This is a genomic window from Mycobacterium sp., from assembly GCF_049647605.1.
Classification (GTDB): Bacteria; Actinomycetota; Actinomycetes; order Mycobacteriales; family Mycobacteriaceae; genus Mycobacterium.
This window is the reverse complement of record NZ_JBARXZ010000116.1, coordinates 1-44,277: the sequence shown is the minus strand read 5'-3', so window position 1 is coordinate 44,277 and position 44,277 is coordinate 1. Positions and strand designations below refer to the sequence as shown.

45 protein-coding genes and 1 pseudogene are annotated in these 44,277 nt (G+C 65.1%); 10 read left to right on the top strand and 36 right to left on the bottom strand.

Going from position 1 to position 44,277, the window contains the following annotated elements; genetic code table 11:
* From WBB07_RS15020 to fadD5, 6 genes are all read right to left on the bottom strand, one after another.
* The coding region (locus tag WBB07_RS15020) for an MCE family protein (protein WP_526308993.1) at positions 1-1,283 on the bottom strand (1,283 nt) is incomplete at its 3' end.
* On the bottom strand, positions 1,280-2,320 hold the full coding sequence (locus tag WBB07_RS15015; RefSeq protein ID WP_526308991.1) for a virulence factor Mce family protein: 1,041 nt from the start codon (positions 2,318-2,320) through the stop codon (positions 1,280-1,282). The genes WBB07_RS15020 and WBB07_RS15015, both read right to left, overlap by 4 nt.
* Positions 2,317-3,546 carry an MCE family protein gene (locus WBB07_RS15010; protein WP_526308989.1) on the bottom strand — a complete coding sequence of 410 codons (1,230 nt, stop codon included), beginning with the start codon at positions 3,544-3,546 and terminating at the stop codon, positions 2,317-2,319. Before WBB07_RS15010 ends, WBB07_RS15015 begins: the two co-directional genes overlap by 4 nt.
* 2 nt (positions 3,547-3,548) lie before the next feature.
* Entirely contained in the window at positions 3,549-4,418 is an 870-nt protein-coding gene (locus WBB07_RS15005) for an MlaE family ABC transporter permease (protein WP_526308987.1), read from the bottom strand.
* A gap of 18 nt (positions 4,419-4,436) precedes the next feature.
* Positions 4,437-5,150 carry an MlaE family ABC transporter permease gene (locus WBB07_RS15000; protein WP_526309005.1) on the bottom strand — a complete coding sequence of 238 codons (714 nt, stop codon included), beginning with the start codon at positions 5,148-5,150 and terminating at the stop codon, positions 4,437-4,439.
* A gap of 418 nt (positions 5,151-5,568) precedes the next feature.
* A complete protein-coding gene (gene fadD5, locus WBB07_RS14995) occupies positions 5,569-7,164 on the bottom strand; it encodes a fatty-acid--CoA ligase FadD5 (protein ID WP_526309003.1) in 1,596 nt (531 codons plus the stop codon).
* Positions 7,165-7,333: 169 nt separating this feature from the next.
* Between fadD5 and WBB07_RS14990 the strand changes: the two genes are divergently transcribed.
* Positions 7,334-8,050, top strand: coding sequence for a GntR family transcriptional regulator (locus WBB07_RS14990; RefSeq protein WP_526309001.1), 717 nt, complete (start codon positions 7,334-7,336; stop codon positions 8,048-8,050).
* 19 nt (positions 8,051-8,069) lie between these two features.
* Here WBB07_RS14990 and WBB07_RS14985 read toward each other — a convergent pair whose 3' ends face one another.
* From WBB07_RS14985 to WBB07_RS14930, 12 genes are all read right to left on the bottom strand, one after another.
* Positions 8,070-8,564 (bottom strand): secondary thiamine-phosphate synthase enzyme YjbQ, encoded by a 495-nt coding sequence (locus WBB07_RS14985; RefSeq protein ID WP_526308985.1) that lies wholly within the window; start codon positions 8,562-8,564, stop codon positions 8,070-8,072.
* Between the two features lie 24 nt (positions 8,565-8,588).
* Positions 8,589-9,086, bottom strand: a complete 498-nt coding sequence (locus WBB07_RS14980) for a secondary thiamine-phosphate synthase enzyme YjbQ (RefSeq protein WP_526308983.1) — start codon at positions 9,084-9,086, stop codon at positions 8,589-8,591.
* A gap of 7 nt (positions 9,087-9,093) precedes the next feature.
* Positions 9,094-9,801 (bottom strand): triose-phosphate isomerase, encoded by a 708-nt coding sequence (locus tag WBB07_RS14975; RefSeq protein WP_526308981.1) that lies wholly within the window; start codon positions 9,799-9,801, stop codon positions 9,094-9,096.
* A 189-nt stretch (positions 9,802-9,990) separates the two neighbouring features.
* Positions 9,991-10,815, bottom strand: coding sequence for a DeoR/GlpR family DNA-binding transcription regulator (locus WBB07_RS14970; protein ID WP_526308979.1), 825 nt, complete (start codon positions 10,813-10,815; stop codon positions 9,991-9,993).
* A complete protein-coding gene (locus WBB07_RS14965; protein WP_526308977.1) occupies positions 10,812-11,903 on the bottom strand; it encodes an amidohydrolase family protein in 1,092 nt (363 codons plus the stop codon). The genes WBB07_RS14970 and WBB07_RS14965 overlap by 4 nt, the downstream gene beginning before the upstream one ends.
* A complete protein-coding gene (locus WBB07_RS14960) occupies positions 11,900-13,420 on the bottom strand; it encodes a xylulokinase (protein ID WP_526308975.1) in 1,521 nt (506 codons plus the stop codon). The genes WBB07_RS14965 and WBB07_RS14960 overlap by 4 nt, the downstream gene beginning before the upstream one ends.
* 8 nt (positions 13,421-13,428) lie before the next feature.
* Positions 13,429-14,193 carry an ATP-binding cassette domain-containing protein gene (locus WBB07_RS14955; protein ID WP_526308973.1) on the bottom strand — a complete coding sequence of 255 codons (765 nt, stop codon included), beginning with the start codon at positions 14,191-14,193 and terminating at the stop codon, positions 13,429-13,431.
* Positions 14,190-15,197 carry an ABC transporter permease gene (locus tag WBB07_RS14950; RefSeq protein ID WP_526308971.1) on the bottom strand — a complete coding sequence of 336 codons (1,008 nt, stop codon included), beginning with the start codon at positions 15,195-15,197 and terminating at the stop codon, positions 14,190-14,192. The genes WBB07_RS14955 and WBB07_RS14950 overlap by 4 nt, the downstream gene beginning before the upstream one ends.
* A gap of 59 nt (positions 15,198-15,256) precedes the next feature.
* Entirely contained in the window at positions 15,257-16,339 is a 1,083-nt protein-coding gene (locus WBB07_RS14945) for a substrate-binding domain-containing protein (RefSeq protein ID WP_526308969.1), read from the bottom strand.
* A gap of 47 nt (positions 16,340-16,386) precedes the next feature.
* Positions 16,387-17,451, bottom strand: a complete 1,065-nt coding sequence (locus tag WBB07_RS14940) for a zinc-binding dehydrogenase (protein WP_526308999.1) — start codon at positions 17,449-17,451, stop codon at positions 16,387-16,389.
* 457 nt (positions 17,452-17,908) lie between these two features.
* Complete coding sequence (locus tag WBB07_RS14935; RefSeq protein WP_526308967.1) at positions 17,909-18,349, bottom strand: SRPBCC family protein; 441 nt, start codon at positions 18,347-18,349, stop codon at positions 17,909-17,911.
* Between the two features lie 33 nt (positions 18,350-18,382).
* The gene (locus WBB07_RS14930; RefSeq protein WP_526308965.1) at positions 18,383-19,027 is read right to left on the bottom strand and encodes a TetR/AcrR family transcriptional regulator; all 645 of its coding nucleotides are present in this window, start codon (positions 19,025-19,027) and stop codon (positions 18,383-18,385) included.
* Positions 19,028-19,177: 150 nt separating this feature from the next.
* Here WBB07_RS14930 and WBB07_RS14925 point away from each other — a divergent pair, with 150 nt between their 5' ends.
* Positions 19,178-19,288 carry a hypothetical protein gene (locus tag WBB07_RS14925; RefSeq protein WP_099025320.1) on the top strand — a complete coding sequence of 37 codons (111 nt, stop codon included), beginning with the start codon at positions 19,178-19,180 and terminating at the stop codon, positions 19,286-19,288.
* A gap of 12 nt (positions 19,289-19,300) precedes the next feature.
* Complete coding sequence (locus WBB07_RS14920; protein ID WP_526308963.1) at positions 19,301-20,074, top strand: HAD-IIA family hydrolase; 774 nt, start codon at positions 19,301-19,303, stop codon at positions 20,072-20,074.
* A gap of 106 nt (positions 20,075-20,180) precedes the next feature.
* Here WBB07_RS14920 and WBB07_RS14915 read toward each other — a convergent pair whose 3' ends face one another.
* The 9 genes from WBB07_RS14915 to WBB07_RS14875 form a co-directional block, all read right to left on the bottom strand.
* Positions 20,181-20,969, bottom strand: a complete 789-nt coding sequence (locus WBB07_RS14915) for an ABC transporter ATP-binding protein (RefSeq protein WP_526308961.1) — start codon at positions 20,967-20,969, stop codon at positions 20,181-20,183.
* Positions 20,953-21,981 carry a taurine ABC transporter substrate-binding protein gene (locus tag WBB07_RS14910; protein ID WP_526308959.1) on the bottom strand — a complete coding sequence of 343 codons (1,029 nt, stop codon included), beginning with the start codon at positions 21,979-21,981 and terminating at the stop codon, positions 20,953-20,955. The genes WBB07_RS14915 and WBB07_RS14910 overlap by 17 nt, the downstream gene beginning before the upstream one ends.
* Complete coding sequence (locus tag WBB07_RS14905) at positions 21,978-22,832, bottom strand: ABC transporter permease (protein WP_526308957.1); 855 nt, start codon at positions 22,830-22,832, stop codon at positions 21,978-21,980. The genes WBB07_RS14910 and WBB07_RS14905 overlap by 4 nt, the downstream gene beginning before the upstream one ends.
* A gap of 158 nt (positions 22,833-22,990) precedes the next feature.
* Positions 22,991-23,566, bottom strand: coding sequence for a class I SAM-dependent methyltransferase (locus WBB07_RS14900; protein ID WP_526308955.1), 576 nt, complete (start codon positions 23,564-23,566; stop codon positions 22,991-22,993).
* A gap of 88 nt (positions 23,567-23,654) precedes the next feature.
* Positions 23,655-25,091: an NAD(P)(+) transhydrogenase (Re/Si-specific) subunit beta gene (locus tag WBB07_RS14895; protein WP_526308953.1), complete on the bottom strand. Its 1,437-nt coding sequence runs from the start codon at positions 25,089-25,091 to the stop codon at positions 23,655-23,657.
* The gene (locus WBB07_RS14890) at positions 25,088-25,408 is read right to left on the bottom strand and encodes a proton-translocating transhydrogenase family protein (protein ID WP_526308997.1); all 321 of its coding nucleotides are present in this window, start codon (positions 25,406-25,408) and stop codon (positions 25,088-25,090) included. The genes WBB07_RS14895 and WBB07_RS14890 overlap by 4 nt, the downstream gene beginning before the upstream one ends.
* Positions 25,409-25,413: 5 nt before the next feature.
* A complete protein-coding gene (locus WBB07_RS14885) occupies positions 25,414-26,502 on the bottom strand; it encodes a Re/Si-specific NAD(P)(+) transhydrogenase subunit alpha (protein WP_526308951.1) in 1,089 nt (362 codons plus the stop codon).
* Positions 26,503-26,739: 237 nt separating this feature from the next.
* Complete coding sequence (locus WBB07_RS14880) at positions 26,740-27,903, bottom strand: sensor histidine kinase (protein WP_526308949.1); 1,164 nt, start codon at positions 27,901-27,903, stop codon at positions 26,740-26,742.
* A gap of 2 nt (positions 27,904-27,905) precedes the next feature.
* A complete protein-coding gene (locus WBB07_RS14875; RefSeq protein ID WP_526308947.1) occupies positions 27,906-28,568 on the bottom strand; it encodes a response regulator transcription factor in 663 nt (220 codons plus the stop codon).
* A gap of 127 nt (positions 28,569-28,695) precedes the next feature.
* On the opposite strand from WBB07_RS14875, the gene WBB07_RS14870 reads away from it, so the two are divergent.
* The 5 genes from WBB07_RS14870 to WBB07_RS14850 all read left to right on the top strand — a co-directional run bounded on the left by WBB07_RS14870 (position 28,696) and on the right by WBB07_RS14850 (position 32,476).
* Positions 28,696-28,878, top strand: coding sequence for a hypothetical protein (locus tag WBB07_RS14870; protein WP_526308945.1), 183 nt, complete (start codon positions 28,696-28,698; stop codon positions 28,876-28,878).
* 42 nt (positions 28,879-28,920) lie between these two features.
* Complete coding sequence (locus tag WBB07_RS14865) at positions 28,921-29,229, top strand: hypothetical protein (protein ID WP_526308943.1); 309 nt, start codon at positions 28,921-28,923, stop codon at positions 29,227-29,229.
* A gap of 169 nt (positions 29,230-29,398) precedes the next feature.
* Positions 29,399-30,622 (top strand): acyl-CoA dehydrogenase family protein, encoded by a 1,224-nt coding sequence (locus WBB07_RS14860; RefSeq protein ID WP_526308995.1) that lies wholly within the window; start codon positions 29,399-29,401, stop codon positions 30,620-30,622.
* Positions 30,622-31,431: a tyrosine-protein phosphatase gene (locus tag WBB07_RS14855; RefSeq protein ID WP_526308941.1), complete on the top strand. Its 810-nt coding sequence runs from the start codon at positions 30,622-30,624 to the stop codon at positions 31,429-31,431. The genes WBB07_RS14860 and WBB07_RS14855 overlap by 1 nt, the downstream gene beginning before the upstream one ends.
* A 160-nt stretch (positions 31,432-31,591) precedes the next feature.
* The gene (locus tag WBB07_RS14850) at positions 31,592-32,476 is read left to right on the top strand and encodes a helix-turn-helix domain-containing protein (RefSeq protein WP_526308939.1); all 885 of its coding nucleotides are present in this window, start codon (positions 31,592-31,594) and stop codon (positions 32,474-32,476) included.
* 19 nt (positions 32,477-32,495) lie between these two features.
* Here WBB07_RS14850 and WBB07_RS14845 read toward each other — a convergent pair whose 3' ends face one another.
* From WBB07_RS14845 to WBB07_RS14815, 7 genes and pseudogenes are all read right to left on the bottom strand, one after another.
* On the bottom strand, positions 32,496-32,978 hold the full coding sequence (locus tag WBB07_RS14845) for a DUF456 family protein (protein ID WP_526308937.1): 483 nt from the start codon (positions 32,976-32,978) through the stop codon (positions 32,496-32,498).
* Positions 32,979-33,059: 81 nt separating this feature from the next.
* The gene (locus WBB07_RS14840) at positions 33,060-33,248 is read right to left on the bottom strand and encodes a hypothetical protein (protein WP_526309007.1); all 189 of its coding nucleotides are present in this window, start codon (positions 33,246-33,248) and stop codon (positions 33,060-33,062) included.
* Positions 33,244-33,519 (bottom strand): annotated as a pseudogene (locus WBB07_RS14835) (alcohol dehydrogenase catalytic domain-containing protein); the annotation flags it as partial. The pseudogene WBB07_RS14835 and the gene WBB07_RS14840, both read right to left, overlap by 5 nt.
* Positions 33,520-33,538: 19 nt before the next feature.
* Positions 33,539-34,402, bottom strand: coding sequence for an SDR family oxidoreductase (locus WBB07_RS14830; RefSeq protein WP_526308935.1), 864 nt, complete (start codon positions 34,400-34,402; stop codon positions 33,539-33,541).
* A 37-nt stretch (positions 34,403-34,439) separates the two neighbouring features.
* Positions 34,440-35,858, bottom strand: a complete 1,419-nt coding sequence (locus WBB07_RS14825; protein ID WP_526308933.1) for an aldehyde dehydrogenase family protein — start codon at positions 35,856-35,858, stop codon at positions 34,440-34,442.
* Positions 35,859-36,960: 1,102 nt separating this feature from the next.
* Positions 36,961-37,896: a class I SAM-dependent methyltransferase gene (locus WBB07_RS14820; protein ID WP_526308931.1), complete on the bottom strand. Its 936-nt coding sequence runs from the start codon at positions 37,894-37,896 to the stop codon at positions 36,961-36,963.
* Positions 37,897-37,998: 102 nt separating this feature from the next.
* Complete coding sequence (locus tag WBB07_RS14815) at positions 37,999-38,634, bottom strand: TetR/AcrR family transcriptional regulator (RefSeq protein WP_526308929.1); 636 nt, start codon at positions 38,632-38,634, stop codon at positions 37,999-38,001.
* A gap of 372 nt (positions 38,635-39,006) precedes the next feature.
* Here WBB07_RS14815 and WBB07_RS14810 point away from each other — a divergent pair, with 372 nt between their 5' ends.
* Entirely contained in the window at positions 39,007-39,570 is a 564-nt protein-coding gene (locus tag WBB07_RS14810) for a TetR/AcrR family transcriptional regulator (RefSeq protein WP_526308927.1), read from the top strand.
* Positions 39,571-39,605: 35 nt separating this feature from the next.
* Positions 39,606-41,741 (top strand): FUSC family protein, encoded by a 2,136-nt coding sequence (locus WBB07_RS14805; RefSeq protein WP_526308925.1) that lies wholly within the window; start codon positions 39,606-39,608, stop codon positions 41,739-41,741.
* Between the two features lie 3 nt (positions 41,742-41,744).
* Here WBB07_RS14805 and WBB07_RS14800 read toward each other — a convergent pair whose 3' ends face one another.
* Positions 41,745-42,722 (bottom strand): pirin family protein, encoded by a 978-nt coding sequence (locus WBB07_RS14800; protein WP_526308923.1) that lies wholly within the window; start codon positions 42,720-42,722, stop codon positions 41,745-41,747.
* A gap of 68 nt (positions 42,723-42,790) precedes the next feature.
* The coding region (locus tag WBB07_RS14795) for a putative PEP-binding protein (RefSeq protein ID WP_526308921.1) at positions 42,791-44,277 on the bottom strand (1,487 nt) is incomplete at its 5' end.

Below are 44,277 nucleotides of genomic sequence, written 5' to 3'. Positions count from 1 at the left end.
GGCGAGGTCAGGACCCCCTGTGGCGGACCGTAATTGGGGCCGTACGGGTTGTCCCCGTACGGCCCGACCGTCAGGTCGGCGCACGGCAGCGGATTGCCTGGCGTCGGGATACCGTCGGCGGGCGGGGTGTACGAGCAGGGCGAGCCGGGCGGGACGGCGGGTCCGGGGAAATCCGGGGTGCCCTCGAGCACCCGCGGCGCGGGCGGCGGAGCCCCGTTGGGCTGGCGCTGACCGTTGGGGTCCGGGAACTGGAACGCCGGCAACCCGGCGTTACGCCAGAACTGTTCGGGGTCGATGCCCCTCTTCTTGAACGCCGCATCGATGAAGGGCTGTACCACTTGGCCGGGTAGCAGGTTGATGATGATCACCTTGAAGTACGGACCGGAACCGATGGCCTCGGCCAGGGACGCAGTGAACTTGCTCAACGTCGCCAGCGAGTCCTGCAGGTCGAACTTGTGCTGCTCGAGAATGCCGCTGACGGTCTGCAACTGTTCGAGCACCTTGTTCAGGTTCGGGTTGTCGTTGATCAGCCCTTGGAACTGCCGCGACACCAGCGACACGTGCTCCAGCAGATAGTCGATCGCCTGACCGCGTTCGTTGATCGCCGCCAGCAGGGACCGTGAGTTCAACAACAACTGGTTGATCTGCTCGCTGCGGTCCCCGAGCACACCGGCCACCTTGTTGGCGTTGGCGAGCAGTTGCTTGAATTGGTCATCACGTTTGCCGATGGTGTCGGAGAACCGTGCCACGCCGTCGAGGGCGGCGCTCAGATGCGGTGAGGTTTCCTCGACGGTCTCACTGAGCACGTTCAGCGACTCCTTGACGGTCTGGATATCCCAGCCCGCGGCCGCTTTGGTGACATCGAAGAACGCGTCGTAGATCTGATAAGGCGTGGTGCTCTGACCGATCGGCAGCACACCTGATGCCCGCAAGGTCTGGCTGCCGTGGGGATCGATCTCGAGGACCTTCTTTCCCAGGATCGTGTCGGTGCGGATGGCCATCCGGGACTCGGTGCCGATTTGGTTGCCGCCCAACGAGAAGCCCATCTTGACGTGGTCACCCTCGATGTCCAGGCTCTGCACCGTACCGACGTCCATCCCGGCGATCCGCACCTTGTCGCCGGTACTGAGTCCGCCGGAATCGGTGAACAGTCCGTAGTACGTGGGTTGGGCAAACAGCATCGGCACACTGGAGAGGCTCTGTCCCACGCCGACCACCAGCACCAGGATCAGGATCCCGATGACGCCGTTGTGGACCCGGTTGGATCCTTCGAGTGTCCTCATTGGGGCGTGCACCTGCCCGTCGGCTGGGTGAACACCTTCACCGTGCGGACCGGCCCTCCAGGCTGTAGTCCGTTGAGCTTCAGATTCAGGTCGCAGAGATAGAAGTTGAAGAAATCGCCGTACACGCCACCGGCACGGCCGATGATCTTCAGCGCGTTGGGCAGCTTGGTCAGGGTGTCCTCGACCTGGGCCCGCTCGTCGATCAACGGCTGCTGGATCGTCTCCAGGTGGCCGACGGTCTCCTTGAGCACCGGCCGGTTGTCGGCCAACAGATCTCCCAGAGTGCCTGCCGCGTTGCTGATACCGGCCACCGAATCCGCCAGTGGGTCGGCACGGTTCTTCAGCCCGGTGATGAGCACTTCGAAGTTGTGGACCGTTTCGTCGAATTCCTTCTGGTGCTTCACTGTTGTGGCCAGAACGGTGTTGAGGTTGGTGATCACCTCACCGATCGCCCGGTCGCGATCGGCAAGCGCATTCGTCAGCTGTGCGGTCTGGTCCAGGATGTCGTTGATGGTGCCACCTTGTCCCTGGAACACGGTGATGATGGACTGGGCGATGTTGTTGACCTTCTCGGGATCCAATGCCCGGAACAGTGGTTTGAATCCGCCGATGAGCGCGTCGAGGTCCAGAGCAGGTGTGGTGCGTGAGAGCGGGATGGCGCCGCCCGGGGGCAGGACCAGATCGGCTCCGCCCCCCTGTCCACGCTGCAATTCGAGATATCGGTTGCCGATCAGATCCTGGTAGCGGATCTGGGCACTGGTCGACTGGTACAGCGGCAGGGAGCGGTCGACGTCGAAGTCGACTCGGACCCGGTCGCCCCCGTCGAGCAGTCTGATCTTCGAGACCTTGCCCACTTCCACACCGGAGGCACGGACGAACTGGCCGGCACGTAATCCGCTGGCATTGTTGAACTCTGCGGAGTAGCTGTAGGTCCGGTCGAACCGGATCTGGCCGAACACGATGATGATGACGGCAGTGAACATCAACAGCACCAGGGAAAAGGCGCCCAGTTTCACGGCGGTACCGGTGATTTTCATGGGTTGATCGTGTTCTCCCCCACCTGGCGACCCCAGACGTACTCGGTGAGAATCGGCTGGCCCAGTTCGAAGTGGTTGTACGGCGCGATCGACGCCCCGGTGTCCATCACGAGATACGGTGCCGGCCAGAGTTCCCGGGTGATCTCCTGCCAGCATCCGGGAGCGCCACCGGGACCACCTTTGGCGTTGACCCTCGGCAGGTTGTCCGGGTAGACGTACGGGTTTTCCGCACCCAGGAATGTGGTGTTGGTGTTCAGCGAGTAGCCGTTACCTCCCAGCGCCGCGGCAGCTTTCGGGACGCTGGTGGCGTAGTTGCGGACCGTGCAGAACAGCGCCGGACTGTTCCGGTCCAAGGTCGTCGCGGTCGGCACCAGATCCTTCACACCACGCACCAGATACGGTCCGCCACGTTCGAAGACGTCCCCGGCGGTGTTGCCGAATCCCACTGCGGCCAGTAGCGCGGCATCCAGATCGGCCCGCTGTTCGTTCAAGGTGCGCGCGGTGATCACCGCGTTGTCCAGGGAGGTGAACAGATCCGGCGCCGCGCCGGTGTAGACATCGGCCAGATCGGCCAACCCCTGTACGTCGGTCCGGATCTGCGGCATCCGCGGGTTGATGTTGTCGAGGACGGTGTTGCCCTTGACGATCGATGCACCGAACTTCGAGCCGAGACCGGTCAGCGCCTCTGCTGTCGCCGACAGGGTGAGGTTGAGCTTCACCGGATCGACCTGCTCGGAGATCGAGGTGATGGTCTCGAACAGGGTGTTGAATTCCGTTGTCACACCGGATACGTCGATGACATCGGCGGAGGTGATGCGGGCGCTCGCCGGGTTCTCCGGGGAATGCAACGACACGTACTTGTTGCCGAAGACCGTCGTCGCCTGGATGTTCGCGTTGACGTTCGCCGGGATCAGGTCGATGTATCGCGGGTTGACGTCGAGGGTGAGCTGCGCCTTGGTGGTATCGCCCTGGTCGACCGGCCCGACGTCGGCGACGCGGCCGATCTCCACCCCGTTGAAGGTGACCTTGGAGCCCGGGTCCATCACCAGTCCCGCCCGGTCCGAGATCATGGTGAGTTTTGTCGTGGGTGTGAACCCACCGCGGAACTGGATGTACACCAGCGTGACCACCACGGCGGTGATCACCAGCAGCACCAGCCCCGCCAGCTTGTAAGGCGGAGTGCGGCGGGTGTTCTCCTGCGACCTGACTTGCCCGGGTGCGGTCATGGCTACACCGTCAGGTTGAAGTTCGGGTCGACGCCGTAGAGCGCCAACGATGCCAGCAGGACGACAACAACGATCAGCACCAGCGAGGCCCGCATCGAGCGGCCCACGGCCTCACCCACACCGACCGGACCACCGCTGGCGTTGTAGCCGTAGTAGCAGTGGTTGAGCATCACGATGACCGAGATGATGATCGCCTGGACAAAGGACCACATCACGTCGTCGGGACGCAGAAACGTCCGGAAGTAGTGCTCGTAGGTGCCCAGCGACTGTCCGTAGAAGAACGTCGTGGTGATCTGGGCGGACAGGAAGCTCATGATGATGGCCATCGCATACAGCGGGATGATCACCACAAACCCCGCGAGGATCCGGGTGGACACCAGGTATGAGATCGATTTGATGCCCATCACTTCCAGTGCGTCGATCTCCTCGCTGATCCGCATGGCGCCCAGTTCGGCGGTGGCACCCGCCCCGACCGTTGCGGCCAGCGCCTGGCCGGCCACCACGGGCGCGGCGATGCGCACGTTGACCAGTGCGGCGAAGAAGCCGGTGAAGGCCTCGACTCCGATGTTGCCCAGGGACGCGAAACCCTGGATTGCGATCAGGGATCCGCCGGAGAGGGTGACAAATCCGACGATGGCCACGGTGCCGCCGATGACCGCCATCGCACCGGTGCCCATCCCGATCTCGGCCACCAGGCGCAGCACCTCGCGGCGGTAGTGGCGCAGGGCGTGTCCGATCGAGCCGACGGCGGTGACAACAAACCAGGCGACGTGCCCCACCGAGTCGAGGAACCGCCCCGGGGCGCCGACAACTCGGTCCGCGTTGCCGTAGGCGCGGGGAAAGCGACCCCGGAGAACCTGATTCGCCGTCATGTGACTGGTCCCGTCATGTCAGCGCCCCGTCCCGAACCGCACACCGATGGTGGTCAGCACCACGTTCACCGCAAAGAGCGCCACCACGCAGAGCACCAGGGTTTCGTTGACCGCGGTACCGACACCCTTGGCGCCGCCGGCGACCGTCAAACCGCGATAGCAGCCGACCAGGCCGGCGATCAAGCCGAATGTCAGCGCCTTGACCACCGAGATCAGCACTTCGGGCAGACCGGTGACCAATGTCAGCGTGGAGACGTAGGCGCCGGCGGAGACGTTCTGGATGTAGACCCCGAAGATGAAACCGCCGACCAGGCCGATGGTGATGACGGCGCCGTTGAGCAGGAACGCCACAAAGGTCGAGGCCGCGACGCGCGGCACCACCAGCCGGTGGATGGGGTCGATACCGAGTACCTCGAGCGCATCGATCTCTTCGCGGATGGTTCGCGCACCCAGGTCGGCACAGATGGCGGTGGAGCCGGCGCCGGCGACCACCAGCACCGTCACCAATGGCCCCAACTGGGTCACTGCGCCCAGCGCCGCACCGGCCCCGGAGACGTCGGCGGCGCCGAATTCGGCCAGCAGGATATTGAGAGTGAAGATGATCAGCACGGTCAACGGGATGGAGACGGCGACGGTCGGCAGGAACGCGACCCGCATCAGAAACCAGCTCTGATCGATGAACTCGCGCCACTGAAACGGCCGCAGCAGGGCCCTTCCCGCGAGCACACACATCCGGAAGAAGCCGCCCACGAGCTCCAGCGGCGTGCGCAACTGTTCGCGCACGTAGCCGGTGAGACCGCCGGCGGACGGCGTCACCGAAGCACCCTGGGTGCGATCACGACGCCGTCTCGATGCACCTCATATCGGTGCAACTCGCACCGATATGGGTGGTCCCGACATGGGTCGCCCCGCTGAACCGAGCTATCGTCCACGCTCCCTCCTCGGCCCGACCCAAGTAAGTGGTACCCGCCTCCCTACTCGCGAGTAGTAAGACGGACCACAGGAATGTACCCGATCGCGCGGCGAGCGGGTACCGCATCGGCTCGATTAACCGCCCCTCGAGGGCCACTCGAAATTTTCACCCCCGTAAACAATCGGATAAGAACGCGAGAATTGGCTTGAGACAGAGCATTTCACCTAGGCCAGCAGGCTACTCGACACGGGAGAATCGCGCCCGCAATTCCGTCTTCAACACTTTGCCGGCGGGATTGCGCGGAAGGGCGTCCACGATCTCGAGCCCACGCGGGTGCTTGTACCGGGCCAACCGGTCAACGAGGAATTCTTCGAGATCCTCGAGCGTCAATTCCGTAGAGACCGACACGATGGCAACCGGAACTTCACCCCACTTGTGGTGGTCGCGCCCGATCACCGCCACCTCGACGATCCCCGGGTGGCTCGCCAGGATGTTCTCGACTTCGGCGCAGTAGATGTTCTCGCCGCCGGAGATGATCATGTCCTTCTTACGGTCGACCACCCAGATGTACCCCTCAGAGTCTTGGCGGACCAGATCTCCGGAGTGGAACCAGCCGCCGGCGAACGCCTCCGCGGTGGCTTCCGGGTTGTTCCAATAGCCCGCCATCAGGGTCGGTGCGCGATAGACGATTTCACCGACCTCGCCGACGGCCACGTCTTCCATGTTCTCGTCGACGACGCGCGCAGACACCGTCGGGATCACCCGGCCCACCGACCCCAGTTTGCGGGTTGCGTCGTCTCCCAACAACATGCACGTCACCGGAGACATCTCGGTTTGTCCGAAGGCTGCCAGGATCAAGGTGTTGGGGAAAGTCTCGGACATCTCCCGCAGCAGCGTGTCCGAAGCCGGGGCCGCTCCCCAGGACATCACGCGCAGCCTCAAACTCCGCGGCGCGGCGCGTTGCACCGCGCACACCGCCTGCCACTGCGCGGGCACCAGGAAAACCCCGGTGACCCGCTCGGTTTCGAGCACGTCCAACAGCTGGGCAGGGTCAAAGGTCCCGAGCGGATGGATGACCGTCGGAATGCCGAGGGTGAGTCCGACAAGCAGGTTCCCGATCCCGGCGATGTGGAACAGCGGGACGCCGACAAAACCGACGTCGGCGTTGATATCGGCCCCGTTCGTGTAGAGCATCGTCATGGTCTGGCCGGTGAGGTTGGTGTGGGTCAGCACCGCACCTTTGGGACGCCCGGTGGTCCCCGAGGTGTACATGATCACGGCTGGACTGTCATTGGGCACGTCGACCGGCACATGCGGCTGTCCGCCTTGGGCGAGCAGGTCCTCGTATCCCAGCACACCGTCGTCGGTGGGGGCGCCGGCGACGATCACCGTCTCCAGCGCCGGGACCAGGCCACGGACACCTACTGCCACCGGTGCCAGCACCGATTCGGTGATCACGACCTGAGCGCCGCAATCGGATACCAGGAGGGCGATCTCCGGCGGCGTGAGTCGGAAATTCACCGGGACGGCGATGGCTCCCAGCAGGTTGGCGGCCAGGACGGACTCGATGAATTCCGTGCGGTTGAGCATGAGGATCATCACCCGGTCGCCCGGCATGACTCCACGGCCGGCCAGCGCATCAGCCAATGCGGTGACGCGGGCGTCGAGCTGCGCCCAGGTGGTGGTGTGCCCCAGGAAGCGCAGCGCGGCAGCAGCGGGTTGCATCAGTGCATGCCGTGCGAGCTGGGTGTTCCAGTTCTGGCGGCGGGCCAGGTAGGGCTGGGCCACTCTCGTCGGATCGGCGGAAGTGCGCTCGTCTGTCGGTCCGTTCAACTGTGCGGTCAACGATCACTGCCCCTTCGCGGTCCGCCGCGCCGTCACCATCCCCGACTTGCGCGGATTTCACATTTGATCAAACACTGTGTGGTCTCGGTCACAGTAGGTGCTGGGCGCCGAGCAGACAACCCGTGACACCCAGCTCGAGGAGCGCGTGAAGGCAGCAGTGGAAGCGAAACCGGGCGATCAGCCGCGGCGGGCGTCGAAGCCGCGGAGGTCGAAGCCACCGGGAGTGGAGCGCACCCAGCTCTCCGACGATGTGGCGAGCCGATTGCGGGCCGAGATCATGTCGGGGTCCCTGAAACCAGGTTCCTTCATCCGCTTGGATGACACGGCCGCCCAACTCGGAGTGAGCATCACCCCGGTCCGGGAAGCACTGCTGACGCTACGTGGAGATGGCCTGGTCCGGCTGGAACCGAACCGCGGATACGTAGTACTGCCGATGACCCGCCAAGGCATCGCCGACATCTTCTGGCTGCAGTCGACGATGGCCCGGGAGTTGGCGGCCAGCGCCACCGCCCGGATCACCGACACCGAGATCGACGAGTTGGGCCGGATCAACGAAACCCTGGCCACAACAGTCGAATCCGCCGACAGCGACGCCGTGGTCGCAGCCGAGTTCGCCTTCCACCGCGCGTTCAACAGGGTCGCCGGCCGCATCAAGCTCGCCTGGTTCCTGCTCCATGTCGCCCGGTGGATGCCGCCGCTGCTCTATGCCGCCGACCCCCGATGGGGCGCCGATGCGGTGGACAACCACCACAGGCTGATCGCCGCCTTACGGGCCCGCGACGTGGAGGGGGCCGTCGAACACACCACCTGGCAGTTCACCGACGGCGCGCTGCGCCTGACCGGGGCCTTGGAGAGCAGCGGGATCTGGGACTGATCTGGTCCCCCGCGGTGCGCTATCCGACAATCGAGATGCGCACGGTGCGTTCCCGGGCCTGCACCTGGTCGAGATCGGCGAAGTAGATGCGTCCGAATCTGCCCAGCTGCAACTCATGGTCCTGCAGCGGCACCGTCACCGAGCGTCCGAGCAGCACCGACCGCAGGTGGGCGTCGGTGTTGAGGCTCTCCCAGGCCTTCTCGCCGCGCTCTTCCCCAGCGATCCGGACGTGCTCGGGTCCGGGGTGCAGATACTGACCGTTGGTGGTGCAGGTGGGGTAGACCTTCGCCAGACCGTTGATCATGTCTTGCAGGATGTACTGCTCGCCCCAGAAGTCCACATCGTCGGACTGCTCTTGGATCAGCACGCTGCAGGTCGTGTGCTGCGAGTACACCATCACCACGCCGTCGCCGAGGCCGGAGTCACGAGCCGCGGCTTGCGCCTGCTCGGTGACATCCTCGAAGGTGGGCCGGCGGTCGGATTTGATGGTGAACGAATGGTGGAAAGTCGTCATGAGAACTCCTCGAAGAAGGGTGGCTTACTCACCGATGATGCGCACGGAGACTTGACGATTCCGTGATCGAGTCTGGTCGAAATCGACAAAGTAAACGTGGGCGAACTGACCGAGATCCAGCTGTCCGTCGATGACCGGCAAGGTCTCGCTGCGCCCCAGGAACGCCGAGCGCAGATGCGCATCGGTGTTGAGCGTCTCGTGCTTTTCCTCGCCGTGCTGCCGGGAGAACTCCGTGAGTTCGGGGCCGGGGTGCTTGTACTGGCCCTCCACGCGCGAGGTCGGGATGATCTTCTCGAAAACGTCCCAGAGATCCTGCTGCAGGAACTCCAGCCCGTTGTAGGTGGTGTCGAATGAGGCTTCCTGGATCATCACCGAACAGGTGGTGTGGTGGGTCGAGATCACGCAGATCCCTTCTTTCACCCCAGATTCGGCGACAGTCTCCTTCACGCCGTCGGTGAGTTGATGAAAGGACGGACGCCTTCCGTGGGAGGTGGTGTTCAGGGTCCGGCTGTGGATGACCATTGCTGTCCTAACTGTGTGATGGTGAGGTACGAACGGAACGGGCGTGAACGAAGGCATCGAGCAGGTGGTGCAACCGTTCGACCGGATCCTCGGCACAGGCGATGCCGGAGGCCACCCCCACTCCGTCGGCGCCCCCGGCGATGTAGTCGTGAACGTGTTCGGCGGTGGTGATTCCGGCGGCCTGTTCGACGAGGGTGTCGGCCGAGATCTCCTTGACCGCAATGGTGCTCTCGCGCATGAACTCGACGCCGCCGGTCTGTCCGGAGCCGATCAGCGCGGACGGTTCCGGGTTCAGGATGTCGGGCCGGTAGAGCGCGATGGCCCGTGCGTCGTCGACGGTGTCCGCGCAGGCGAACGTGAGGAGATCGAGTTCGTCGGCGCGTTCGATGGTTTGGCGGATCTGGACCAACGACATCGGGCGTTCCGAGTGGTTGACGACAACCCCCTTGGCCCCAGCTGCTTTCAGGCTCTCCGGCAGCACATCCGCGAGGCCCCGGCCCGGCCGAATGGTGTCCATGTACGGCGCCAGGATCACCAATCGTTGTGTGCCCTCGGCGATCCGGCGAATATCCGCATAGGGAGCGATGAACAGGATGTCGATGTCGTACTGCACGGCGGCCCGGTCTGCTGCAACCGCGAGTTCGAACACCGCGTCACCGAAGAGATAATTCTTCACCCCGATCTCGAAAAAGGGAGCTTTGATCAACGGTTTCATCGAACGATCCGGGACGGTCGAAGCAACCGGAAAACCCCGGTGGCGCCTTCGCCACTACTCGGGCACATAAACGTTTCCTATCCCTTGTTCCTTCTCGAGAATGGACATTGGCAGCCATCTCGGGCACCACACAGCCGCGGAATCGCCGTGCAGCGTCTCACCAACCCCCGTGAACCGACCCGGTCGGCCTCAGGGGGCCTCTGCGGAATTGACGTTGCGGGTTGTTGCCGACGCAGTGACAACTTCGACGCCGCGGGCCGCCAGCTCGGCGGTGAACTCCGGATCCGCATCCGAATCCGTGATGAGGGTGTCGAGCTGCTCGGTGGCGCACACCCGCGCCAGCGCCCGCTTGCCCAGTTTGGACGAGTCAAGTACCGCAGTGACTTTGGACGCACGTCGCGCAATCTCGGCCGCTATTGCCGCCTCTGATTCATTGTGGCACGTCAATCCGGTCGACAAGTCCAGCGCGTTACCGCCCAGGATCGCCTCGTCGATCGAAATCTCGTCGAGGATCAAGGTGGCCAGCCGGCCGATGAGTTCGTAGGACTGAGAACGCACCATCCCCCCGACCACCACCAGCTGCAGCGTGGCCCGCACCGTCAGCTCGTTGGCGATGTTGATGGCATTGGTGACGATGGTCAATGCCGGTCTCATAGACCCGCCGTGCAGATCTGCGCGCATCGCGAGATGGCGGGCCACTTCGGTGGTCGTCGTGCCACCGGTGATGGCCACCACGGTGCCCAGTGCGACCCGCGCGCTGGCCGCCTCGGCAATCTGCATCTTTTGTGGCACATTGCGTTCCGCGTTGTAACGCAACGGCAGATCATAGGCGGTGGAGTTCGACACCGCCCCGCCCCGGGTGCGGGTGACCAGCTGCTGCTGGGCCAGCCGGTCCAGGTCTCGGCGAACGGTTGCCGCCGAGACCCCGAGCCGACCGGCGGCATCGTCGACATCCACATAGCCGGCTTCGGTGACGATCTCGAGGATCCGATTCCATCTCTGCCGTGCGGTCACCGTGATTCCCCCATCCCCCGGTCAGCGGAATGCTGCGGCGCAGCCACCGTCGAACTCAAGTCGAACAGTCTCGCGGCATTGTCGTGGAAGACGTCCTCGATGTCTGCTCGCGACAACCCCGCCAACTCCGCAGCTTGCCGGAATGCGTCCAGCTCTTCATAGATCAAGAGGGTGATCTCGTCGATGTCATCGGTCTCCCGCATCGTCGAATCACCGGGCGCGATGCGGTATTGACCACGTGGCACCACGTTGACGTAACGGTTGTCCTCGACGATGCGGTGGGCTCGCATGGTGAAGATCGGCAGATCGCTGCCGAAGAGTATTCGCCGCGGCCCCACCGCGTCGATCAGCCGGCGCATCACCGCCGAATTGGTGTTGGCGGTGAGGTCGACCACCAGGTTCCGGGTACGTGAGAGCACGTCCATGCCGTCGCCGATGTCGTGCACGGTGTACGCCCGGCCGATGTGAGCGATGATGATGCGGGCGTTCGGATAGGTGCTGTCGATCTCTTGTAACTGGGCCAGGTTGAGCGGATCGGCCAGCCGGCCGGGCCGGGGGATGTGCAGCATGGCCGCCCAGCCGTTGCGATCGAGAACCTCCAGGTGAGCGTGTGGCAGGAAGTCGTAGATCCGAATCTCGTCCTGCGGAATGTATTCCGGGGCAAAGTTGAGATACGGCTTGCAACCGCGGTGCTTTCCGTCGCGGATCGTCGATTCGAACTCGTCCGCCGTCATTGTCGGTTTGGTCAACGCCAGGGATGGGAAGCCGTGCCCGGTTGCTGATCGCGTCACATACTCGTTGTTGCTGCCGTGATCGATGTTCGTCTCGATCCCGGGGAAGATCACCGGCGTGACTGTCTTGCCCTCCAACAGGATCTGATAGCTCGACATCAACTGTTCGAGCGGATGGACGCGGGCCACCGATGCCGCCCAGGCCGCCGACCGGCTGGGTGCCGCACCTTCGGCAGGCAGCAGATGCTCTTCGGTCCAGACATGGGTATGGCAATCCACGATGCGGTTCGGCAGGAAGTCGGCGATCCGGTCACGGTAGAACCGACGGTCGTAGTCGGTGAGAGTGAAAGGGGTCATCGGTTGGCTCCCGGACTGCTGTCGGTATAGAGCGCGAGCACGTCGTGTGCTTGCGCCACATACCGGGCGAACAGGTCTTGGTAGGCGTGAACGTTGTGGGACGGCTGGGTCGTCTGCCCGGCGGGGATGGCGGCAGCGCAGGCCGACGCGATATCGGGCCAGACGCCGGCACCCACGCCGGCCAGGATCACCGCACCCACACAGGCGCTGTGGGGCACCTGCGACACCTCGACCGGCCGTCCCAGCACATCGGCGATGATCCCGGTCCACAGTGGGCTGTTGGCGGCACCGCCGAGCACGGTCAGCCTGGAGATCTCGGGCCCGAACGCCTGGTACCCGTCGAGAACACGACGCAGCTCGAAACACACCCCCTCCATGACGGCACGATAGAACTCGGCCTTGCCGTGTCGGAGTTCGAGCCCGACGGCAGTGCCCTTGGCGCGATCGTCCCAGGTCGGTGTGTTGGTGCCGTCGAAATGCGGAAAAAACCGCAACCCTTCGGCACCGGGGGCCACCGTCGAGGCGAGCCGTTGCACCGTCGCGTAATCGTCGGTGGCGGTGTCGGTGCTCATCAGTGCGCGGGCCCAATCCAGGCAGACCCCGCCGTTGCGGAGCGAACCGAACTCGCCCCAGACGCCGTCCACCACGTGTGGCCCGAATCCGAAGTTCTGGTTCGGGTCGGGGATCGGTGACGCAGTGATGCCCAGGACCACCCACGCGGTACCCGTCGACACCAGAACGTCGCCGGGCTCGGTCATCCCGGCCCCCAGTGCGGCGCAGTACTGGTCATGTCCCCCGGCTATCACCGCGACGTCGGTATCCAGCCCCAGAGGTGCGGCGGCGTCCGGGGTCAAGGTCCCCAGCAGGGAGCCGGGTGAGCGTAGCTCCGGCAGCTTGGACTCCGGGACGCCGATGAAGTCCAGGATGTCGCCGTCCCAGTCGCCGGCCGCGGCATTGGTCAGCTGCGTGATGCCGGCACTGTTGAGGTCCGAGACGCGATGCCCGGTCAACCGCAGGTTGAGGAAGTCCGCCGTCCCGAGAAACGCTGCGGCACTGGTGAACAGATCATGATCGTGCTGGCGCAGATCCAGCAACTGCACACAGTTGTACGCCCCGAAGAGTCGCCACCCGGTGCGCTCGAAGAACGGAGTGTGTCCGAAGCGGTCGGCCAGGCGGTCCACCTGGTCACCGGCACGGCGATCCAGCCAGGATCGTGCCGGGGCCAGCGGAGCGCCCCGGTCGTCGACGGCCACCAGCGTGCCGCCCTGCGCCGACACACTCATGGCCCGCACTCGGCCGCTGTCGACGGCCGACAGGCAGCTGCGCACCGTCTGCACCACCGACTGCCACCACGCCTCGGCATCCTGCTCGACGATCAACGGCCGAGGTCGTGCGACGCCGTAGCCGCTGTAAGCCTCCGCCACCACCGAGCCGTCGGACCGCAGCAGCATGGTCTTCGTCCCGGTGGTGCCGACGTCGATACCGAGGAGCAGGTCGGCCGTTGCCGATTCGGACACGTGCAACCTCACCCATTCACCGAGGCAGAGGGATTTCCGTTGACGATGAGATCCATCAGCTGCGGGACCGTGACCTTCTGGTGCGCGATGTCGGCGACCTTGCGGCCGTGGCGCAGGACGACCACCCGGTCGGCGAGTTCGGCGACGTGCGGCAGATCGTGGCTGATGATGCCCACCGCCAATCCCCGGGCCCGAATCCGCTTGATCAGTTCCAGGACCGCTTGAGATTCCCGCAATCCGAGCGCCGCAGTGGGCTCGTCGAGCAACATGATGTCCTTGGCCCAGTAGGCCGAACGCGCAATGGCCACACACTGGCGTTGACCGCCGGACATCGAACCGATCGGGATACCGCTGACGCCAGGAAGATTGATGTTCAGCGTGGCAACCTCATTACGCGCACTCTGAACCATCCGGCGCGTGTCGAGCACGCCCCACCGGTAGATCTCGCGCCCGAGGAACACGTTGGAGGTGACATCGAGGTTGGGAGCCAGGGCCAACTCCTGGTACACCACCTCGACGCCTTGCAGCCGGGCGTCGAGCGGGCTGTTGAACTTCACGTCGACGCCGTTGAGCAGCAACCGCCCCTCGTCGGGGCGGGTGGCCCCGGTCAGCATCTTGATCAGGGTCGACTTCCCCGCACCGTTGTCACCGATGATCGCGGTGATCTCACCGCGCCGGAACTCGATACCGATGTCGTCACAGGCGACGATCGCGCCGAATCGCTTTGTGAGACCGCGCGCTTCGTACGCGATTTCCGTGCTTTCGGTAGTCATCGCAGCTCCCTCTGTGTCCTGACCTGATCGAACACGACGGCGAACAACAGCACGGCGCCCAGGAAGAGATACTGTGCCGAGACGCCGAGGTTGAGCAGTTGGATCCCGTTGTTGATGACACCGATGAGCACGACGCCGATCACCGTTCCGATGATCGTGCCTCGTCCGCCGTTGAGGGCGGTACCGCCGAGAATCACCGCTGCGAGGATCGACAGCTCCAGACCGGTCGCCGCATACGCGTCACCCACGGTGGTATGGCCGGCCAGGCACACGCCGGCCAAGGCGGCGACCGTACCGCTGAGCACGTAGAGCTGGAACCGACGCTTGGCCACCGGGACACCGGCCAGCCTTGCCATCCGGCCGTCCGGTGTGCCGCCGATCGCATACCAGTGCCGGCCGAAGACCGTCTTGCGCAGCAAGAAGCCCACGACGATGAACACCAGGACCATGATCACCAGCGATATCGGGATACCGATCAGTCGGCCCTGCCCGATCATGCGGATCACCTGATCGTTGATCGGCATCGCAATGCCCGCAGTGATGAGGAATCCGATTCCGCGAGAAAGGAACTGCGTCGCGACGGTGACGACAAACGGGTTGACCCCCACATAGGAGATCACGTATCCGTTCAGCGACCCGACCGCTGCGCCGGTGGCCAGGGCGGCCAGGACGGCCACCCACCACGGCTGCCCGGCGGTGGTGGTGACGGCGACCACCGTGCTCGACAGTGCCATCACCGCGGCGATCGACAGATCGAGGCCTCCGCTGATCAGCACGGCAGTGGTGATCGCGGCAACAATGCCCGTGAATGACACGGCCGCACCGATGTTCAGCAGGTTTCCGGTCCGCAAGAAGTACGGGCTCAGAAATGACATGAGCACCGACAGTGCAACCAGACCGGCGATCAATCCGATGTACTGCACGGACAGGCCTTGACGCAGGCCGGCGAGATTCAGTCGGCGGCCACCCGATTCGGGCTTGGCATCAGGAGTTGTTGTCTTCATCATCATCTCTCGATAAGCGGGCCGCCGGCGCTGTCATCAGCCTGCGGCCCGCGAAGGTCTCAGGATTCCGGCAGCATCTTGATCGGCGCGTAGATCTCGGCCGGAACCGGTTCACCTGCAGCGATATCGGCTGCCAGAGGGACCCAGTAGTCGCCCCACTGTGCGGCACCGAGGTCGACGGTCCCGACCAGCGCGGTGTCACCGGCTGCGATCTCGTTGAGAACGGCGCTGCCGCCGTTGACTCCGGTGACCGCCGCGTTGGTGTGCCGGCCGGCTTGTTTGAGTGCGTTGGCATCGGCGAGCGCCCACGCGTCGGCGATGGTGCACACCAGGATGTTCTGCGTATCCGGGTTTGCGGTCAGCACGTCGGTGAAGGCCTGTTGCAGCGTCATGGCGTTGGTCGATGTGGTGTCGTGTTCGATCTTCGCGACGCCCGGGAACGCGGCTTCGACGGTGGCCTGACACTCGGAGGCACGTTTGGCCACCTCGGGTCCGGCGGGCGAGAAGAACGTGGTGAACAGGGTGATGGAATCGGCTGTCCAGTTACGCGATTGCGCGGTTTCCACCAAACGGTCGCCCTCGAGCTTGCCCATGTCGGCGTTGCTGGGACCGAACAGGACGGTGCCTTCGGCGGCCGTCACCACCTGCACCACGGGAATACAGGCATCGGAGTACACCGAGTTCACGGTCTCGAGCAGCGTGTCGACCTGGTTGTTGCTCACGACAACCGCGGGTTCCCGCAAGGCGATCGATCGGGCTGCTTCCATCGGCGCGGTGGTGTCGGGGAACTTGTAGTCGCCGAAGGCGAGTTCGACACCGGCAGCCTCGGTGGCGTCGGTCATCGACTTGTTCATCGTCACGTTCACCTCGAGGGTGGTGTCCTGCGCACCAAATCCGACGGTGAAATCGCTTGTCGCCTTGCGGAGGTCAGCATTCCACTCTTCTGGATGGTCGGTGGCCTCCACGAACGAGCAGCTGTCGAAGTCCCACTTCACCCAGTCGGCGCTGTTGCCGTTGGACGGAGCGGTCGAGATCACGTCGGAGCCGAAGGCCTCTTGGGGGCCGGCGGAGGATCCCACCGGACCCGACGAACAGGCGGCGAGTGACACCGCTGTTGTCATTCCGATCATGGTGGCGGTCAAGCGTTTTCTGGTAATCATGGGCGGATTCCGTTCTCAGGAGGGATGGGTCAGTCGAAGAGGAGTGAGACCTTGACAGAGGGGTTGTCGGCGGCACCGACCATGGCGATGGCCTCGTCGAACTTGTCGAGCGGGAACTGGTGCGAGCAGATCTTGTCGAGTGGCAGGGCCGCATTTTCGATGAGGCGGATCGCCGGCGGCCAGCAGTGTGGCCCGAGGTGGGCTCCCCGGATGTCGAGTTCCTTGTCGTCGCCGATGATCGACCAGTCGACCGTCACCGGTGATCCGAAGACCGAGAACTCCACAAAGGTGCCCAGCTTGCGCAGCATGTCCAGACCCTGGATGACTGCCGAGGGATGTCCGGTGGCCTCCATGTACACGTCGGCTCCGTAACCCTCGGTCAGATCGCGGACGGCGGTGACAACATCGATCTCGCGCGGGTTGAACGTGGTGTCCGCTCCACAGAGGCGGGCAAGTTCGAGTTTGTCATCCGAAAGGTCCAGGGCAACAACACGCATCGGTGACTTCGCCTTGGCGCCGACGATCATGCCCAGGCCGATCGGGCCGCACCCGGCCACCACGACGGTGTCCTCGAAGTGGATGTCCGCGCGCTCGACACCGTGCAAGGAACACGACAGCGGCTCGGCGAACGCGGCATGCTCGGGTTTGATCGAGCTGGAGACCTTGTGCACCCGGGCTTCGGCCGGCACTCGCATGTATTCGGCCATCGCGCCATCGAATACCCGCAGGCCGAAGATCGTCGTGTCCTCTGCCATCCAGTACTGCCCGCGCTTGATGAAACGGTCGTTTCCGCGGGGGACGATCTGTTCGGCGGTGATCCGCTGACCGAGCTCGACTCCGTGATGCTCGAGCCCGCCAGGTCCGGAATCGGCGACCACGCCCACGAATTCGTGACCGGGCGTGATCCCGAGCTGCACCAGCGGTGCCCGGTTGCCATCACCCCAGTACTTGGGAGCGCCGGTGAAACACTTGTAGTCGCTGGCGCAGATCCCGACCGCCTCGACCTTCATCAAGATCTCGTTGTCACCCAGGGTCGGGATCGGCTTCGATTCGAGCCGGTAGTCCTCGGGGCCATGAATTACTACCGCCTGCATCTCGCCTGTGGTCACGACTCTCCTGTCTACGCAGATAAGCACGTTGATCACCCGCTGGCTCATCGGCCGAACGTGATGTGAGATGTACGATAGTGCTCAATAGATGCAAGTTTCAAGCAGTTATGAACATTTGATTGCAAATTAACAAATCGGCGGCCGACACCACGGCACGCCGGACCGGCCCACCCCGCTTCGCAGCGGTGGGCCTGACAGAGATGTCGATGAGATGTCGGTGGCGCCGACTTGTGCACTTGCCCTGGGGAATTGCCCACCGATGGGGCCCTACGAGAAGCGTCCCGCGGGTACGGTCAGCGCGGCAGACGCCGCGACCGCAGCGCGGTCACGGTGCAGGATGGCCATCTTCGCAGGATGGTCGTCGCGGCCATGGGGCACTGTCGGTGCGGATCGGCCCATGGGCGCGAGGCATCCGAACCGCGCGCGCGGTGACCGGGGCGGTTCAGCCCTGCGCGAGCTGCTCGGCGCGCATCTTGAGATTGCCCGCCAGATGGTCGAGCGCGTCGTTGATGACCTTTTTGACCATCACCGCCGGCACCGGAAACGTCACTTCGATGTCCATGTCGACGGTCAACAGCGATGTCGGCCCCATCCCGACCACCGAGAACAGCTGCTCCTGCTTGGAGAAGTACTCCCCCTGCTGCATGACCGTCTGGATCTGGTTCGGCTGCGGGTAGTAGACCGCCTGGATGAAGGTGCCGTCATTGCCCTGAATGGAAGTGTCGAGCCGGAGCTGGCTGGGCCTGCCGTCCTCGTAGCGATGCAGGATCCAGCATCCCTTGATCTCGTCGTTCCATTCCGGATACGCCTCGAAGTCCCGCACGATCGTCAGGATCAGCGACTCCTCGGCGGCGATCTCGACAGTCTTACTCACCAGCGGCATGGGACGCGATCCTAGCCGGGTACTCCGAGACGCTCACGAGGGGGAAGCGGCAGCACCGTCACCGAGCGGGGATTCGACGCGGATCTTCTCGTCGCGGATCAAGCCGCGCAGCAGAGCGGTACTGAACTCCGCGGCGATCTCCTCTGCGGTGCGTCGGCCATGCGGACGCAGCCACCGGTAGGAGCCCAGCGCCATACCGATGTAGCCGAGCGCCAGGACGTGCGAGTCGCAGGGGTAGAACTCGCCGCTGGCGATGCCCCGGTCGATCAGGCCGTGCACGTGCTCGTAGACCTGGGCTTCCTTCTCCTTGACCCCGGCGACCTGCTCGGCGGTGAACCACTCGCTGATGTAGGGCTGCTCCTGGAAGTACACCGCGGCCCCTTCGGGGTTCGACGCGATCTGCTTCAGCAGTCGCACGGTGTACTGGTAGAGCGCCTCCCGGGCGGTCCACGACGGGTCGTCGTGCACGGCGGCCAGGGTGTTGTCGGCGGCCCGCTGATAGATGTCGTAGAGGATCAGCGACTTGCTGGCGTAGTAGTGGTAGACGGTTGCCTTGTTCAAGCCCACGACGTCGGCAACGTCGTCCATCCGAGTTCCGTGGTAGCCCCGGGCGGCGAACAGCTTGGTGGCGACCGCCAACAGCTCCTCGCGGCGACTCAGCCCGTTTTCTGATGCCATGGTTCACTCTCTGCTACGGCGCTACCGAAACGGCGCCAATCAATCAGTTGGTTGGTTAGTTTATCCCCATTGCGCTTTCCGCCGGATCGGTGTTGTGTGGGATCCGGTAGCGAATAGACTGCGACCGAGCTGACATTGGGAGGCGTGCCGATGGATCCGAACCCGGATTACGACGCGAGCGATGAGATCGAGTACTTCTTCTCATGGCTCCCGTGGGCACTTCGCGGTGTCTATCCACCCCCGGCCTACCCGCCGGTCTAGAGCTACCGAGGCGTGCGTTCCCCAAACCGGTGCTGGCTCACCGATATGGACGGTGTGCTGGTTCGCGAGGAACACGCGCTGCCGGGAGCCGACGAGTTCCTGCAGCGCTTGACCGACAAAGGTCTGCCGTTCCTGGTCCTGACCAACAACTCGATCTTCACCCCCCGTGACCTGGCGGCCAGGCTGGCGCGGTCCGGCCTGACCGTGCCCGAAGAGGCCATCTGGACCTCGGCGCTGGCGACCGCGACCTTTCTCCACGACCAGCTCCCGAACGGTTCCGCCTACTGCATCGGCGAGGCGGGCCTGACCACGGCGCTACACGAGGTCGGCTACACACTCACCGACGTCGGCCCGGATTTTGTGGTGCTCGGTGAGACCAGGACTTACTCGTTCGAGGCCATCACCAAAGCCATTCGACTGATCGGCGCCGGCGCCCGGTTCATCGCCACCAATCCGGACGTCACCGGCCCCTCTTCCGAAGGCCCGCTACCGGCGACGGGTTCGGTGGCCGCATTGATCACCAAGGCCACCGGCCGTGAGCCGTACTTCGTGGGCAAACCGAATCCGATGATGTTCCGCAGCGCGCTGAACCGGATCGAGGCCCACTCCGAGGAGACCACGATGATCGGCGACCGGATGGACACCGACGTCGTCGCCGGTATCGAAGCCGGCCTGGACACCATCCTGGTCCTCACCGGCTCCACCTCCGAAGCCGAAATCGAGCGCTACCCGTTCCGGCCCGGCCGGGTGCTTCCGTCGATCGCCGACGTCATCGACCTCATCTGACACCCCCGCCCCCTGAACCCCCCCGCCCAAACTCACGTTTGGGCGCCAAAGGTCGAGACGGTGGCGCCATTTCGTCGATCTCGGCGGGCGCTAGGCGGGACCTTCGCTAGGCGGCGGCGGACTTGACCGCCCGCCCCACCTCGGCACGCAGCTCGGCGTACTCCGACGAGCGCCGAAGCTCATCGGGATCGACACCGGTCCGCGGCAGATCAACGGGAATGTCGAGCGCAACCTGCCCCGGCCGACGCGTCAGCACCACGATCCGCGAGCCCAGGAACGCGGCCTCGTCAGCGCTGTGGGTGACAAACACCGTGGTGCGGCCCGACTCGGCGCTGACCTGCCGGACATCCTCCTGCAGCCGTTCCCGGGTCAACGCATCGAGTGCGGCAAACGGCTCGTCCAGCAGGAACAATGGCGTTTCGGCCGCCAGCGCCCGGGCGATCGCCACTCGCTGCTGCTGACCACCGCTGATCTCCCAGACCTTACGGCCGGCAGTGCCTTCCAGACCGACCCGCTCGAGGAGTTGGTCGCGGCGCTCGGCGCGCCGCTCCCTGGGAACCCTCGCGTACTTCAGCGCCAGATCGATGTTGCCGCCAACACTGCGCCACGGAAACAGCCGTGGCTGCTGGAAGACCACGCCGGCGCTGACCCCGGGAGTCGGCGGTGCCCCGGCAACATCCACCTTGCCCTCCGACGGCGCCTCGAACCCCGCGATCAGCCGCAACAGCGTGCTCTTACCGCAGCCCGAAGCACCGACCAGCACCAAGAACGCGCCGGGCTCGACATCGAGGTCCACCGGCCCCAGGGCCGTCACCTCGTCGCCACCGCGGCCGTAGCGGTGGCTGACGTTGTGGATCCGGACTCCGCCGCTGGCCGGGCTACTGGTTGAGGACACCGGGCAAACCCGCGGTATAGATCGCCTTCTGGAACGTCTCCAGCGGTGCGGCCGCAGGGATCTGTTTCTGCTCGGCCAGGAACTGCGAGGCGCTTTCGAGGTTGGTGGCGATGTTGCCGGGGGACCCGTCGGCACCCAACCACTCCTGCGAGGCCAGTTCCGCCGGCGTCAGGTAGACACCCTGCTTGAGTTGTCCGGTGACTTCCTCTGGGGTCAAACCGATTTCAGCGGCAATCGCTTTGGCGGCGGCTTGGGGATCGTTGTGGATGACTTCGAGCGCACGGGCCTCCTGCCGGCGCCAGGTGTCGACCACCTCGGGGTGTGCCTCGGCGAACTCGGTGGAAACCACGCCGAGGTCCAGGGTGGGCTTGCCGTCGTCCGCCAGCTGCCGGCTGGTGATCAGGTCCTTGCCGGAGTCCCGCAGCTGATCCAGGGTGGGCAGCCAGGTGTAGGCCGCATCGATGTCCCCTCGTTCCCAGGCCGCCAGGATGGCCTGCGGCTGCAGGTCCACCAGTTGAACATCGCTGGGCGACAATCCATTCTGATTCAACGCTGCCAACAGGCTGTAGTGCGCGGTGGAGGCGAACGGGGTGCCGATTCGCTTCCCGCGAAGCTCGGGGATGGTGGTGACACCGCTGCCGTCGCGTGCGACCAGCGCCTCGTTGTCCCCGGCGACGTCGAGTACAAACGCAACCTGATAGGGAATGTCCAGCGGCCCGGAAAGCCCACGGGCGACCGGGCTGGAGCCCAGCGCCCCGAAGTCGAGTTCCTTGGCGATGAAAGCGGTGTTGACGTCAGCGCCGGAATCGAACTTTATCCACTTGATGTTGTAGTCCGGCAGGGCTTCTTCGAGCCACCCGTTGTTCTTGACGATCAGGTCGCCGCTCGGAAAGGTCTGGTATGCAAGACGAATCGTCTGTTTGTCCGCATCCTGACCGGAGTTGTCCACCGAGCATCCGGCGAGTCCCAACGCCGAAACCGCAAGGGCGGCAACCAGGGCTTTGATTTTCATACTCTCCCTCTCCAAGGAACAGCGCGCCGCTCCACGGCGCGCAACAAGCTGTCGATGATCAGACCCGAGGTCCCGATCGCGAAGATCCCGACCAGCACGACGGGGGTGTTGTTGTAGTTGCTGGCGTCCTTGACCAGGCCGCCGATACCGGGAATACCGTTGAACAGCTCCGCGGCCACCACCGACGAGTAGGCCATCCCGACCGCCAACCGGATTCCGGTGAAGGTCTCGGGCAGCGCCGAAGGCACCACCACGTCCCGGATCACCTGGGCGCGGGAGGCGCCGAGGGCGCGGGCCGCCTCCTGCAGCCCCACCGGTGCCGCCACCACGGCCGCGGTGGTCGCCACCGCCGCCGGCGGAAGCGCGGCCAGCGCCAGCAGCGTGATCTTGGGCGCCTCGTCGATACCCAGCCAGATGACAAGCAGGAAGAAGTAGGCCAGCGGCGGCAGCGCCCGCAGGAACGTCAGCCAAGGCTCCAACACGCTGCGAAACCAGCTGACAGACCCCATCACCAAACCGAGCAGCACGCCGGCCGATACCCCGATGACCACGCCGATGAGCACCCGGCGCAACGTCATGTAGAGGTGCTCCCACAACAAGTAGCCCGCGTAGCCCCTAACACCGTCATGGGTGGAGGAGACGGCGACAAAGGCTTCCCAGACGGTTTTCGGGTACGGCACAAATGTTGCGTTCCAGATACCGCTGGCCGCGGCGGTCTGCCAGGCGGCAAAAAACACGACGACGGAGATCAGCGGCAATGCCGCCCGGGTCAGCCGGCCGCGCCACTGCCCGGGCCGGGCTACCCGTGCGCGGACTTCTTCGCCAGGGGCGATGTCAACGAACACCGACATTGGTCGACTTTCTGTGCACTGAAAAGGGGACAACTGGCCGAGCGCGCGTACAGCGCTTCAGCAACAGCAGCAGTCGATGACAGACGTCCCAAGCACAGGGTGATTAAAAGGCTCTGTGGTGCGCGCGGCCAGAATACGGATCAGCGCGAATTTAAGGCTCAGAGAACGGCCCGCCATTGATTTGTCGACCACGGCGTGGCCCGCGGCACCGCGTCGCGGACGGCTGCGACCACCCCCGGCCACGCGTACCCGTCGTAATCGTCCCCGGAGAGCCAGCCACCGGGCACCACTTTGGGACGCCACGCAGTGATATCGGCGATCACACTGTCGTAGTCGTGGCGGGCATCCAGATGCACCCACGACAGTGACTCGTCGGCGAACAACGCCGCGGCACGGAGCGAATCGGAGATGAGGACCTGAACGGAGTCGGCGAATCCGCACGCAATCACGTTGCGGTGCAACAGTCCTGCCATCGTTCCGGCGCCGTGCTCAACGGCCCCGCGATGCGCGTCGATGCCGTTGACCCCTTCGGCACCACTGCCCCGGCAGGTGTCGACACCCACCACCGCGATGTCCCGTCCGCCGCCGGCCACCACCTCGGCCAACGAGCACAGGCTCTTACCCAGATAGACGCCGACTTCCACGAACCGGCTGCCATCGGGAAAGTGCGCCACGGCCTCCTGCTGCGCATCTCGCCACTGGAACCAGCCGGAGATGTCACGCCAACTGGTCACCGGGGCATCAAAATCAGTGTGCGGCACGCCCGAGGGGTACCCACTCAGGCGTGCCGCATCACAGTGTCGAACTAGAGCGCTTGTCGAACTAGAGCGCTTTGAGTTCCTCGATGACTGCAGAAACCGACTTCTTGGCGTCGCCGAACAGCATGGAGGTCTGGTCGGCGAAGAACAGCGGGTTCTCGATCCCGGCATACCCGGAACTCATCGAGCGTTTCAGCACGATCACCGACCGGGACTGATCCACATTCAGGATCGGCATCCCATGGATCGGCGACGACGGATCGTTGCGTGCCGCCGGATTGGTGACATCGTTGGCGCCGATCACGATGGTCACATCGGTGCGACCGAACTCGCCGTTGATATCGTCCATTTCCTTCATCGCGTCGTACTCGACATCAGCCTCGGCCAACAACACGTTCATGTGCCCCGGCATCCGACCAGCGACCGGATGGATCGCGTACTTCACTTCCACCCCTTTGGATTCCAGGATGGCGGCCATCTCCTTGACGGTGTGCTGAGCCTGCGCCACCGCCAAGCCGTAACCCGGCACCACGATCACCTGGTTGGCATATGCCATCTGGATCGCCGCATCGGCAGCCGACGTCGCCTTCACGGTGCCCTGCTCGCCACCGGGGCCCGCGGCCGCACCGGCGTCTCCACCACCGAAGGACCCGAACACGATCGCCGGGATCGACCGGTTCATCGCCACTGCCATCAGGTTGGTCAAGATGCTGCCCGACGCGCCGACGATCATGCCGGCCACGATCATCGCCGTGTTGTTCAACGCCAAACCCGCTGCTGCCGCCGACAATCCGGTCAAGGCGTTCAACAGCGAGATCACCACCGGCATATCGGCGCCACCGATCGGGAACACCACGAACAAGCCCATCAAACCGGCAGCCACCAACACCACCACGATGGTCCAGCCCGCGTTGCCCTGCCCGGCATGAACACCGATGTACACCGACATCGCGACCGCGACCAGCAGCAGTGCCACATTGGAGGCCTGGAACAGCTTGGCGCTGGCGACCAGCTTGCGCTCCAGGGACTTCGGCAGCGATTCCTGCAACTTCAGGAATGCCACCAGCGAACCCCAGAACGACACCGACCCGATGATCGCCGCGAACAACGACCCCACCACCAACGCCACCGTCGGAGACTGCTCCGGGGAGAAATGACCGAATCCGTCGGTCTCGATGAACTCTGCCCACGCGATCAACGCCACGGTGCCACCACCGACACCGTTGAACAACGCCACCAACTGCGGCATCGCCGTCATCTTCGTCTTCAGTGCCGGCGGCACCCCCAGAACCACACCGATGCCCAGACCCGCAACGATCAGAATCCAGTTGATCGCCGCGGTGTCGCGCACCGAGATCAACGTCGCGACCACCGCGATGCCCATACCGACAGCGGCGATCCAGTTGCCACGCACCGCGGTCTTGGGACCCGTCAACCCCGACAATCCGAGGATGAACAACGAGAACGCAACAATGTAGAGAACTGTGACGAGGTAGCTCACTTCGTGACCTCGGCATTCTGGACAGGCTTACGCCCCTTGAACATTCCCAACATCCGATCGGTCACCAAGAACCCACCGACCACGTTCAACGTGCCGAAGATCAGCGCGACGAACGCGATGATCCGCACGCCCCAACCGGCGTCGGCAGGCAAATTCCCCAGCACGATCAACGCACCCAACACCACGATCCCGTGAATGGCGTTGGTGCCCGACATCAATGGCGTGTGCAGGGTGTTGGGGACCTTCGAGATCACCGCAAAACCCACGAACCCGGCCAACACCAGAATCCCGATGTTCAACAACAACTGGTCATACATAACGCTCACGCCTCCCGGGTGACGCAGGAGGCCGACACGACCTCATCAGAAAAGTCCGGCGCCCACGCGCCATCAGTGATCAACAACTCCAACAACGCAGTCACGTTCTTCGCGTACAACTCGCTGGCGTGCTCGGGCATCGTCGCCGGCAGATTCAACGGCGAGGCGATGCTCACCCCGTGACGGACCACCGTCTCACCGGGCTCGGTCAGCTCACAGTTACCGCCGGTCTCTCCCGCCAGATCCACCACCACACTGCCCGGCTTCATACCTTCGACCGCGGCCGCAGTCACCAACCGAGGCGCCGGACGGCCCGGCACCAATGCCGTCGTGATCACCACATCAAAGCCGGTGATCGCCTTCTCCAACGCCTTCTGCTGCTGCGCACGCTCATCCTCGGTCAGCTCGCGGGCATAACCGCCCTCGCCCGCGGCGTCGATACCCAGATCCAGCCATTGCGCACCCACCGAGCGCACCTGATCAGCCACCTCCGGACGCACGTCGTAGCCGGTGGTGCGCGCACCCAGACGCTTGGCCGTCGCCAGTGCCTGCAATCCGGCCACACCCACACCGAGCACCAACACCGTCGCCGGCTTCACCGTCCCCGCCGCCGTGGTCAACATCGGGAAAAACCGGGTCGACACCGATGCCGCCAACAACACCGCCTTGTAGCCGGCCACATTCGCCTGTGACGACAACGCATCCATCACCTGCGCCCGCGAGATCCGTGGAATCGCTTCCACCGCAAACGCCTGTACACCTGCAGCTTTCAGCGCACCGATCTGGTTGTCGGCATTGCGCGGCGCCAGAAACCCGACCAGCGACTGCCCCGCACGCAACCGGGCCACCTCCGCAGCCGACGGTGGAGCCACCTTCACCACCACATCAGCAGCCCACGCATCACCGATCGTGGCGCCGGCAGCGGTATACAGCTCGTCGGGCAACAACGCCCGCTCCCCCGCACCGGACTCCACGACCACCGACACCCCGGCCTTCAACAACCCGGACACCGCTTTGGGCACCAACGCCACCCGGCGCTCATCGGCACCGGACTCGGCAACCACACCGACCGTCACCGTTTTTGTATCTGTCATGGCGAGCTAGATCTCTTCCCATTGTTTTTTCCGCAGGGACTCACCCACGGCTGTTCAAGTGATCAGCCACCCTAACCGATGGTGGCGCTCAGGTCGGCGCCACCATCGACCGCATCGATACAGTTCGCGGCTGTATTCGTGGTTTCTGTTCAAGTGTCGGCCGCGATCTACACACCTTCGGACTTGTGTGCCGGCATCCCCGATGTCTGGGAACCGCGGGCGCTGAGGTGGCGCCTTCTAGTCGGGAACGGTGACGGAGGTGGTGGCGCCACCACCGGGGGTCGGGTCGACCAGCAGGACCCCACCCGCCTGTTCGACGGCCACGACCAGCGATGCCAGCCCGATGTGCCCGGCGGCCACCGACTCGGCCAGCACAGCCGGATCGAAGCCGACACCGTTATCGGCCACCGTGAGCGTCACGCCGGCGTCGCGGCGATGCATCCTCACCGAGATCCGGGTTGCTCGAGAATGCTTGTGCGCATTGGCCAAAAGCTCACGCGCCGACCGGTACAGCAGGGCCTGCGACGCGGGTTTGCCCACCTCGTCGAGGTCGGCCTCCACGGTCATGCCCGTCCGCTCACCGTGGTCGCGGGCCAGCTCCCGCAGTGCCGCGGTCAATCCCACCTGAGCGAGCACCGTCGGGTGCAGAGTGCTGACGGTGCTGCGCAATTGGGCGACCGTGTCGCGTAACGCCGACTCCACGCGGTCCAGGGCCTCGGGGCGCCCGTCACGCAGGTCGTCGAGGTCGAGGCGCACCGCCAGGAGGTTCTGCAGCGGTCCGTCGTGCAGTTGCTCGGCGAGCTGCCTGCTATGCCGCTCTTCGGCGAGCATCGACTCCGCCACCAGGCGGCGGCGCACCTCCAGCAGACTTCGCACCCGGACCGAGCGGCGCGTCAGGATCACGCTCAGCGCCGTGGTTGCCGCGGCCAGCCACAACAGGCAGCCGAACTGGACATACACGACATCGGGCAGGCCCACCGCGTCGTCGCGCCGGGAGTAGAAAATCCACGCAATCAGATAGCAGGCCGCGGTGCCGACTCCCAGCCCCGCCGTCAGCACCGGCCGGTCCAGGAACGCCACCGAGATCGGTACCAGGAAGAACACCGGCAGCAGCCACGCCGTCGCACCGCCGGAGACCACACACAGCGCCAGCACCACCGTCAGGTCCACACCTGTGGACACTCCGCCGCCCCATGACGGCACCGGCTTGGTCAGCACCAGCACCACCCAGGCCGTCGCGGCAGTGGCGTAGAGCACCAGGACCATCGCGTACACCCCGGGCAGCCAGTGCTCGACCTCCTGCACGTACGCCAGCAGTGCGATCAGCCCGATCAGCGGCAACCGCAGACAGGCCGCGACCCGTACCGGGTCACTCTGCAGATAGTCCTGGGGTCGCAGCACCTCTACTCCAGCAGTCCCCGGCGCATGGCTTCGGCGACGGCGGCGGCCCGGTCGCTGACGCCGAGTTTCTCGTACAGCCGCTGTACGTGGGTCTTGATCGTCGACGGCGCGAGGAACAGGTGTTCGGCGATCGCCGGAATGCTGCGGCCGGCGGCGATCATGGCCAGAACCTCGTGTTCCCGTGCGCTCAACGCGGGTCCGGACGGTTCGGCGCGACGCCTGATCTCGACGGCCAGCCCGGAGGCCAGCCGGGGCGCCACCACATCGCGTCCCTTGGCGCAGTCGAGGACCGCGGTGACGATCTCGGCCCGGGTCGACTCTTTGGGCAGAAAACCGGCGGCCCCCTGCTGCAGAGCGTGGTAGACGATCGCGGGGTCGTCGTGCGCGGAGACCAGCAGGACCCGGGTGGGCAGCTGATCCCGGACGACGGCGGCGGCCACACCGGCCCCGTCCATCCCCGGCATCTGGTAGTCGAGCAGCGCGACGTCCGGTCGGCGCTCACTGATCAGCTGGAGGGCTTCCGAGCCGTCGGCGGCCTCCCCGACCACCTCGATCTCGGCGCTGCCGGTCAGCGCGCGGACCAGTCCGTCGCGGAACAGGGGATGGTCGTCGCCGACCACCACGCGCACTGTCGCATCCGCCGGCATGGCACCAGAGCTTTCCATAGCACCGGCTGTCCCCCGATCGGTGGACACCGTATTCATCCCGGTCATCCACCGGTGAGCGGACAGACATCGGCGCCGCGGCGCGCGAGAGTTGTCTCAACGGAAACGACAAGCAAAGGAAACCACGATGAGGACAACACGCAACACCAGCCGCAACGGCAACGTCGCCCGCTACATCGCGGCACCGCTGATCGGGATCGGTGTCCTCGGTGGGGCAACTCTCACGCTCGCCGGACCTGCCGTCGCCACCACGGGCGAACCGGGCACCAGCCTCACCGTGACCGTGCCGGTGCCGCTGCCCGCGGCCTGAACCCCACCAGCTCACACCCCATTCATCACCAGGAGGACAGTCATGAACCGCGCCTTTTCCCGTCGTATCGCCGGCGCCCTGGCCATGCCGGTGCTCGCCGCAGGTTTGATCGGCGGCGGTGCGGTTGTCCTCAGCAGCGAAGCCACGGCCTACGGAACGGCCTACGCCTCGCCCGCAGTGATGGCGGTGGCCATCCCCCAGCCCGCGGTGGCCACCGCACAGCTCGACGCCGGATCCCCGCCCGCGGGGCACCGCTCGCTGGACATCGCTCCAGCTGCGGCCACTCCGGTGGTACCGGCACGGTTCAACACCGAACCGTTCCTTCCGGCGGAATACCCCACCAGCGCGTAATCCGCCGCCATCCGCAGGTTCCAGGCAAAGGAGGTGCAGTCACGTAGCTCAAACATCGCTTCTTTTCCGTATTTTCGCAGGGCCCCGGCGCACCCCCTCGTGCCGGGGCTCTGTGGTCGTTGCACCGCCTTTCACCGGGTGCCATATCGTGGCTGGCATGGACTTCGCGATGTCGGCCAAAGCGCAGGACTACCACGAGCGGCTCACCGCGTTCATGACCGAGCACGTGATTCCCGCCGAAGCGTCCTACGACGCCTTCCGCGAGGAGGCCGGCCGCGGTGATTTCACCGTGCCGCCGGTGGTCGAGGACCTGAAGAACCGGGCACGGGAACTGGGGCTGTGGAATCTGTTCCTGCCCGCGGTGTCCGGGCTGACGAACCTCGAGTATGCGCCGCTGGCGGAGCTGTCCGGCTGGAGCATGGAGATCGGGCCGGAAGCGCTCAACTGCGCCGCCCCCGATACCGGCAACATGGAGACACTGCACCTGTTCGCGACGCCGGAACAGCGCACCCGATGGTTGGAGCCGCTGTTGGCCGGCGAGATCCGCAGCGCCTTTTCGATGACCGAGCCGGCGGTGGCCTCCAGCGATGCCCGCAATATCGAAACCACCATTGTCCGCGACGATTCGGGAGATGGCAGCTACGTCATCAACGGCCGCAAATGGTGGACCTCCGGCGCCAATGATCCGCGCTGCAAGATCCTGATCGTGATGGGCCGCACCAATCCGGACGCGGCCAGTCACCAGCAGCAATCGATGATCCTCGTTCCCGTCGACACCCCGGGGGTCAACATCCTGCGCTCGACATCGGTGTTCGGCTGGCAGGATCAGCATGGCCACGCGGAGATCGTCTACGACAATGTACGCGTTCCGGCATCAAATCTTTTGGGCCAGGAGGGTTCTGGCTTCGCGATTGCGCAGGCCCGGCTCGGCCCGGGCCGCATCCACCACTGTATGCGCGCCATCGGCGTCGCCGAACGGGCGCTGGCATTGATGGTGGACCGGGTGAACAACCGGATCGCCTTCGGTAAGCCGCTGGCCGAACAGGGTGTGGTGCAGCAGCAGATTGCCTTGTCCCGCAACGAGATCGACCAGGCCCGGCTGTTGTGCGAGAGAGCGGCGTGGACCATCGACCAACATGGCAACAAAGAGGCCCGCAATCTGGTGGCGCAGATCAAGGCGGTCGCACCGCAGATGGCGTGCAATGTGATCGACCGGGCGATCCAGGTTCACGGCGCCGCCGGCGTCAGCGATGACACCGTGCTGGCCCGGATGTACGGCTGGCACCGGGCCATGCGGATCTTCGACGGGCCCGACGAAGTGCACCTGCGAGCCATCGCCCGTGCCGAGATCGGCCGGGACAAGAGCGCCCTCGCATCGGCGGTGACAAAATAATGGCCGACGTGAACAGCACCCTGGGCGGTGCCTGGAACTTCCGTGACGTCACCGATTCCACCGGCGGGGCGGTGCGGTCGGGTCTGCTGTTCCGGTCCGGCGAGTTGAGCGCCCTCGATGACGACGGCCGGAAACAGCTGGCCGCGCTGAAAGTTCATGACATCGCCGACCTGCGCTCGGCAGTCGAGGTGGACAAGCACGGACCGGGACTGGTGCCCAGCGGAGTGCAGATCCACCTGCTGCCGTTCGTCGAGACCGTCGTCAGCGAAAGCGAAGCCCCACACGAGCATGCCTTCCTCCGACTGATGACCGAGAAATCGGCCGACGAATCGACTGCGGACGCGGCGCGGCGCTATATGACCGAGGAGTACCGCGGCTTCGCGCGGTCCGCGGGGGCTCGCCGGGCAGTCCACCGGGTGATCACGCTGCTCGGCGACCGGCGGCCGGTTTTGGCGCACTGTTTTGCCGGCAAGGACCGCACCGGCTTCACGGTGGGGGTCGTACTGCGGGCGGCCGGTGTCGACACCGACACCGTGATGGCCGACTATCTCGCCAGCAACGCGGCGGCACCGCTGCTGCGGGAACAGATCATGGGGCGGATCCGCGCCCGGTTCGACGGCGCGCTCCCGGCTGAAGCAGCCGAATTCACCGAAGCGCGGCTCGCCGACGACGTGCTCGGCGTTCGAGATGACTATCTGGCGGCGTCGCTGCAGACCATCGATGCGGAGTTCGGCTCATTGCAGGGCTTCTTGACGGCCGCGGATGTAACGGACACCGATCTCGACAAGCTGCGGACCGCCCTGCGTTGAGTCGAGCTTCCGGCTGGCACCAGGGTTGTCGTGACATCGGGGCTGCTGACACATCGACCAGGCCTCGGCCGGTGCACCGTCGGCGCATCGGGGGTCGAATGAAGTATCGGGGATCTGCCGATCCCTGGTTGGTAGGGCCAACGGTAGGGACACTGGGGTGATGGATCAGAGTCAACTGGCTGACTTCCTGCGTAATCGACGAGAGGCGCTGACGCCCGACGAAGTAGGGCTGCCGGCCGGGGCCCGGCGGCGCACTGTGGGATTGCGTCGCGAGGAGGTGGCGGCCCTGGCGCTGATCTCCACCGACTACTACAGCCGGATGGAGCAACGGCGGGCACCGCAGCCGTCTCCGGAGGTGCTGGCATCCCTGGCGCGGGCACTGCGATTGTCGGTCGACGAGCGGGATCATCTGTTCCGCTTGGCGGGCCACAACGCGCCGGCCCGGACCCTCAGCGGCGAGCACGTCAGCCCGGCGACGATGCGCATCCTGGATCGTCTGCAGGACACCCCGGCTCAGGTGATGTCCGCGTTGGGCGAGACCTTGGTGCAGACTCCACCGGCGCGTGCCCTGATGGGCGACGAGACCGTATATGAAGGTTTGGCCCGCAGCGTTGTCTACCGGTGGTTCACCGATCCGGCCGCTCGCCTGGTGTATCCGGCCGAGGATCACGCGGTGATCGGCCGCTCGTTTGTAGCCAGCACCCGGGTGACCTACGCCCGCGACGGCGCCGATTCGCGAGCGGCCCGGATTGTCGACGACTTACTCAGGCGCAGTTCAGAATTCGCCGCATTGTGGAAGCTGCACGACGTCACCTCAAGTCACGAACTGACCAAGCGCATCGCGCATCCCAAGTTGGGAGTGCTCGAAGTACAGTGCCAGATTCTCTACGACATGGTGCAGCTACACACCCTGCTGGTGTTCACTGCCGAGCCGGGTTCGCCCAGCCACGCCAAGCTCGTCGCTCTGGGTGCCGACCCGGAGCTGTACCGCCGCGAGCAGCCCGTGGAAGCCGGAGCCATCGATCCGTTCCTGCACATCGAGTAGTCCGTTCTCCGGACACCCATCACCAGAAGACGACGGCACAGATCCAGACCACCGTCGATGCGAGAGCACCGACGAGTTCCACCCCGACCGACAACGCCACGCCTTTGAGAGCGTGCACCGTCGACACCCACGCTCGGGTGGGACTGTGCCGTACGGCAAGTTCCGCGAGAAACACCCCGAGCACAAATCCGAGCAACAAACCGAGAACCGGGACCACAAAGAACCCGATGACGCCCAGTACCGCACCGAGCACCAAACTGCGCGTTTGTACCTCGGCCCGCCGCATTCGTTTGACGGGCCAGACGTACTTGACCACCTCAGCTGTGATGAACAGCGCTGCAACAACACCCAGCGTCACCCAGGAGACTGCGGTGCGCTCGACAATCGCCCAGACCGTGATCGAGACGAACACCAACAGCGCGCCGGGCAGGATCGGCAAGATGATGCCGGCCAGGCCGACGGCGATCGCCAGCGCTACGAGAACGATGCCCAGAGTACCCATTCGCGATCCGTTCCCGCGCTCGTCCCTCGCACCCTCACTTCTCGCTCGAGAGTACCCATTCGCGATCCGTTCCTCGCGCCCTTATGGTTCGAGCACGAGTTTGCCCAGCACCGCACCGTCAGCCAGTGACTGCAATACCAACAGGGCATCGGAGAGCGGAAACCGTTGCGGCGCTGGAGGCCGCAGCCCCGTGACGACCAGTTCCGCAATGCCGGCGCCGATCTCGGCTTGCGCCCCAGGAGCCCGGTTGACGAACTCTCCGTAGCCCACCCATCATCGTGAACGCCGACACCCGCTGCCCGGTAACGAACCCGGAATCATCGGGTGCCGAGCGCACGACACCGGCAACCTCCACGCCCGGCACGAAGGGCGGCGGGAGTTTGAGCTGATACGCCCCCTTCGCCAGCAGCAGGTCCGGGAAACACACTCCGGCAGCCCGCACATCGACCACCACATCGCCAGGGCCACCGGCGACGTCGGGCACATCGATGACGGACATGCCCGAGGGTCCCGAGAGCTCCTGCACCACACAGGATTTCACGAGCGAACCGGCCCTCGATCTAACGGAGGGTGAAGGCTGCCGACTTGGCAGCAGACAGGTCGGTGATCTCCGACCACTTGCCGGCGATATCGTCGACCGACGGCGGCGCCGAGAAGGTGACGCCCTCGTTCTGGAACAGCGCGGTCCGCTGCACCTTGCCGCCACCGACGATGAACACCGAATCGGTGTCCTGGAGTTCCTCGGTGCACAGATAAGCCACCACGGGCGCGACAAACTCGGGGGTGAGATTCTTGAGCACCTCGGGCGGCAGGATGTCCTCGGTCATCCGGGTCGCCGCGATGGGGGCGACGGCGTTGGTCTTGATGTTGTACTTGGCGCCCTCTTGCGCCAGCGTGTTGATCAGACCGACCAGACCCAGTTTGGCCGCACCGTAGTTGGCCTGGCCGAAATTGCCGAACAGCCCGCTGGTGGAGGTCGCAACGACAACCCGGCCGAAACTCTGTTCCCGAAAATGTGGCCACGCCGCCCGGATGACGTTGTATCCGCCGTACAGGTGGACCTTGAGCACCGAGTCCCAGTTCTCATAAGTCATCTTGTGGAAGGTGCCGTCACGCAGGATGCCCGCGTTGCTCACCACGCCGTCGATCTTGCCGAACTCGTCGATCGCGGTCTTGATGATGTTCTCGGCGCCCTCGGGTTCGGCCACGCTGTCGTAGTTCGCCACCGCGCGCCCGCCGGCTTCACGGATCTCGGCCACCACCTGGTCTGCCATCGCCGACCCGCCGCCGGTGCCGTCTCGGGAACCGCCCAGGTCGTTGACCACCACCGCCGCGCCCTCACGGGCCAGCGTCAGCGCGTACTCCCGCCCCAGACCACCACCGGCACCGGTGACGGCAACAACACGATCTGCAACTCCGGGCATGTGCTTCCTCTCTCGGGACCGCGACGAGCATCGCAGGTCAGAAAATTTTGCGTGCCAACTTCCACGCCTTCTCTGTATACGGGGGATAGATGACTGCAGACAGGTCGGGTCGGGTCGGCTTCGTCAGCACCGACTTGCGATGGCTGAACTCTTCGAAACCGAACTTGCCGTGATACGCCCCGATACCCGATGGACCGACACCACCGAACGGCAACTTGGCCGTGGCGAACTGGAAGATCAGGTGGTTGACCAGCATCCCCCCTGCCGGCACCTCCTTGATGACGCGTTCCCGCACGGCCTTGGACTTGGTGAACAGATACGCCGCCAGTGGCTTCGGTCGCGAGTTCACGAAAGCGATTGCCGCGTCCACAGATTCGACAGTCACGATCGGCAGGATGGGGCCGAAGATCTCGTCGCGCATCAGTGGTTCGTCCAGGTCGGGATCGACGACGACGGTGGGCTGGATCCGCAGTTGAGCAGCGTCGGTGCCGCCGCCGACTGCCACGGTGCCCTTGGTGGCGGCCAGCGAGGTGCTCAGCCGGTCGAAGTGTCGCTGGTTGACGATGCGCCTGCCGCCGGGGTTGTCGGCTTCGAACTTCGACACGGCCTCCCCGATTTTGCTGACCAACCGATCGCGGATCGGCGCCTCGGCAAGGACATAGTCCGGGGCGATGCAGATCTGACCGGAGTTGAGCAGCTTGGTCCAGGCAATCCGTTTGGCCGCCACATCGATATCGGCGTCACGGGACACAATGACCGGGCTTTTGCCGCCGAGCTCCAGAGTCACCGGTGTCAGGTGCGGGGCTGCGCTCTCGTAGACCCGGCGGCCGATTTCGGTGCCACCGGTGAAGCACAGCTTGTCGAAACCCTGGTTGATCAGCTCCTGGCTGACCGCACCATCACCTTCGACGACAACAACCGCCTCGCTGTCGAGGTACTTCGGTACCAGTTCGGCCATCAGTGCCGACGACGCCGGCGCCACTTCGGAGGGTTTGAGCACCACGGTGTTACCCGCGGCGATTGCGCCCACAGCGGGTCCCAGCGTCAGCGCGAACGGGAAGTTCCACGCTCCGATGACCAGTACACAGCCGTATGGTTCGTACTCGACCCACCCGCGACCGGGCAGCTGCGAGAACTCCAGCAGCCGGTATTTGCGCCGGGCCCACTTCCCGACGTTGCGGGCCGCGTCATGCGCTTCGCTGGCAGTGCTCGCGACGTCGGCCAGCCAGGCCTCGAAGGGGCTGCGGTCCAGGTCCTGGGCCAGCGCATCGGCGATGCGGCCCTCGTTCTCCGTGATCAGCTTCTCGAGTGCCCGCAATTGGTTGCGACGCCAGTCGAGTGAACGGGTGCGCCCGGAGGCATATGTCTTGCGCAGGCCGGCGACCAGAGCAGGAATGTCGGGGGTTCCGGTCTCGGCAGTCGCCGAGACGGCGGGGACGACGGAATCTGTGGTCATTGCTGCCCTTCCTTTACCGGCACGCTGGGGCACCGTCCACAGCCGATGGTAACCAACCACCTGGTTGGGCGACAGGGGTGCGCGGGCCACCCCCGCGGTCGCTGCCCGTTCCTGAGTACCTCGTGCCCCGTGGACCGCCCGATCTGAAACCACCGTGGTTGCGAACGACATATTTGAGGTCGACAACAGAGTTTTGTCGATAGGAATCACCAACATCGCGACAAGACCGTATCGGCGGCCGAAGCATGACCTCTTTCAGTGCAGCCTCATTTGAGCGGGATACCGGTGCAGCGTCACTTAATGACGCCGACACCGCCTCGTTTAATGGGTGGTACCAGCGTCCATTGATTGGGCACAACACGGGGGCCGTTCAAGCGGTGTCGCTCCACGCGACACCTGTGTGCAGCGACGGTGCTGACCTGCCGGAAGTCGGTGCCGATATTCCCACCGACCGGCATTCTTGTTGCACTGGAGGCCATTCGGGCTCATCCCCGCCGGACCGTGGAAGAAACTTCACTTCCCCGTACCGACGCCGCCCCATCGGCCGGGATTCACAATCCGGAGCTTTGACCGTCCACGACCCCGCCTTCACACAAATCGATCAGCCGGTAACCGCACCACCCATTTCAATTCTTCGACCGCCGCCATCTTTTCTTCCATAGAGAAATTGTGGCGTTCTGTTTTTTCTCATGGCCCTACTTGTCTTTGTTTTCCTTCTCATCGCCTTTTCATGTCGACGGCATCCCGTGCCCTATTGTCCGCCATCGAGTTGGGCGTTCAGCGAGCTGGAACGGCTTTCCGTGCGCCCGCCGCCCATATTTGTTCGCTATTGCATACTCCCCGAGAAGGAATATGCCACTTGCGCGCCCTGCACACCCGGCATCGGTGGTCCGTTCTCGGTACCGCGGCACGCCGGCGACAGGGCACGTTGCTGACCAGGCACGTAGCCAGCGGTGGAGCTGGGAGTTTCGGCAGCGGCGGCGGGCGCAGCAGACACACCGCGCGAGTAAATTCCGTTGCCATACAACGATTTTCGACGACGATGGCTGGTCCCGCCACGCTCGATCGGCCGGGTCGCACAAGAAGCGCACCCGGGGCGGAGTCAGCTGCGTTCAGCCACCACAAACCGCGAGAACGAGTCATCGCCGTTGCGGAACGGGACATCCAACCACCGCTGCAGCCGTCGCATCTCCTGCTGGGAATCCAGATCGGAGGCCTGCCAGCCGTGCTCGTTGAGCCACTGCGCAAGATCCGCCCGGTCGGGGTCGTCGTAGGTCAGGTCCTGAATATCCGGCATCGCCGCCATACCCAACTTTTCGGCGACACGCGCAAAGCGTTCCCGCATCTCGTCGCGCCTGGCCGAGGACTGGTCTCGCATGGTTTCGGCGGCTACCCTGCTGCCCGGCGCACTCAGGCCACCGATGTTGTCGAACAACCGGTCCTGGGCGTCGGCCGGCAAGTACATCAGCAACCCCTCGGCCAGCCATGCGGTGGGACGGGTGGCGTCGAATCCCGCTGCTGTCAACGCAGCCGGCCAGTCGAAACGGAGGTCCACCGGCACCTCGTGGCGCCGCGCCTTGGCCGTGACACCGTGCCGGGCCAGGGTGGCCGACTTGTATTCCAACACCAGCGGTTGATCGATCTCGAAAACGTCGGTACCGGCGGGCCAGTCCAACCGGTACGCCCTCGAGTCCAGCCCCGAGGCCAGGATCACGACCTGCCGGATCCCGGCTGCGAGCGCGTCGGCGAAGAACGCGTCGAAGTAGTGGGTTCGGACCGCCTGATAGTTGCGCATGTGGGTGAACACAGTGGCCATCTCGGCATCGATATCGGCCAATCGTGTGGTCAGCTCAGGATCGAGCACGTTCTCCCAGACCCCGGTGCCGGCCCCGGCCACCAGCATTTTGGCGTAGGGGTCGCGGATCAGCGGTTCCGGCTGCTCGGTCTCGTTGGCACGGGCGGCGGCCACCATGACCGCCGTACTGCCCACACTGGTAGCGATGTCCCAGCTGTCATCGGCACTGCGCAGAGCACTCATCGGACGGTCCCTCGGTCAAGGGCCGGCGGCGTACCGGCATTCGCCGACCATCCTACCGAATAACTTAGGCAACCTAGCCGCCTCGTGAACAGCCGCGGTACGTCAGGCCTGGAACTCCCAAAGCTTCTGCTGCAGAAGCAACTCCAGCTGTTCGGTGACGCGACCGAGAGCGTCGTGGTCGCCGACGAATCCCGCGTAGAAGCCCATCCCCCAGAGCACTGCGACCAGCATCTCCACCAGTGAGTCGACATTGGTGTCGGTACGTAGTTCACCGGAGGCGATGGACTGGTCCACTGCCCACCGGACGAACTGGCGGGACGCCTCGAGAGAATCGTTCTTGGACTGGTTGAGCTCTGGATGCCGCTGCGACTCCATAACTGCGGTGACCAGGAAGGCGGCCGCCGAGAGATCCTTTTCGTCGGCCTGCACCGCCGCCCCGAGGAACGCCATCAGCCGCTCCACCAACGACGTTGCCGATTGTGCGCGATCAGCACCGGCCGCTACCACCACACTGTTGGTCTGCTCGACGAGTTCTTGGTAGAGCAGCCGCTTGCTGGCGAAGTAGTGATTGATCGCAGGCCGGGTCAGATCGGCACGGATGGCGATGGCCTGGAACGTGGCAGCGTCGTACCCGAGTTCGCTGAACACCTGCCGGGCTGCATGCAAAATTCGCTCCCGGGTTTCGGCAGCCTTCGCTGCCGGAGGACGCCCAGGCCCCCTGCTTGCTGTGTGCGGCACAGTCAAATTGTGCCATAGGTCACTTGGTGACCTTTTCGATTGTTCACGAAAAGTCGCCACGTGGCGATCTCGACTATCAATGATTACCCCTGCGATTCGTGAACGACCTGTTCCGGACGATTGTGGCATTTGCCTCCACCGTATGCCCCGATGAGCTCGGCGTCTGCCCCTACGTCACCGAAATGTCATACGATCGGGCTCGATTGCCCGTTGCGTTAAAAAGCTGCGCAACGCAATCCCTCGGTCTGTGTCTGAGTTCGCCACGAAAAACGAAGAAAAAGTCGAGCAGCACTAAAGGATTTGCCATTTGATTTGCCAGCACAGGGTGCTGACGGATAAACCACCAGAAACGTAAATTAGGGTGGGGGACTTATGGGGACGGCTGTAACCAGAAATGCGTACTTCCGAGTCGGGATAGGGATACTCGCAGATCTGGGCTATGGCGGCTTGAAGCTTGCCGAGGTGTGCCACCGGGTCGGCGTCACGACGGGATCCTTCTACCACTACTTCAACAACTGGGCCGAGTACACCCATGAGCTGATCGAACACTGGCTCACCAGCCTCACCCAGGAGCGGATGGATGCCTTGGCTGACGAGGCCGATCCATACCGGCGGATCGACCTGATGATGGAAGTGGGGCTCGGACTTCCCTTCGATGCCTACGCGGCGGTACGGGCCTGGAGTTCGGTTGACGCCCGGGTCCGCAACGTCGTCGTCAGCCTCGACGCGGTCCGCTACGACATCGTGCACGGGTCGGCGCTGGAGATCCTCGGCGACGAGCGACAAGCCGATGCGTTCGCGAAATGGGCACTCTACCTGCTGGTCGGTTACGAGCAGAGCACCCTGCCCCGGGACCACACGGCGTTCACCCAGCTCACCACAGCGCTGTTTCGCCGCATCCTCGAGACGGGCGACATGGCTGTCTTCCCCGACTGAGGGGGCTGTCCGAGACGGCCTCTACGGTTGACCCCATGAGGACCCTCGGCAAGCTGGCGCGCCGGGCCCTCGACCGAGTCGAGAACCGCGACCCGGAACTGGACGCCTTCCGGCGCGCCGCCCGGGCCGCGCTTGTCATCCCGATATCGGCGGGCATCGGCTTTCTTGTCGGCAACGGCCAGACGCCGCTGTTCGCGATCTTCGGCTCCATCGCCCTGCTGATCGTCGTGGACTTTCCCGGCAATCGGGCTGGGCGGGCCACCTGCTACGCCGGGTTGGGCGGCATCGGGGCGGTTCTGATCACCCTGGGCACCCTGATCGCACCCCATCCGTGGCTGGCGGTCGCGGCGATGTTTGTCCTCGGCGTTGCGGTGACATTCGCCGGCGTGCTGAGCACCTCCATCGCCGCGGGACAACGCGCCACGTTGCTGACGTTCGTCCTGCCCGTCTGCACTCCGGCCGGCCCGGTCCACGAACGGCTGCTGGGCTGGTTCATCGCGCTCGCGGTGTGTGTCCCGGCGGCGCTGTTCCTGCTCCCGCCCCGTCACCACGACGATCTTCGACGCCACGCCGCGCGGGTGTGCGCGGTGCTGGCTCATCACCTGGAAGGCCACGATGACCGGCGCGCGGTAAATCGGGCGATGAACGCACTGTGGGCCAACTATGTCGGCAGCGATTTCCGGCCGGTGGGGCTGACCGCGGGCAGTCGGGCACTGGTGCGCGTGATCGACGACCTCGAGTGGTTGTGCGACCGCGTGCAGGAGGAAACCGCCGACAACCTCGGGGTGATGACCGAGCCGGCGGTGCGGGTGTTGCGGGCCAGCGCCCGGCTGTTGCGCATCGCGCGCGTGGCGGACCGCGCCCCGGCGCGGGCCGAACTCGACGAGGCGCTGGCCGATCTGCGGGAGGTGGCTCAGGGCCGCTACCGCGAGGACATCGCCGACATCCTCGAGAGTGTGGGCGACACCGACGCCGTGGCGGTCGGACGCCGGCTGCTGACACGCCGCACATTCGGCGCCACCGTTGCCATGACCGGGCGGGTCATCGCCACCGCAGCGGCCGCCGACGCCCGCCCCGTACTGATGCGGGTGCTCGGGCGGCAGCTGCCCGAGATGGGTGCCGCGGTCCGGGTGCTGTCGGAAACCCAAGCCGTCGCCAACATCCCGTCCGGCTACCTGGCCACTCGCGCCGTCGTCGTCCGCAACAGTCTGCGCACCGGTCTGGGCCTGGCGGCCGCGGTGGCCACCACCCACCTGTTCCCCGTCGAGCACGGCTTCTGGGTGGTGCTGGCCGCCATGTCGGTGCTGCGCAGCAGCGCATTGACCACCGGCACCAAGGTGATTCGTGCGGTCGTCGGCACCGTTTTGGGATTTGTCCTCGGGGCGGTCCTGATCGAGCTGATCGGTGTTGATCCCGTCGTGCTGTGGACGGTATTGCCCATCGTCGCGTTTGTCGCCGCCTACGTGCCGGAGGTCGCGTCGTTTGCCGCGGGCCAAGCAGCGTTCACCATGCTGGTGTTGATCGTGTTCAACCTGATCGCCCCGAGTGGATGGCAAGTGGGCCTGGTCCGGATCGAGGACATCGCCATCGGCGGCGCCGTCGGCCTGGTGGTGTCGTTGCTGTTGTGGCCGCGAGGTTCCCGCAACGCGGTCACCACGGCTACCGACGCGGCGTTCCAGGTCGGCACCCGCTACCTGCAGGCGGCGGTCGCCCGGATCACCCACGGAGAATCAACCGCCGACGGGACGGCGCGGGTCACCGAGCTCAGCTATCGGGCGCTCACCACGGCCCGCACCGTCGACGACGGTATCCGCCAGTATCTTTCGGAGAGCGGCGGGCCCACCGATGACCGCGGCCCGGTGGTTCGGCGGGCCAACCGCGCCATCCGGTTGCGCATCGCCGCGGACCTGATCGCCGATATCGTCGCCCCGAACGACGCGGCCGCCTATCCCCGCACCCGCGCGGTGCTGGATCGCCACTCGCTGGTGGTGTGCAACCGCATGTCGGGACGTACCGACACACCCATCGGCGCCGAAGCCATCGTCACCGACTTCGTGACGGCGCTGCGCACCGAGGCACCAGGTGAGCAGAATCCGATCGCCAACGCCCTGCCACTGGTCACAGTGGCTGCCAACCTCGGCGAACTGGAACTGCTCTACCCGGTGCCCTGAGCCTCAGACCCGGTGCGGCATCAACGCATTCGGCGGGATGACCCCGAAGCGGCCGGCGTTGAAATCCTCGACCGCCTGGACCAGCTCGGACTTCGAGCTCATCACAAACGGCCCGTATTGGAAGACCGGTTCCCGGATCGGTTTGCCTCCGAGCAGGAGCACTTCCAGCGCCGGCCGATTCGAGTCCTGCCCGTGATCGGCGGCGACGGTGATGCGGTCACCGGGACCCAGCACCGCAAGCTGGCCCTGCTGGATCGGATGCTTCACCGGCCCGACGGTGCCGCGACCGCTGAGGATGTAGACCAGGGCGTTGAAATCCCGGTTCCACGGCAGGTTCAGTTCGGCCCCCGGCGCAATTGTGGCATGCGCCAAGGTGATCGGAGTGTGGGTAGCGCCGGGTCCGGCTTGGTCGTCGACATTTCCCGCGATGATCCGCACCAGCGCCCCACCGTCGGACGACGACAGCAGCGCGGCCTCCGCGCCCTCGATGGACTGATACTTGGGCGCGGCGAACTTGTCTTTCTTCGGCAGGTTCACCCACAGCTGGATCCCGTGGAAGAGGCCACCGCTCTCGACAAGTTCTGCCGGCGGGGTTTCGATGTGCAGGATTCCGGAGCCGGCCGTCATCCACTGGGTGGCGCCGTCGGCGATGAGGCCACCGCCGCCATGGGAATCCTGGTGGGCGAAGCGACCATCGATCATGTAGGTGACGGTCTCGAACCCGCGGTGCGGGTGCCAGTCGGTACCCCGTGGTTCACCGGGTGAGTACTCGACCTCGCCCATCTGGTCCATGTGGACAAACGGGTCGAGATCGGCGGCCGGGACCCCGGCGAACGCGCGAACGACGGGAAAGCCTTCACCCTCGTAGCCGCGAGGTCCGGATGTGACCGACCGGACGGGCCGCTCGGTGTCATACGGGGACGGCGAGGACACCTGCGGCAGGGTCAGCATGGTGGCGCTGTCGACTGTGATGGCCGGCATCTGGACACCTCCTGGGAGTATCGGATGATAATCCTATAACCGGACTGGAGTCCGATTATTCCCCGGGGTCAGAGCAGAACGGCTTGCGCGGCGGCACGGGCCGAGGCAGCGCTCGCGGTGTTCAAGACCGCTTCGGCAGCATCTTGACACTGCTTCAGCGTGACCGTCGACAACTTGGCACCGACGGCCCGGACTGCCGCCGAGGCCGCGGACAGGGAGGAGACACCGAGCCCGACAAGCACACAGGCCAGAAGGGGATCGGCCGCCGCTTCCCCACAGACCCCAACCGGCTTACCCGCATCGAGTCCCGCCCGGGCCGCCAGCGACACCAAGGCCAAGACCGCGGGCTGCCAGGGGTCGGTGAGCGCGGCCAACTCGGCCGACATCCGGTCAGCGGCCATCGTGTACTGCGCCAGGTCGTTGGTACCGATCGACAGGAAGTCGACGTGAGCCAGGATGCGATCCGCCAGCAGCGCCGCAGCGGGCACCTCGATCATCACCCCGGGTGTCAGACCGTGCGCACGCACCCGCTCGGCGAAAGACCTGGCCTCCTCCGAGGTGGCGATCATCGGGGCCATCACCCAGGGCGCCGCACCGACGCGTGCGGCGGCCGTGGCAATGGCCTGCAGCTGACGCTCCAGCAGGTCGGGGTTTGCCGCGGCGATGCGGATACCGCGGACCCCCAGCGCGGGGTTGGCCTCGTCGGCCGTCCCGGCGAACTTGAGCGGTTTGTCCGAGCCGGCATCGAGGGTGCGGACCACGACCTTGTGCCCGTCGAACGCCTCGAGCACCTCACCGTAGATCAGCGCCTGCTCTTCGACGGTTGGTTCGGAATCCCGATTCAGGAAACACAATTCAGTGCGGAACAGGCCGATGCCCTCGGCTGGGGCTTCCCGCGCTGCGCGCGCGGCAGCACCGTCCTGCACGTTCGCCAAGATCGCCACGGGATGCCCGTCGGCGGTGGCGCCCGGCCCGATCCACTGGGCGGTGACCGCGGCGATCTCGGCGGCCTGGCGGACATGCAACCGAGCCTGATCCGGATCCGGTTCCACCGCAACCGTTCCGGCGGTGCCGTCGAGCAGCACGTTCGCGCCGACCGGCACACCGTCGAGGCCGTCGACGGCCACCACACAGGGGATCCCCAATTGCCGGGCGATGATGGCGGTATGACTGGTGGGACCCCCCAGCGTGGTCGCCAAACCGACTATCAGCGTCGGGTCCAGACCTGCGGTGTCGGCCGGGGCCAGGTCCTCGGCACACAGGATCGACGGCACCTCCGGCACCGGGACACCGGGTTCGGCCACCCCGGCGAGCTCCGCCACCACCCGGTCACGGATATCTCGTAGATCGGTGACCCGTTCGGCCATGAGTCCACCCATCTGAGTGAACAGGTCGGTGAACTGGGCGACGGCCTCGACCGTGGCACGTGTGGCCGGAGCGCCCTGACCGATCCTCTTCTCGGCGGCGCCCAGCCACGCCCGGTCCTGCGCCAGCGTGGCCGTGGCGGCCAGCACCTCCGCAGCGGCTCCGGTCGCGAGTGCGGCGCGCTCCCGTA

Coding starts and splice junctions, on each gene's coding strand:
- WBB07_RS15000 (WP_526309005.1), bottom strand. CDS start 5,150: ATGTGTGTGCTCGCGGGAAGGGCCCTGCTGCGGCCGTTTCAGTGGCGC.
- WBB07_RS14845 (WP_526308937.1), bottom strand. CDS start 32,978: ATGGGTACTCTGGGCATCGTTCTCGTAGCGCTGGCGATCGCCGTCGGC.
- WBB07_RS14885 (WP_526308951.1), bottom strand. CDS start 26,502: ATGACAGATACAAAAACGGTGACGGTCGGTGTGGTTGCCGAGTCCGGT.
- WBB07_RS14820 (WP_526308931.1), bottom strand. CDS start 37,896: ATGAGTGCTCTGCGCAGTGCCGATGACAGCTGGGACATCGCTACCAGT.
- WBB07_RS14925 (WP_099025320.1), top strand. CDS start 19,178: ATGGATCCGAACCCGGATTACGACGCGAGCGATGAGATCGAGTACTTC.
- WBB07_RS14800 (WP_526308923.1), bottom strand. CDS start 42,722: ATGCCGGCCATCACAGTCGACAGCGCCACCATGCTGACCCTGCCGCAG.
- WBB07_RS14985 (WP_526308985.1), bottom strand. CDS start 8,564: ATGACGACTTTCCACCATTCGTTCACCATCAAATCCGACCGCCGGCCC.
- WBB07_RS14905 (WP_526308957.1), bottom strand. CDS start 22,832: ATGTCGGTGTTCGTTGACATCGCCCCTGGCGAAGAAGTCCGCGCACGG.
- WBB07_RS15005 (WP_526308987.1), bottom strand. CDS start 4,418: ATGACGGCGAATCAGGTTCTCCGGGGTCGCTTTCCCCGCGCCTACGGC.
- WBB07_RS14875 (WP_526308947.1), bottom strand. CDS start 28,568: ATGGAAAGCTCTGGTGCCATGCCGGCGGATGCGACAGTGCGCGTGGTG.
- WBB07_RS14805 (WP_526308925.1), top strand. CDS start 39,606: ATGAGGACCCTCGGCAAGCTGGCGCGCCGGGCCCTCGACCGAGTCGAG.
- WBB07_RS14940 (WP_526308999.1), bottom strand. CDS start 17,451: ATGCAGGCGGTAGTAATTCATGGCCCCGAGGACTACCGGCTCGAATCG.
- WBB07_RS14850 (WP_526308939.1), top strand. CDS start 31,592: ATGGATCAGAGTCAACTGGCTGACTTCCTGCGTAATCGACGAGAGGCG.
- WBB07_RS14830 (WP_526308935.1), bottom strand. CDS start 34,402: ATGCCCGGAGTTGCAGATCGTGTTGTTGCCGTCACCGGTGCCGGTGGT.
- WBB07_RS14980 (WP_526308983.1), bottom strand. CDS start 9,086: ATGGTCATCCACAGCCGGACCCTGAACACCACCTCCCACGGAAGGCGT.
- WBB07_RS14860 (WP_526308995.1), top strand. CDS start 29,399: ATGTCGGCCAAAGCGCAGGACTACCACGAGCGGCTCACCGCGTTCATG.
- WBB07_RS14855 (WP_526308941.1), top strand. CDS start 30,622: ATGGCCGACGTGAACAGCACCCTGGGCGGTGCCTGGAACTTCCGTGAC.
- WBB07_RS14865 (WP_526308943.1), top strand. CDS start 28,921: ATGAACCGCGCCTTTTCCCGTCGTATCGCCGGCGCCCTGGCCATGCCG.
- WBB07_RS15015 (WP_526308991.1), bottom strand. CDS start 2,320: ATGAAAATCACCGGTACCGCCGTGAAACTGGGCGCCTTTTCCCTGGTG.
- WBB07_RS15010 (WP_526308989.1), bottom strand. CDS start 3,546: ATGACCGCACCCGGGCAAGTCAGGTCGCAGGAGAACACCCGCCGCACT.
- WBB07_RS14910 (WP_526308959.1), bottom strand. CDS start 21,981: ATGAAAATCAAAGCCCTGGTTGCCGCCCTTGCGGTTTCGGCGTTGGGA.
- WBB07_RS14950 (WP_526308971.1), bottom strand. CDS start 15,197: ATGAAGACAACAACTCCTGATGCCAAGCCCGAATCGGGTGGCCGCCGA.
- WBB07_RS14930 (WP_526308965.1), bottom strand. CDS start 19,027: ATGGCATCAGAAAACGGGCTGAGTCGCCGCGAGGAGCTGTTGGCGGTC.
- WBB07_RS14870 (WP_526308945.1), top strand. CDS start 28,696: ATGAGGACAACACGCAACACCAGCCGCAACGGCAACGTCGCCCGCTAC.
- WBB07_RS14965 (WP_526308977.1), bottom strand. CDS start 11,903: ATGACCCCTTTCACTCTCACCGACTACGACCGTCGGTTCTACCGTGAC.
- WBB07_RS14935 (WP_526308967.1), bottom strand. CDS start 18,349: ATGCCGCTGGTGAGTAAGACTGTCGAGATCGCCGCCGAGGAGTCGCTG.
- WBB07_RS14955 (WP_526308973.1), bottom strand. CDS start 14,193: ATGACTACCGAAAGCACGGAAATCGCGTACGAAGCGCGCGGTCTCACA.
- WBB07_RS14825 (WP_526308933.1), bottom strand. CDS start 35,858: ATGACCACAGATTCCGTCGTCCCCGCCGTCTCGGCGACTGCCGAGACC.
- WBB07_RS14975 (WP_526308981.1), bottom strand. CDS start 9,801: ATGAAACCGTTGATCAAAGCTCCCTTTTTCGAGATCGGGGTGAAGAAT.
- WBB07_RS14810 (WP_526308927.1), top strand. CDS start 39,007: ATGGGGACGGCTGTAACCAGAAATGCGTACTTCCGAGTCGGGATAGGG.
- WBB07_RS14890 (WP_526308997.1), bottom strand. CDS start 25,408: ATGTATGACCAGTTGTTGTTGAACATCGGGATTCTGGTGTTGGCCGGG.